This is a genomic window from Streptomyces albofaciens JCM 4342 (assembly GCF_008634025.1).
GTDB classification, from domain to species: domain Bacteria; phylum Actinomycetota; class Actinomycetes; order Streptomycetales; family Streptomycetaceae; genus Streptomyces; species Streptomyces albofaciens.
In genome coordinates this window covers 777,347-833,169 of sequence record NZ_PDCM01000001.1, presented here as the reverse complement: position 1 = coordinate 833,169, position 55,823 = coordinate 777,347, and the positions used below count along the sequence as shown (strand labels likewise).

The window sequence follows — 55,823 nt, the reverse complement described above, 5'->3', positions numbered from 1 at the left end:
CGCGGCCAAGTCGGCGCCGGACCAGGGCTCGGAGGCGAAGCCGGACGAGGCCGCGAAGCAGCAGGCCCGGTCCGAGCTGGAGGACCGGATCAAGGTCTCGCAGATCGCCTCCGACAAGAACTCCGGCCGCGGGGTGCGCCGGGAGGCCGAGAAGGCGCTGAACGGCACGGCGGAGGACGTGCGCCGGTTCCTGGAGACGGGGCTGTACCGGGCGCGCGACGAGGACAACCGCGTGGCGGTCATCCGGACCCTGTCCGGCAAGCACGTCGGCCGGAACGTCCGCGAGGCCGTGGACAAGGCGATGGACGGCACCCCGCAGGACCGCGTGTACTACCTGGAAACGGGGTACCGCCTGGCTCAGATGGGGGACAATCGGACCCTCGCGGTGCAGATCTCCAGCATCGGCGGCCCCGCGGTGCAGGAGGCCGCCCACAAGGCGATCCAGGAAGGCGACGACGCCATCCAGCGCTTCCTCGACGCGGGCCAGTACGAGGCCCGCGCCAAGGACGAGGCCGACAAGAAGAAGGCCGAAGAGGAGAAGGCCGCCAAGGACAAGGCCGAGAAGGCGAAGAAGGCGGAGAAGGACAAGGCGGCCAAGGACGAGGCCACCGAGGAGAAGGCCGCCGAGGACGGCGGCAAGGGCGGCTCGGGCACGGACGGCAAGGGCGGCTCGGGCACGGACGGCAAGGACGTCACGCCCGCCGCTGACGTCCGTACCGGCGGCGAGCACGGCACCACCTCCTCGGTCACCGTGTCCGGCAACGCCGTGAAGTCCACGTCCGGCGGCGCCTCCCTGGCCGCCACCGGTGTCAGCCCCGCCACCCCGTGGGCCGTCGGCGGCGCCGCCGTCGCGGTCGCCGCCGGTGCGGGCCTGGTGCTCGCCGGCCGTCGCCGTACGGCCGCCACCGAGCGCGGCTGATCCCCTACGGCTACGGCGGGACGACCGGCCGCCCGGTCGTCCCGCCCCGCCTCACTTCCCCAGCGGCGCGATCCGCCGCTGCGCCACCGCCACCGCCGCCCGGAACCGCGGATCGGGCCGCAGCGCGTACTCCCGGCGGCACGCCTCGGTGAACTTCAGGACGTGCTCGTCCCCGTGCTCCACGGCCCGCGCGTCCAGTTCATCCAACGACGGCAGTCCGTCGGACAGTTCGGCGGACGTTTCGGCGGGCGTTACGGCGGACGTTTCGGCGGACAGTTCGCTCCGCCAGGCCCCCGTCCCCTCCCCGCGCCGGCTCGTCGTGAAGGCGAGCAGCAGCGCCGTGTGGACCTGCCACAGCGCGGCCAGCGTCGGTTCGTACTGGTCGGCGGGCAGGTGCGGCAGCACGAGCCGTGCGGCGGCGGGCGCGGTGACGCCGTGGATCAGCGGCACCGGAAAGACCTCGTCGTGGCTCAGGTACACGTCGGAGAACTGGGCCGTCATCTCGCTCAGCAGGTACGGCGCGTGCTCGACGGCCAGCGCGTCCAGCGCCTCGCCGTAGCCCGGCAGGTCGGCGAGGCGCGCCAGCCGGTCGCGCGCGACGCCCGGATGCATCGGCCCGCCGTCACCCGGTACGCGCGGCAGCGCCGCGATCGCCCCCGCCAGGTCGTACGAGCCGCGCAGCCGCGCCTGCCCGGGGAGGGCCGTGTAGCGGGCCGCCCAGTACGCCAACCCGCGCGCCAGCTCGGTGAGCTGGAACTGTGTCGGCTCGCCGTCGGCCGCTCCGTACAGGGCGCGTACCGCATGCGCCGTACGGATCAGCCCGTGCGTCAGCCCCGCGAAGAGCCCCGGCAGCAGGCGCGGCCACCAGCGGGCGAGCACATCGCGCCACGGGGCACCGGCCAGTTCCCGCAGGAACAGCCGCTCCCAGTCACCGGCCCGGTCGAACGCGCCGAGCGCCGGCCGCCAGGAACTCTCGTCGCCGGGGTCGAGCGGGAAACGGGCGGCGGGCGGCTCGTGGTGGGGCATCGCGACCCGGTAGCGCTCCACCCACCCGGCCACCTCGCCCTCGTATCCGAGCACCGCCAGGGCCTCGGCGCCCATCGGTCCGTGATTGGCCAGGTCCACCCCGGTGCCCCGTTCGTACCCCAGGTCGTCCATACGCTCCAGGGCTTCGTTGACCGCGTCGTGATAGCTGATCGACGGCATGCGCCTGCTCCTTCCGGAGGTCGCGATCCCAACAGTTTGGAAACCCAAACCATCTAGACTCGCAGTATGCCGCACGCTCCTCGGGCCGAAAACGCCGGGCACCCCGCCGGGCACCCCACCGAACAGGCCGGTACGCAGGCCGACATACAGGCCGATACGCGGGCCGGCGTACAGCCCGACGGCAGCTCCCTCCGCGTACCGGCCCCCGCCGACGTAGCGGTCGTCGGCCTGATTCCGCTGCTCGCCCCGTACTTCCGCAAGGGGCTCGTCGAGGGCGCCATGCCCGAGCCGCTGCTCGGCACGATGAAGGCGCACCGCCTCACCCCGCGCCACGGAGCGGTGCTGCCGCAGCTCCTCGCGGGCGAGCTGACCGTCGGCGAGCTGGCCCGGCGCCTGCGGGTCTCCCTGCCGACCGCGTCCGAGCTGGTCGGCGCCCTGAACCGGGCCGGCATCGTGGAACGCAACGAGGACCCGGCCAACCGCCGCCGGGTCCTCGTCTCCCTGTCCGCCGACTACCGCCCCGCGATCGAGCGTTTCATCGCCACCCGCTCCGAGCCGCTGCTGCGCGCCCTCGACACCCTGTCGCCGCGCGACCGCGAGGGCTTCGTCGCGGGCCTGACAGCGTGGACGCGCGAGATACTGGCGTAGCGCGAGGTGGACTGCGCGGGGCGTGTGGGGGCGCGCGTCACGGACTCACGCCTTCGGCCGCGCCCCGATCACGAACTCGGTGCCGAACGGGTCGGTGATCCGCGCCTGCCGCACGTAGACGTTGTCCTCCGGCTCGCCCGCCGTACCACCGGCCGCGACCGCCCGCGCCACCGCCGCGTCCGTGTCCGCGACCTCGAAGAGCGTCCCCCAGCCCGCCGCCCCCGCGGACGGATCCCCCATGATGCCGCCGATCTCGTGCCCGTCCGGCCGGCGCAGGAAGGTGAAGTCGACGTCCGGCAGATCGGGGTTGGAGTCCAGCGTGTAGCCGAAGACGGCCGCGTAGAAGTCGCGGGCGGGGGCGGGGTCCGGGGCGATCAGGTCGTTGCGTACGAGGGAGTTGGGCTCGTTGACGACCTCGCAGCCGAGGCGGGCGCGGCCCTGCCACAGCCCGAACTGCGCGCCCACGGCGTCCTCGGCGATCGCGGCCCGGCCATGGTCCCGGATCTCCACCGGCCCCCACAGCACCCGGCCGCCCGCGTCCGCGATCCGCTTGGCCGCGCCGTCGCAGTCGTCGGTCGCCATGTACATGAGCCACGCGCCGCCCGTCGCGCCGGGCCGCTCCATGAGCCCCGCAGCGCGCCGCCCGTCCACCAGCCCGACGGCGTACCGACCGTGCGCCGTCCCCTCCGCGGCCCCTGTCGCCTCCGCCGCCCCTGTCGTCTCCGCCGCTCCTGTCGTCTCCGCTGTCCCTGTCGCCTTCGCTGTCCCTGTCGCCTCCGTCTCGTACGTCCAGCCGAACAGCGCTCCGTAGAAGTCCATGGCCCGGTCCAGGTCGGGCACGGTCAGCTCGATCCAGGTGGGCGTTCCCTCGGGCTGGTTGCCGGTGACACGGCTCATGACCTGCTCCTCACGGTACGGGGCGGCCGACCGGCCGCGCTGACCCGTACCTCCGACGCTAGACGCCATGCAGGACGGAATGTGTCCTACATGGGCCCGGGGCCGAGCCAGGGTCTACGGGAACCTACGGGAGCCTCCGTAACACCACTGCACGCCCGTCTACGGCACCCCGTTACGTCTTCGCCGAGGCCCTGCAACAAAGGGCAGCCACCATCAAGCGCACACAGCCGTCCCGCCCGCCGCCCGGCCGGTCCCCGAGCCGTGTCGTTACGTCACCCTCGCACCGAATTGCCGCGATAACGGGCAGCCAACATCATGTGCGGTGTGGCCCTTGCCCGCCTTCGCCCTGCCCGCCCCCGCCCTGCCGGGCCCGACGGAAATGACGTACCGACCGGAATGACGTACCCACCGGAAATGGCCCACCGATGCGCCGGCCCCTGACGCTCGCCCTCGTATGCGCGTCCGTGCTGCTGGGCGGCTGCGCCGCGACCGGCGACCCGAAGAGCGCCGGACGCACCCCGGCGGCCAGCGCTCCCGAACGGGTGTGGACCGGCAGCAAGCCCCCCGAGCCCCTGGGCCCGCCCAACTCCGCCGGCCGGCCGATGCCGCTGCGGGCGCTGCCGCGCGTACCGTCCGGCGACATCCACCAGGTCGCGCCGCTCACCATCGCCCGCGGCGCGGCCGAGCCGATGGACCCGTCGGACGACACGGCGAAGAAGATCAAGGAGTGCCGCGCCATCGGGCAGCGGCCGTGCGCCGTACAGGCCCCCCGCTACCGGGACCTGAACGGTGACGGCAAGGACGACCTGCTGCTGGCCGTCGACACGGGCGGCAGCTGGGTGTCCCTGTGGGCCTTCACCGTCAAGGACGGAGTACTCACCCAGATCCTGGGCGTCTCGAACCGCGTCCGGTCGGTGGAGCTGGCGGGCCGGGACGTGATCGCCTGGGAGCCGGTCGAGGCGGGCGGCTACGACATGCGCCGCATCTTCTCGTGGGACGAGCGCCTACAGGCCATGAACGAACGCGTCACCGAGTACGTCGAGTCCAGCCCCAGGAAATGACGTACGCCACCGAGCACGTCAGACGATGAGGCGGAGGAACTCCGCCCAGGCGGTGGGGGGTACGGCGAGGGACGGGCCGGGTTTGTTCTTGGAGTCGCGTATGTGGATGGTGGTGGGGGTCGGGGCTACTTCGACGCATGAACCGCCTTCATTGAGGCTGTAACTGCTCTTGATCCACGCCAATTCGGCGCTCATAGCTCACCTGCTACCTTTTCGATCAGTTCCAGGGACTTCCCTGGCGACAGAGCCTCCGCGCGGAGTGCCCCGTACCGTTCCCTGTGATGGGCGGCTTCAACTGGCCTGGTGAGCAACCTACTCCGGTCCTGCCCTTCCAAGAAGATGCTCTCCCGTCCATCCGGCGAGAACAGCAACTCCAGCGGACCAGTCAGCCCAGCGTGCGTAGGCGTGACGGTAGGCATCACTTGCAGCGTTACGTGCGGTAGTTCGCGGGCAGTGGCCGCCGCGTGCAGCAGGGCCGCCTTCAGCACCTCGTCCCCGCCCAGCGGCCGGTGGAGCACCCCTTCCTCGATCACAAAACTCACGGTCGGCGCGGGCTCCCGTAGCAGCACTGCCTGGCGCTCCAGCCGTTCCTGAGCCAGCTCGTCGATGTCTCCCCTACGCAGCGCCGGGACCCGCGACCGGTGAAGGGCGCGGATGTAGTCCGGTGTTTGCAGGAGACCGGGGATCACCATCGCCAGGTACCCACCAATGCTGAGCGCTTCGGCCTCCAGCAATTGCCACTCCAGGAATTGCGCCCGGCTCGGCTCCTGTTCCATCAGCTCCACACACGATTCCAGGGTTCCGTCGGCCACCGTGAGCCGATCCGCGTCAATCAGGAAACCCGCACTCGGAATCCGCTCACCCCTTTCGTACGCGCCCTCCAGCGATTCCGAGACGTGCGTCTCCTTGGCCAGAACCTTCTGCGTCATACCGACCCGCTGCCGACAGATCTTGATGAGCCCACCGACGTGTGTACGCGCGGCCGACGGCTCAATACGCTCCATCACGATGATCGACTTCCTCCCTACAAACCGGGTGTGGACCGCTGCCATCTGGTGACGCTACGCACACGAGCCGACCCTTGTTGTCATGACGACGAAAGACCACCCCGACGAGCCCCGCCTCCTCCCCTGGGCCAATCAGGACGGCAAGCCCTGTTACGTGATCGGGGACGGCCGTGGCCTCGTGTCCGACTTCGCGGACGAGCTGGAAGAGATGCAACTGTGCACCGCGATCCAGGTGTTGGACCACTCGCGAGCGAGTCTGAACCGCCCCGAACCGCTCAGCCCCACAGAGCTGCTGTTCATCACCAACCGGCTCACCGAGTCACTGACCGACGCCGTCCGCGTAGCCGACAGCCGGGGGCGACGGCTGAACCAGACGCTTCACGCACCGTGTGCGGATTAGGCTGCCGGGCATGGTGGACCACCCGGCTGAAAGCCAACCTTCGGACCCCGGCGCCGACGACCGCTTCCGCGCGCTCCTGCGCACGCTGCGCGTCTGGGACTGTGGGCTGCCCGCCATCGACCCGGACCCCGCGCACGCCCCGGCGCACCCGCTGCCCCTGTTCCGGCAGTGGCTGCGGGAGGCGGCGGAGGCGGGCGCACCCGAGCCGCACACCATGACGCTCGCGACGGCGGACGCGTCCGGTGATCCCAACGTACGTACCGTGATGCTCCACGACGCCGACGCGCGCGGCTGGCACTTCGCCACCCACCGCGACAGCCGCAAGGGCCGCGAACTCGCCGCCCGCCCGCGCGCCGCCCTCGGCTTCTACTGGCCGGCGGTCGGCCGCCAGGTACGCGTCCGGGGGCGGGTCGGCGAGGCGGGCCTGGAGGAGAGCGCGGCCGACCTCCACCGCCGCTCGACGGGCGCCCTGGCCGCCGCCCTCGTGGGCCATCAGAGCGAGGTGCTCACCACGTACGCGGAGCTGGAACGCGCCTCGGAAGCGGCGTGGGAGCGCGCGCGGCGGGAGCCGGACGCGCCGGTGCCCAGCTGGACGCTGTACGTGCTGGACCCCGACGAGGTCGAGTTCTTCCAGGGCGACGAGCGGCGACGGCACGTACGGATCAGCTACCGGAAGGATCAGGGCGGCGGCTGGACACGCGAGCTTCTCTGGCCGTAGCGCCGGCGGGCACGTCCCGCCCCAGGCCGCGGCGGATCGCGATCTCCACCGGGGAGTACGCGCCGTCGGCCCGTTCCAGCTCGTACGGCGCGGCCGGCATCAGCGGCGGCTGGGCCATGAAGCGCGGCCGTGTCCCGTGGTGCGGCTGCGCCGCGTGCACCAGGAACGGGTGGCACAGGAAGACGTCGCCCGGGGACCCGGTGGCGAGGGCGAGGGGCCGGTGGTCGGACGCCGCCACCAGATCAGGCGCGAGGTCCAGCCCGCTCGCCCCGTCCTCCCCGTACGGCTCCAGCACCTTCGGCACGTCGAGGTGCGAGCCGACCCGGATACGGGTCGGGGCGTCCCGCTCGCCGACCTCGCTGAACAGGAACAGCATCAGCAGCGCCCGGCCCCGGGAGCGCAGATTGGTGAAGGGCCAGCTCTCGCCCTCCGGCAGATAGCTGCCCTCGATGTGCCAGCCCGCGTCGTCCGGCTCCTCCTCGTGCGGAAAGCGCAGCGGGAACGTGCCCAGCGAGTAGCGCGGTTCCCAGCGTCCCGCGCCGACGAGCAGGTCGAACGCGCGGTGCAGGGACGGGGAGTTGGGTGCGGCGGCGAACGGTCCTTGCGCCATGCCCGGCACCCAGTGCACGGGCTGCGTCCACGTCGCCGGATCGTCCGGGTCGCAGCCCGTCTCCCGCCACAGCAGCCGCGCGCAGTCGGCGGCCACGCGCGGCGCGACGGCGCCCTCCAGCTTCACGAAGCCGTCGCGGAGGAAGCGGGATACCAAGGTCGTGTCATCCATGCCCTCATCGTGCGGCGGCACCGCCCCCGGGCGCCCCACATTTTCCGCACCGCTTCTGTCGGGCTCGGCTCAAAACCGCCGGTACATGATGTGCAGCCCGACGTACCCCTTGGTGGGGTGCAGGAAGCCCTCGGGGAGCGTCGTCATGATCTCGAAGCCGAGGGACCGCCAGAGGGCGACGGCGCGCGTGTTGGTCTCGACGACCGCGTTGAACTGCATGGCGCGGAAGCCGGCCGTACGGGCCCAGTCCACGACGTACTCGCCGAGCGCGCGGCCCACGCCGCGGCCGCCGTGCGCCGGGTCGACCATGAAGGAGGCGCCCGCGATGTGGCTGGCGGCGCCCATGTGGTTGGCGTTCATCTTGGCCGTGCCCAGGACCGTACCGTCGTCGTCCACGGCCACGACCGTGCGGGACGGCGGGGCGAGCATCCACATCTCCCGGCTCGTCGGCTCGTCCATGTCACGGGGATAGGTGTACGTCTCGCCCGCCGCCACGATGGCGCGGAAGAACGGCCAGATGGCGGGCCAGTCGGCGTCGGTCGCTTCTCGGATCAGCACGCGGGCCAGCATGGCGCGCGGCGGGTGCGGCGGGCCAGCGAATTCTTCGGGGCACTCATTGACGAAACGGAACACCGTTCCGTATCGTCCCCTGCATCCGGAACTACGTTCCGTTTTGCGTACGGCCATGAAGGGAACCGCGCACCATGAGCGAACCGACCTCCGCTTCCGCCTCTGCCCCTGTCCCCACCTCGGCCCCCACCCCGGTCCTCTCGGTCGGCCCGGTGGTGCTGCCCGCTCCCGGGCGGCCCGTGGATCTCCAGATACGGGTCTCCGCGCCCATGGCCCCCGCGACCGGGGACAGCCTGCCGGTCCTCCTCCTCTCACACGGGCAGGGCTACTCGAACCACCTCTCCTCCCTGAACGGCTACGCGCCCCTCGCCAACTTCTGGGCGGCCCACGGCTTCGCCGTCATCCAGCCCACCCACCTCAGCTCCCGCACCCTGACCCTGCCCGCCGACACACCCGGGGCGCCGATGTACTGGCGGTCGCGGGCCGAGGACATGACGCGCATACTCGACCAGCTCGACGCGGTCGAGGCCGCCGTACCGCAACTGGCCGGACGCCTGGACCGGAGCCGGGTCGCCGTGGCCGGGCACTCGATGGGCGGGCACACCGCGAGCCTGCTGCTGGGCGCGCGGCTCACCGATCCGGACGACGGTACGGAAGCGGACCTGACCGAACCCCGGATCAAGGCGGGCGTCCTGCTCGCCGGGCCCGGCCGGGGCGGCGACGCCCTCACCCCCTCCGTGGCCGAGAACTGGCCCTTCTTCACGACCACGGACTTCTCCAAGATGGCCGCGCCCACTCTCGTGGTCGCGGGCGACCAGGACGACTCCGCGCACCTCACGGTCAACGGCCCGGACTGGCACGCCGACCCGTACGTCCTCGCCCCGGGCCCGAAGTCCCTGCTCACCCTCTTCGGCGCGGAGCACGGCCTCGGCGGGATCTCCGGGTACGACGTCGCCGAGACCACCGACGAGAACCCCGGGCGGGTGGCCGCCGTCCAGCGGCTGACCTGGGCGTACCTGCGGTCCCAGCTCTACCCCGGGGACCCGTCGTGGGAGGCGGCGTGCGAGGCGCTGGCGGCCGGGTCCGAGCCGCTGGGCCGGGTCGAGTCCAAGTAGGTCGGACCGGGCCGGAAGACGGGGACGGCGAGGGCCGGTGCGCCCGCTTCCGGCGCCCCGTCGGTGCGCGTCCCCGTCTCTCCGTCCGTACGGAAACACACCCGGAGGTCCATCCCTATGCGCAGCTCACCCTCCGGGCAGCCGACGACCTCCGTCATCATCCGGGGGCCTTCGGCCAGGTCCACGACCGCGGCCACGTACGGGACGCGCTCGCCGAACGGCGGCAGGTCGTTCCGGTGCACGACCGACCAGGTGTAGAGCGTGGCCCGGCCGCTCGCCTCCTCCCACGTCACGTCTTCGCTCCAGCAACGCGGGCAGAACTCGCGCGGGTAGTGATGCGCCACCCCGCAGCCGTCGGCACGGCACCGGCGCAGCAGCAGGCGCCCTTCGGCCGCCGCCTCCCAGTAGGCACGGCTGAAGGCGTCGGTCTCGGGCAGGTCGAACCTGGCGGTGGTCTTCGGCTGCACGGCAAGCATCCATCCTGACTGCGGTACGCGTTACCTGACTGACCGTCAGCCCAGCAAATGTTGGCCGGGAAGCGCAAGGGGGCGGGTCCGGACCCGGCCGCGTACAGCGACACCCGGGCGCTCCGCGGTTACCCTCACCGGCATGCCGGACGCCGCAGCGCACGCCAGCTCTTCCGCATCCAGCTCTTCCGCATCCAGCTCTTCCGTCTCCAGCTCTTCTGCATCCAGCTCCCCTGCGCCCCGTTCTTCCGCCTCCAGTTCCCCCGCGCCCAGCTCTGCCGCCTCCAGCACGCCGGCCGCCGCCGCTTCGCCCGTGTACGTCGTCGGGGGCGGACCGGGCGGGCTCGCCACCGCCGCCGCGCTGGGCGCCCACGGCATCCGCGCCGTCGTCCTCGAAAAGGCGGACGCGGTGGGCGCCTCCTGGCGCGGGCACTACGACCGTCTGCGACTGCACACCACGCGCCGCCTCTCCGGCCTGCCGGGCCTGCCGATTCCGCGCCGGTACGGGCGGTGGGTCGCCCGGGACGACGTGGTGCGCTACCTGGAGCAGTACGCGGAACACCACCGCCTGGAGGTCGCCACGGGCGTCGAGGTGCGGCGCGTGGACCGCGCGGCGGGCGGTGGCTGGATCCTGCACGCGAACGGCGGGCGCGAGCCGGCCGCCCGTACGGTCGTGATCGCCACCGGCTACAACCACACCCCGCATCTGCCCGACTGGCCGGGCCGCGACGGCTACCCGGGCCAGCTGCTGCACGCGGGCGACTACCGCGACGCGCGCCCGTACGCGGGGAAGGACGTGCTGGTGATCGGCACCGGCAACACCGGGGCCGAGATCGCGGTCGACCTGGCGGAGGGCGGCGCGGCGCGGGTGCGGCTGGCGGTCCGCACGCCACCGCACATCGTGCGCCGCTCGACGGCGGGGTGGCCCGCCCAGGCGACGGGCATCCTCGTGCGCCGCCTGCCGCCGCGCGCGGTGGACCGGGCGGCCCGCGTGATGCGCCGCCTGTCCGTACCGGACCTGTCGGCGCACGGCCTGCCGGTGCCCGACACCGGGCTCTACAGCCGGGTGCTGGAGGGGGCGATCCCCGTGCAGGACGTGGGGCTGATCGACGCCGTACGGAGCGGGGTGGTACGGCCGGTGGCGGCGGTCGTGGCCTTCGACGGCGGCACCGTACGGCTCGCGGACGGCGACGCGATCGAACCCGAGGTCGTCATCGCGGCCACGGGCTACCGGCGCGGCCTGGACGACCTGGTCGGCCACCTCGGCCTACTCGACGAGCGCGGCCGCCCACGCGTCCACGGCGCCCGCACCCTGCCGTCCGCCCCCGGCCTGCACTTCACGGGCTACACGAACCCGATCAGCGGCATGTTCCGCGAACTCGCCCTGGACGCCCGGCGCATCGCCCGCGCCGTCGCCGCGGCGGGCGCCCACGGCGGCGAGGACGGTACGGCCTATTCCTGACGGGGCGTCAGTTGACCTAACCTGACTGAACGTCAGTCGAATCGGCACTCGTCACACGGGAGCGGGCGTCAGCGATGCTTGGATCGACCTACGGCAGCCTCACCACTCACTCCAGCCCGGCCCGCGTGGTGGCGTGCGGGGCGACACCGCCGCACACCGTGCACGGTACGGCCGTACCGCACACCGGCCGCCCGTCCGCCGACGGCGCGCACGCCGACGGCAGGGAGCCCGACCTGGACGTCAGCGGGCGCCCGCTGTACGCCCCCGTGCCCGACCTGGACCGGTTCTTCCGGCCCGGGGCGGTGGCGGTCGTCGGCGCCTCCGACAGCGAGGGCCGCCCCAACGCCGAGATCACCCGGCAGCTGATCGCGTGGGCCGGGCGGGTCGGTGCCCGCCTCCACCCGGTCAACCCGGGCCGGGACCGCGTCTTCGGCCTGCCCTGTCACACCTCCGTCTCCGACCTGCCGGAACAGGTCGATCTCGCCGTGCTGCTGGTCGCGGACCCGGTGCCGGTCATCGAGGAACTGGCCGAGGCCAAGGTCAGGTTCGCGGTGGCCTTCGCCTCCGGCTTCGCCGAGACCGGGGCGGCCGGCGCGGCCGCCCAGGACCGGCTCGCCGAGGCCGTGGCCCGTACCGGCATCCGGCTGCTCGGCCCGAACACCAACCTCAACGCCTTCGAGTCGTTCCGCGAGGACCTGGACGGTCCCGCCATCGCCCTGATCACCCAGTCAGGCCACCAGGGCCGTCCCGTCTTCTCCCTCCAGGAGCTGGGCATCCGCCTTTCCCACTGGGCACCGACCGGCAACGAGGCCGATCTGGAGACCGCCGACTTCCTCTCCTACTTCGCCTCCCGTCCCGAGGTCGGGGCCATCGCCGCCTACGTCGAAGGCTTCAAGGACGGCCGCGGCTTCCTGCTCGCCGCCGACCGCGCGGCCCGCAACAAGGTCCCGGTGGTCGCCGTCAAGGTCGGCCGCACCGAGGCCGGGGCGCGGACCGCCGCCTCGCACACCGGCAAGCTCACCGGCGCCGACGCGGTGGTGGACGCGGCCATGCGGCAGTTCGGTGTGATCCGGGTGGACGGGCTGGACGAGTTGCAGGACACCGCGGCCCTGCTCGCCCGCGCCCGTACGCCCACCGCCGACGGCGTCGCCGTCTATTCGATATCCGGGGGCACCGGCGCCCACTTCGCGGATCTGGCGACGGCCGCCGGGCTGCGGCTGCCCACGCTCGGCCGCGCGAAGCAGGACGAGCTGCACCAGTGGATCCCGGACTACCTCAGCGTCGCCAACCCGGTGGACAGCGGCGGGCACCCGGTGGGCGACCGGCGCGGCCGGAAGATCGTAGACGCGATCCTGGCGGACCCGTCGATCGGCGTCCTGATCTGCCCGATCACCGGCCCGTTCCCGCCACTGAGCGACAAGCTGGCGCAGGACCTCGTGGACGCGGCGGAGGCCACGGACAAGCTGGTGTGCGTCGTCTGGGGCTCGCCGGTCGGCACCGAGGACGCCTATCGGCGCACCCTGCTGGGGTCGCGGCGGGTGGCGACCTTCCGTACGTTCGCCAACTGCGTCACGGCCGTACGCGCCCACCTCGAACACCACCGCTTCACGGCCGCCTACCGCTCCCCCTTCGACGGCGCCCCGCGCACCCCGTCCCCCGCCGCGCGCAAGGCACAGGACCTGATGCGCCCGGGACAGCAGCTCAGCGAGCACGCGGCGAAGCAACTGCTGCGCGCGTACGGGATCAGGGTGCCGCGCGAGCAGTTGGTGACCAGCGCGGCGGCGGCCGTGCGCGCGGCGGGCCTGGTCGGCTACCCCGTCGTCCTGAAGGCGTCCGCGCCGCACCTGGCCCACAAGACGGAACTCGGGCTCGTGCGCACCGGGCTGACCTCCGCCAGTCAGGTCAGGGACACCTACCGGGAGCTGACCGACACCGCCCGCCACGAGGGCATCGAACTGGACGGCGTGCTCGTCTGCCAGATGGTCGAGCGGGGTGTGGAGATGGTCGTGGGCGTCACGCCGGACGCGCTCTTCGGGCCGACCGTGACCGTCGGGCTGGGCGGGGTGCTGGTCGAGGTGCTGCGGGACACCGCCGTCGGTGTGCCGCCCTTCGGCGAGGACCGGGCCCGCGCGATGCTCGGCGAGCTGCGGGGCCGCGCGCTGCTGGACGGGGTGCGCGGCGCGCCGCCCGCGGACGTGGACGCGCTGGTCGAAGTCGTGCTGCGGGTGCAGCGCATGGCGCTGGAACTTAGCGGCGAGCTGGCCGAGTTGGACATCAATCCGCTCATGGTGCTGCCGCGCGGGCAGGGCGCGGTCGCGCTCGACGCGCTGGCCGTCTGCCACTGACGGGCGGGCCGGCACCTCCCGTACGGACGGGCGCGCCCGCGCCTTCCATACGGACGCTCGGGCCCGCGCCTTCCGTACGGACGGTTGGGCCCGCGCCTTCCGTACGGACGTTTGGGCCCGCGCCTTCCGCACGACCGCCCCCACCACCGCCTGGAGCCGCTTCGTCATGTCACCCGCCCCCGTTTCCCCCGAACCCGACCGGCTCGCATCCGACCGAACGGCATCGGACCGGACCGCATCCGACCGGCCCGGCGCCGCTGATTCCTTGATACTCCACACCACTGACAACGGCGTGCTGTGGATCACCCTCAACCGCCCCGCCGCCCTCAACGCCATCACCCCTGACCAGCGCGAACGCATCATCACAAGACTTTCCGACGCGTCCGCCGACCCGGCCGTGCGAGCCGTCGTCATCACCGCCACCGGCAAGGGATTCTGCGCGGGCGCCGACCTGCGCGGCGGGGCGGCGGCCGATGTCTCCGGCTCCGCCGCCGCACAGCCGACCGAGCGCGTCGCGGGCGACGTGGCCCGTCTGATCCGGCGCGGCGCCCAGCGCCTCGTATCCGCCGTGCTGGACTGCGAGAAACCGGTCCTCGCCGCCGTCAACGGCACCGCCGCCGGTCTCGGCGCCCACCTCGCCTTCGCCTGCGACCTGGTGGTGGCGGCCGAGTCCGCGACGTTCATCGAGGTGTTCGCGCGGCGCGGCCTCGTACCGGACGGCGGCGGCGCGTACCTGCTGCCCCGGCTCGTCGGACCGCAGCGCGCGAAGGAACTGCTGTTCTTCGGCGACGCCGTCACGGCGGCCGACGCCGAGCGGATGGGGCTGGTCAACCGGGTCGTGCCGGACGCGGGCCTGGAGAAGGCCGCGCGGGACTGGGCGGAACGGCTCGCCGCCGGCCCGACCCGGGCCCTCGCCCTCACGAAACATCTGGTCAACGCCTCGCTGGAGGCGGACCGGGGCACGGCGTTCGCGGCCGAGGCGGCGGCCCAGGAGATCAACATGACGACGGCGGACGCGCGGGAGGGGGTCACGGCCTTCGTGGAGCGCCGCCGGCCCACGTACCGGGGGCGGTGAGCCCTGGAAGGGCGAGCCAGGACGAGCCCGGGACGGCACTGCCCGCGCCTTCAAATCTGACGGCCCATCAGGTTCAATGGGGGCATGATGGGACACGCCGGTATGGCAGCCACCGCGGTGCGCTATCTGCGGTCGGTGGGCGCGCCGACCTCCGCGACGGCGCCGGACCCGGCCGCCCGCGCCGTCGCGGAGCCGCGCCCCGCCCTCAGAGCCGTACGGGAGGGCGAGCGCGCCCCGCTCGACCCGGCCGACTTCCGCGCCGTACTCGGCCACTTCGCCAGCGGCGTCACGGTCATCACCGCGCCCGCGCCCCCTACGGCCGGGACCGGCGCCGCCGCGGCGCCCGGCCCGGCCGGCTTCGCCTGCCAGTCCTTCGCGTCGCTGTCCCTGGACCCGCCGCTGGTCACGTTCATGGTGGCCCGTACGTCCACAACCTGGCCGCGGATCGCCCGCGCCGGGGTCTTCTGCGTCAACATCCTGGGGGCGGGCCAGGAGGCGCTGTGCCGGGGCTTCGCCGTCAGCGGCGCCGACAAGTTCGCGGGGGTCGCCCACGCGCCCGCCCCCGTCACCGGCTCGCCGCGCCTCGCGGGCGTGCCCGCCTGGATCGACTGCGCGGTCCAGGCCGTGCACACCGGCGGCGACCACCTCATCGTCGTGGGACGGGTGGCCGCGCTCGGTACGGACCCGGAGGCCGCGCAGGCCGGACCGCTGCTGTTCCACCGGGGCGCCTTCGGCCGCTTCAGCGCCTGACGAGAGGGGCGGACCCGGGCGGCGGGGCGCCGGCAGGCGATCAGAACGTCAGCACTCCCCGCGCCAGCCGCCCCCGCCGCATGTCCTCCACCGCCTTGGCGAAGTCCTCGATCGCGTACGTCCTGGTCACCAGCTCGTCCAGGAGGAGGCGGCCCTCCGCGTAGAGGCGGGCGCAGCGGGCGATGTCGCGTTGCGGGCGGGCGGAGCCGTAGCGGCAGCCCAGGATGGACTTGTCCAGGTACATCGACGCGACCGGGAACGACGCCTCCGCGTCGGCCGGCGGCACACCGAGCAGGACCGCCTGACCGTGCCGGTCGAGAAGGTCCACCGCCTGCCGGATCAGCCGTGTGCTGCCCACGCACTCGAAGGTGTGGTCGGCGCCGGCCGGCAGCACGGCGTGGACGGCCTCGACGGTGTCGGGGACCGCCGACGCGTCGACGAAGTGCGTCGCCCCGAAGCGCCGCGCCACCGCCTCCTTCGCCGGATTGGCGTCCACCGCGACGATCACCGACGCTCCGGCCAGCCGGGCGCCCTGGAGCACGTTCAGCCCGATGCCGCCCGCGCCGATCACGACCACCGTGTCACCCAGCGCCACCCGCGCGCGGTTCAGCACGGCGCCGACCCCGGTCAGCACACCGCACCCGATCAGCGCCGCCGAGGTCAGCGGGATCTCCCGGGGAATCCGCACCGCCTGCACGGCCTTGACGACCGTGCGCTCCGCGAAGGCCGAGTTGGACGCGAAGCCGTACACCGCCCGGCCGCCGTGCCGGAACGGCTGCCCGGGCCTGCCGATCGACGCGCGGCACATCGTGGGCCGGCCGCGGTCGCACTCCGCGCACGTCCCGCAGTTGGCCAGCGTGGACAGCGCGACATGGTCTCCTGCCGCTACGTGTGTGACTCCGTCCCCCACCTCCTCGACCACGCCGGCGCCCTCGTGCCCCAGCACCACGGGCACCGGATAGGGAATCGTCCCATCGACCACTGACACATCGCTGTGGCACAGCCCCGCCGCCCGGATCCCGACCAGCACCTCGCCCGGTCCCGGACCCCGCACCTCCAGGTCGTCCACGACCCGCGGCGGCTGCCCGCCCTCGAAGATGACGCCCCTCATCCGCGCTTCCGCCCTCCGTCGAGGCCGAGCACGCGCCCGGCGATGATGCCGCGCTGGATCTCGTCCGACCCGCCGTAGATCGTGTCGGCCCGGCTGAACAGGAACCGCCGCTGCGCCGCGTCGAGTTCGTACGGTGCGTCCGCCGACCAGTCCCCCGGCCCGGCCGCCGCGCCCGCTCCCCGTACGCGCACCGCCAGCTCCCCCATCCGCTGGTGCCACCCGGCCCACAGCAGCTTCGCCACGCTGGGCGCGCCCGCGTCACCGGCGGCGGGCCCGAGGGTGCGCAGCGCGTTCCAGCGCATGACGCGCAGCTCGGCCCACTGCCGTACGAGCCGGTCCCGCAGTACGGGGTCATCCGCCGCGCCGGTCCGGACGGCCTCGGCGACCACGTCGTTCAACTCGCGGGCGAAGCCCACCTGTTGCGCGAGCGTGGAGACCCCGCGCTCCAGCGCCAGCAGCCCCGTCGCCACCCGCCACCCGGCTCCGGGCCCGCCGACCACGTGCTCCGCCCGCGCCACCGCGCCGTCGAAGAACACCTCGTTGAACTCGGCCGTGCCCGTCAGCTGCCGGATCGGCCGCACCTCGATCCGCCCCGGCTGGTCCATCGGCACCAGCAGGAAGGACAGCCCCCGGTGCCCACGCTCGCCCGGACCGGTCCGGGCGAGCACGAAGATCCAGTCGGCCTCGCGGGCCAATGAGGTCCAGATCTTCTGCCCGGTGATCCGGTAGACGGCCCCGTCCCGGACGGCCGCCGTACGGACCGCCGCCAGGTCCGAACCGGCGCCGGGCTCGCTGTACCCCTGGCACCACAGTTCCTCGCCCCGGGCCACAGGCGGGAGGAAACGATCCCGCTGCGCGGCGTCCCCGTAAGCGATCAAGGTCGGAGCCAGCAGGTTCTCGCCGATGTGCCCCACCCGCTCCGGCGCACGCGCCGCCGCGTACTCCTCCGCCCACACCACCTGCTGCGTGAGCGTGGCCGCCCGGTTCCCGTAAGAGCCGTACGCCCGGTCCCACCCGATCCCGATCCACCCGGCGCGTCCCAATTCACGTTCCCAGGCGCGCCGGGCGCCCCGGTCCCCCGAGCCGAGTCCCACATGCTCCGCGAGCCAACGACGAGCCTCCTCCCGAAAGGCCACGTCATCCGCACCGAACGAAAAGTCCACCGAAAGCCACCCCCTGACATCAGCCCCCGACCAACCTCTCCCCCTCCCACCCACGGAAGGGGGCGGCCGGAGCGGCCTGCCGCGCAGGCCCGTCCCCGAACCTGACCGCCCCGCGCAGCGACCACAGCCCGCCGCAGGCGCAACCGGAGCCGCAGCCGAAAACAAACGGATCCAGCCGAAAACGGATCCAGCCGAACGCCCCGGCCCGCCGCAGGCGAACCGCACCACGGCCCAGCCGGCCCCGGCGGGCCCTACGCGTTGGGCCGCCGCCCCGCGGCCGCGTCAGCGGCCATCGCCTCCACCTGCTCCAGCAACGGCATTGGATCCACCCCCACCGCCCCCGGCAGCACCTCCGCGACCTTCTCCGGCGTCCACCCGCCGTCCACGTACGCCGAGCGCAGCTCCCTCGGCTGGGCCCAGACGGCGATCTTCGGCCCGGCGACGGTATAGACCTGCCCGGTGATCCGTTCCGCCGCGGCGCGGTCGCTGAGCAGGTACACGACGAGGGCCGCGACGTCCTCCGGCTCGCCGATCTCCGTCAGCTCCGTCGGCACGTTGGCGGACATCCGCGTACGGGCGACGGGCGCCACCGCGTTGGCGGTGACGCCGTACCGGCTCAGGCCGAGCGCGGCGCTGCGCACCAGGGAGATGACGCCGCCCTTGGCCGACGCGTAGTTGGCCTGGGAGACGCTGCCCTGGTGGTTGCCGCTGGTGAAGCCGATGAGGGTGCCGGACTTCTGCCGGCGCATGACCGCCGAGGCGGCCCGGAAGACGGTGAACGTGCCCTTCAGGTGGGTGGCGACGACCGGGTCCCACTCCTCCTCGGTCATGTTGAAGAGCATCCGTTCGCGCAGGATGCCGGCCACGCAGACCGCGCCGTCGAGGCGCCCGTACCGGGTGAGCGCGGTGTCCACGACGCGCTGCCCGCCCGCCATGGTCGACACGTCGTCCGCCACCGCGACCGCCTCGCCGCCGGCCTGCTCGATCTCCTTGGCCACCGCCTCGGCGACCTCGCTGCTCGGCTCGGCGCCCGCGACCGACACCCCGTAGTCGTTGACGATCACCCGGGCGCCCTGCCCGGCGCAGGCGAGGGCCACCGCGCGGCCGATGCCGCGGCCCGCGCCGGTGACGGCGACCACCTTGCCGGTCAAGAAGTTCCCCATGCCGCGCCCCTTCCCGGAGTTTCTGACGGCCCGTTAGATTTTTGAGCAGACCGGTAGCGAGCACAAGACCCGGCGCACCCCGAGGAGGGCCCATGCCGACGCCCGCAGCCGCCCCCGGCTCCGCACCACTGCCCGCCGAGTTCCACGACCTCGCCAAGCGCGTCAACAACTGGGGCCGCTGGGGCACGGACGACGAGATCGGCACGTTGAACCTGCTGACGCCCGAGGTCGTACGGGAGGCCGCCGCCACCGTCCGCACCGGCCACCGGGTGCCGCTCGCGCTGCCGCTGCGGCAGGACGGCGTGCAGACCGGGCTGATCCCCGGCCGGATCAACCCGCTGCACACCATGATCGCGATCAACCAGCAGCCGTTCGGGCCCGGTACGGTCGCCACCTCGGACGACGCCGTCACCATGGGCCTCCAGGCGGGCACCCACTGGGACGGCCTCGCCCACGTCTCGCACTCGGGGCGGCTCTACAACGGCCGCCCCGCCGCCTCCGTCACGGCACACGGCGGCGCCACCGCCCTCGGCGTCGAGAAGGCGCCCCCGATCGTCTCGCGCGGCGTTCTGCTCGATGTGGCCCGTGTGCACGCCGACGCCGCCGGGCCGCCCGGACGGCTGCCCGCCGAGTACGCGATCGGTCCGGAAGATCTCGATGCGGCGGAGGAGTTGGCGGGGACGACGGTACGGTCCGGCGACATCGTTCTCGTACGTACGGGGCAGATGCGCCACTACCTGGCGGGCGACCGGGACGCGTACGCCTTCCCGTCCCCGGGGCTGTCCCTCCGTACGCCCGAGTGGTTCCACGCGCGCGATGTCGCGGCCGTCGCCAACGACACCCTCACGTTCGAGATCTTCCCGCCGGAGATCGACGGCCTCTGGATGCCCGTGCACGCGCTGCACCTGGTGGAGATGGGCATGATCCAGGGCCAGAACTGGAACCTGGAGGAGCTGGCGGCGGTCTGCGCCGAAGCGGGCCGCTACGCGTTCTTCCTGTCGGCGATGGCCGAGCCGTTCGTCGGCGGCAGCGGGAGCCCGGTGGCTCCGGTCGCGGTGTTCTGAGGCGGGCCGGCCGTACGGCGCTTCGCGACGGTCCGGTCCCACGAAGACAAGAGCGATATGAAGACAAGGGCCGTACGGAGACAAGGGCCGTACGAAGGCAGGGCCCGCACGAAGCCAGGAGCCGTCCGAAGCCAGGAGCCGTACGAAGGCAGGACCCGCACGAAGACGAGAACCGTCCGAAGCCAGGAGCCGTACGAAGACAACAACCCTCTGCCCCAGCCGGGCGGCGGCACGCCCATGCGCACCCCGAGCGTCGCACCGCGGACCACCACCCGGCTACGGGACACGACCCGCACTCGCCGAGGCACCGGCCCCCATGGCCTCGACGTCCCCTCGCGGCGAATCGCTCCACCCAAGCGTGATCAGGCGAACACGCCACGTCAACACCTGGTCTGGACTTTCCTCCGGTTACGCGTGGTGCGGCAGTGCGCAGTGCGTGTCGTACGCCCCCAGGTCCGACCCGGCCGCCATCAGCATCGACCGGCCGCGGTCCACCTCGCACCAGATGCTCTTGCCGGTCCCTTCGGGCCGCCAGCCCCAGCGGTCCGCGAGCCCGTCGACCAGCTCCAGGCCACGGCCGTTGGTGTCGTCGCCGTCCGCGCGCCGGGGGCGCGGCGCGCGGGTACTGCGGTCCGCGACCTCGACCCGTACGGTGCCGACCGCGGCGCCGGAGCCCGAGAAGCACATCCGCAGCTCGGCGGGGTTCCCGGTATGGACGACGGCGTTGGTGACCAACTCGGAGATCAACAGGATCAGCGTCTCCGCCAGCGGCTCGTCGGCTCCTATGCCCGAGCCGACCAGCCGCGACCTGGCCCACCTCCGGGCCCGCCCCACCTCCGAGGGGTCGGGCCGGACTTCCAACTGCACCTGAAGCACCTGCACCGCTCACACCATCCGAACCGGCGGACACATCGCCTCGCGCCTCATCGAGGTCACACTCCGTGACCCCGGTGAAGCACAGCATGGTTGACGTTCAGTCACCCCAACAAGCGCTTCGGGCATATTCCAGCGCAAGGGAGTATGCATGCTGCATACTGTGCGACGCGCTTTGCCGGGAGTCGAACAAGAGGGCCTTCCGCCCCTCCTTCGAGGGCGAGCGGAGCGCATCCGGTATCCCGGGTCGGCCTCCACGACCCCACGGGAACAGTTGCGCCTCAGAACCACTCGCACCCAAGGGAGCGTACCCGAGCACGGCGCCGACTCCCCCCTGTGACGGGTTACACCTGGGACACGGCCCGAATATCGACCCTCGGTGACCGCTCGCGTGTGCGGAATCCGACATTTCGCACACAACGCACTACACGGCCACCTCACCGGCAAGAAGGGCTTCGGCGAGGGCTTCTTCCGCCTTTGCCCCGCTCTGCCATTGTTCGAGGCGCAGCCACGCACGCTTGAGATGCAGGTGCACATCGGCCTCCCATGTGAAGCCGATACCGCCGTGCACCTGAAGACAGTCCCGGGCGTTGCGCACCGCCGCCTCATCGGCGAGCACCTTCGCTCCGATTACTGGGAGTGACTGTCCGGTGAGCGAGGCCGCATAGACGGCACTTCGCGCGATTTCCACTCGTATCAGCATCTCGGCGCACAGGTGTTTCACCGCCTGGAAGGCCCCGATCCGTACACCGAACTGCTCACGCCGTCGGGCGTGTTCCACCGCCATCTCGACCGTACGGGCAGCGCTGCCCAGCTGGAGCGCGGCGGTCAGCAGGGCGGCTTCGCGGCGCAGCCGCGGTACGTCGAGCGCGCGCGGCGCACGGCGCGGGTAGGACACCACGCGCGCGAGCGGGGTGAGCGGGTCGACGGAACGGAGGGGGGCGAGGGTGGGCCAGTCGGAAGCGTTCCAGTACGCGTGCGCCGCATCCTCGGGCGGAGCGCCCGGCCCCGCGCTCTCGGGCGGAGCGTCCGACCCCGCGTCCTCGGGCGGAGCGTCCAATCCCGCGGTTTTCGGCGGAGCGTCCGTCCCCGCACCCACGGGTGGAGCGTCCGACCCCCCGATTTCGGCCGAAGCGTCCGGCCCCGTCCCCTCGACCAAGATCAACTCATCGCAGTCCGCAGGGTGTTCCCACAGCCGCGCCCCGTCCGCCCCCACGTCGCACAGCCCCACCACCCGCTCCCCGGTCGCCGCGCCCGGCACCACCCCCGCGAGGAGGTGCCCCGCCACCAGCGGCCCCGGCAGCAGGGCGCGCCCCGCCTCCTCGAAGACCAGCACCGCCTCCGGCAGCCCGAGCCCCACCCCGCCGTCCGCCTCCGGGAGCCGCAGCGCGAAGAACCCGGCCGCGCCCAGCTCGCGCCACAGCGCGCGGTCGAGCGCCGGGCTGTCCACCGCCGCCCGCAGCCGCTCCCGCCCGAAGCGGCACGCCAGCAGGTCGCGCGCCGACGCCTGCAAGGCCCGTTGATCGGCAGTGGGTCGCAGGTCCACGGGCCCGCTCACCGTCCCTTCGGCAGGTCGAGCAGGCGCTCGGCGATGATGTCGCGCTGGATCTGCGACGTACCGGCGGCGATCGTGTACGAGAGGGACGACAGCCGGGCCGCCGTCCACTCCTGGTCCGCGTCCAGCGCGCCGGCCGTCCCCAGCACCTCGGCGGCCGCGTCGTACAGCTCCTGCCGGGCCTGCGAGTAGCGCAGCTTGAACACGGAGCCGCCCGCCCCCGGCGTCCCGCCCGCCGCACCGGCCGCCCCGACGTTCCACTGGATGAGCCGCCACAGCGCCGTGAACTCGGCGTTCAGCCGGCCCAGCCGGCGGCGCAGCACCGGGTCGTCCCAGCGGCCGTTCACCCGGGCCGTACGGGCCAGCCCGCCGAGCGTACGGCGGCAGGCGACGACCTCGCCCACGAAGGCGGTGCCCCGCTCGAAGGACAGCGTGACCATGGTGACGCGCCAGCCGTCGTGCTCCGCGCCGACCCGGTTGGCCACCGGCACCCGCACCTCGTCGAGGAAGACCTCGGCGAACTCGGCCGGTCCGGCGAGCGTGCGCAGCGGCCGTACGGTGATCCCGGGCGCGTCCATCGGCATCGCCAGCCAGGAGATGCCCCGGTGCCGGGGTGCCTCCGGGTCCGTGCGGACCAGCAGTTCGCACCAGTCGGCGATCTCCGCGTGCGAGGTCCAGGTCTTCTGCCCGGTGATCACATAGTCGTCGCCGTCCCGTACGGCGCGGGTGCGCAGGGCGGCGAGGTCGGAGCCCGCGTCCGGTTCGCTGAAGCCCTGGCACCAGACCGCCTCGCCGCGCAGGATCGGCGGCAGCCAGCGGGCGCGCTGCTCGTCCGTGCCCTCGGCGGCGATGGTCGGCCCGGCGTGCAGCAGTCCGACGAAGTTGGCGCCGACGTAGGGGGCTCCGGCGAGCTCCGTCTCCTCCAGGAAGATCAGCCTTTGGGTGGGCGAGGCGTCCCAGTGCAGGCTGCCGTATCCGGCGTCGTACAGCCGCCGCTGCCAGCCGAGGTCGTACGCGCGGCGGGCGGGCCAGTCCAGTGGGTCGGGCCGCGCGGGCAGCTCCGGGAGGGCTTTGGCCAGCCACTCACGCAGCCGCACCCGGAACTCCTCCTCTTCGGGCGTGTACGTGAGGTCCATCAGTCGAGATCCAGCTCCAGCATGCGGATCGCGTTGCCGCGCATCAGCTTGTGGACGGTCTCCTCGTCCAGCCCCTGTACGTGGTCGAGGGCGACTTCCTTGGTGTGCGGCCAGGTGGAGTCGACGTGCGGGTAGTCGGTCTCGAAGGTCGCGTTGTCCCGGCCGACCACGTCGATCGATTCGACACCGTGCTTGTCGCGGAAGAAGCAGCAGAAGATCTGCCGGTAGTAGTACGTGGACGGCGGCTCGGGGATCAGGTCGCGTACGCCGCCCCAGGCGCGGTGCTCCTCCCACACGTCGTCGGCGCGCTCCAGGGCGTACGGGATCCATCCCATCTGCCCCTCGCTGTACGCGAGTTTGAGGCGCGGGAACTTCACCAGCACCCCGCTGAAGAGGAAGTCCGTCATCGAGGCCATGGCGTTGTTGAAGCTCAGCGACGCCTGCACGGCGGGCGGCGCGTCGGGGGAGGCGGCGGGCATCTGCGAGCTGGACCCGATGTGCATGTTGACCACCGTCCCGGTCTCCTCGCAGGCCGCGAAGAACGGGTCCCAGTAGCCCGAGTGGATCGACGGCAGGCCGAGGTACGTCGGTATCTCGCTGAACGTCACGGCCCGAACCCCGCGCGCCGCGTTCCGCCGTATCTCGGCGACCGCCAGGCCGACGTCCCACAGGGGGATGAGGCACAGCGGGATCAGCCGCCCGCCGCTGTCCCCGCACCACTCCTCCACCATCCAGTCGTTGTACGCGCGCACGCACGCCAGGGCGACGTCCTTGTCCTGGGCCTCGGCGAAGGTCTGGCCGCAGAAGCGGGGGAAGGTGGGGAAGCACAGCGACGCCTCGACGTGGTTGAGGTCCATGTCCGCCAGGCGCGCCTTCGGGTCCCAGCAGCCACGCCGCATCTGCTCCCGGGTGATGCCGTCGAGGGTCATCTCGTCCCTGGAGAAGCCGACAGCCGCGATGATCCGCTTGTACGGGAAGAGGTCCCCCTCGTACCGCCACCAGTCCGTCGGCGGGCCTTCCGGATCCGTCGTGAACCTGTACTTCCCGCCGATGTACGCCAGCTCGCCGATCCCGGCGGTGAACGGCTTCGGTCCGAGTTCGCGGTACTTCGCCGGCAGCCAGGTCTCGAAGAGGTGCGCGGGCTCGATGACGTGGTCGTCGACGCTGACGATGCGCGGTAGCTCCATCTGGTTCCCCTCACGCGGTTCCCCGGCCGGTGGCCGACGGGCCGCCGAACGCTGGACCTGACGACCCGTCAGTTCGTCGGTTACGACGGTAGCCGCGCGCACAAGGGCCGACAAGGCGCCGTACGGGGAGCGCACGAGGAGCGCAAGGGCTGCCGCACGGGGGAGCGCACGAGGAGCGCAAGGGCTGCCGCACGGGGAGCGTGCGGGCTGCCGCGCAGGGAGCGCACGGGCTGCCGCACGGGCCCGCCATGCCAGGCATCCTCCGCATCGACCGCATCGACGCGCGCAGGGATACCACCACGCCCTACGCCAACCAGCGCGTTACTGCGCTCAGTTCGGCCGGTACGACCCCGTGGCCTGCTCGTACAGCCGGTCCACCTCGCGCCGTTCGTTGTCCGGGCCGATGACCTGGATGATGTGGTAGCGGCCGTTGTGGATCATGGCCAGGTTGCGTACATAGACCTGTCGGCCGCTGCTGTCCTGCCAGGTGAAGGTGCCCTCCGCCATCGCGGCCTTACCGACGTCGATCCGGCGCAGGCCCGAGGAACCGGACCAGCTGGACTCGCGGTACGGGGCCAGCTCGGCCTCCTTGTCCTGCTGGTAGGCCATCGGGTCGGTGCCGTAGCGGGACGTGGTGTCGCGGCCGGGCACGATCAGCAGCTCGAAACCGTTGCCCAGGTAGCGGGTCTGGCCGCGTTCGTTCTCCCCCCGGCGCTGCCAGCCCTTGTGGACGGCGACCTGGAATCCCTTCGGGTCCTTGCGCACCTCGAAGCCCTCGGCGAGGTCGGCCGGTTCGGTGGTCTGCGGCTGCCGCGCGCGGGAGCCCTGGTCGTCGGGGCGGCTGCCGGGGCCGTCGTCCGACGGGCCCGGCGCGCCCACCGAGGCCCTGCGCTCCCGGACGCTGTCCGCGCCGCGCTCGTCCGACCCGGCCTTCGGCATGAACAGCACCGCGTACAGCACCGCCCCCGTCAGCAGCAGGAACACCAGCCCCACCAGCAGCCGCCCCAGATGACGCGGGCCGCGGCCGCCGTCCGGCGGCGTCGCGCCCTGGATGCGCCGGAGCTGCTTGGCGGGGCGCGGCGGCTTGGGCGCGCGGCCCGGTCCGGGCCGGCGCGGGGGGCGTGCGGGTGGCGGGAGGGGCTGTTCGCAGTGGTGGGTCTCGGCGGGGTGGGGACGGGCGGCTTGCTGCGGCGGGAAAGCCGCCGCCAGGTGGGCTGCGGGGGCCTCCGGCTGCTGGGCGGGGGCTTCGGGGAGGCCCGGCTGGGCGTGCTGGGCGGTCTCCCGGTACGCCACGGTCCGGCGTTTGCCCTTCGCCTGCCGCGGTGGCTTGGCGGGGCGCGGCGGCCGGGACTGGCGCGCCTTCTTGTGCCGCCCCTTGCGGACCAGTTCGCCCCGGCGCCGCAGGATCGGCAGCCGCCGGGAGTCGGCGGGCCCCTCCAGCGACGGTACGGTCACGACCCGGCTGCCCACCTCCGGTTCGGGCGCCGTACGGATCAGCGACCGCAGCCACCCGCGCAGCTCCTCGAAGTCCGGGCGGTCGGCCGGGTCCTGCCGCATCAGCGACTCGACGACCGGCCGCAGCGCCCCGCACTCCTCGGCGTACGAGGGCGGCTCCGAGCACACCAGCTGCACCAGTTCGGCGGCGCTGTCCTCCGGATACGCGGAGTGGCCCTGCACGATGCGGAACAGCAGCGCGCCGACCGCCCAGAGGTCGGTGGCGGGGCCGACCGGCGGCGCGAGCTGCCAGTTCGCGTGCACCGGACCGGCCTGCTCCGGCGCCCAGCGCTCGGTCACCGGGCCGACGACATTGATGCGTACCTGGCGGGCGCGCTCGGCGGCCAGGGCCGCGCCGGGCCGCCCGTAGGAACCGGAACCGGTCCCGCCGGAACCGGAACCGGTGGAGGTGTCGGGGGCCGGCTCCTTGGAGAGGGACGGCCGGGTTTCCGGTGCCGGCGCGGACGGCTGCGCGGGCAGGTGAGGGACCACACCGCCTCCGGCTCGCGGCCCCGGACCCGGCAGGCTGCCGCCGTACGCGGCGCTGCCCGGCTGCTCCGGCACCGACGGCGCGCCGATGTGATCGCGGTACGGGCTGAAGTGGGTGTCGGCGGGGTGGCCTGCGGCGGAACCAGGGCTGGAACCGGGACCGGGGCCGGGACCGGGACCAGGGCCGGGGCCGTTACCGGGGCCGGAACCAGGACCGGACCCGCCGCCTCCGGCGGGTGTACGGGGTGGCTCGGTGGGCGTACGCGCGTCCCCGGTGGGCGTGCCCGGATCCCCGGACTTTGCGCGCGGATCCCCGGTCGGCGTACGCGGTTCCCCGGCAGACGTACGGAAAGACTCAGGCGGACGAGGCCCCTCCGGAGCCGTACGGGCCGCCGCCGCCCGCGCTCCCGCCTGATACGCGGCGATAGCTCCCGCACGCACCCGCCGGGCGTCCGCCCCGGACGCAGACGCGGCAGCCACCCCGGGGGCAGGCGCTCCGGCCGCCCCGCCCGGGGGCGCGGCGCCCGCCCCGGTAGCCCGCTCCGGCGCCTCGGCCGGAGCCGGAACCGACGGCCGCGCCGTCTCCTCCCCGGGCACCGGGTCGTACCCGCACAGCGCCTCCTCCGCCGCGCCCGCGGCCAGGCCGGTCAGGATGGCTCTGCCGTCGTCGCAGATCAGGACCGTTCGGGTGGTGATGTTGCGGTGGGTCCAGCCGTGCGCGTGCAGGGCGCGGAGGGCGGTGAGGAGGTCGGCGGCGACCTCGGCGGCGCGGTGCGGGGTGAGGGTGCGTTCGGCGAGCAGCGCGGCGAGCGGCCGGGCGGCGATACGCTCGCTGACGATCCACAGGCTGCCGTCCTGCGCGAAGACGTCGAAGACCTGGTCCAGTTGCGGGTGGTCGGGCAGCCGGGCCGCGGCCGTCGCGGCTTCCAGGGCACGGCGTACGGCGGGGTCGTGCGGCGTACGGTCGGCGCCGGCCGTGTGGGGTCCGCGGGCGCCCGGCGCGGGCCGCCCGGCCGGTCCCCCGGCGTCCAGCAGCTCCGCGTCCACGACCTCGGGCAGCGGCACCTGGCGCACCAGGACCTCCTGGCCGCTGTAGGTGTCGAAGGCACGGGTCTCGGCGAACTCGTACTCGTCCGACGGCGGCACCGGCAGGCGGTAACGCTCGGCGAGCACTCTTCCCGCGTACTCGTCCACGACGCCTCCCCAGCGCGCGATTCACGCCGCCTGACCGTCTTTGTCCGGGAGCGCCCGGCCCCACCGGTCACCCGCGGTGGTCAAAACCGGTCGCATTCCCTCCGATTGCGGCTGCGTACGGTCTTCGGGGTCTCACGATACGTGCCGAGGGCGCGGGTTGAGGAGCGCTCCGGCCAACAGCTCCCCCACGACTTCGCCACCGCCCGGCGGCCGGCACCGCGCACACCGCGTCGGCCTGCGCACCTCTGCGGTACGGGCGCCGCGGAAGGTCAGTCCTTCACCTGGAATGTCGCGAAAGCGGTGTCCCTCAGTTGGCGGCACTCCGCCGCGTCCCAGGCGTCCGCCTTGCAGGTGATCATGATCGCGTAGCCGTGCTGGTCGTCGGCGCGGAAGCCGCGGTTGAGCACGCGGACGTCCTGGCCGCCCTGCTTGCGGGTGAACGACCAGTCGGCGACCGTCGGGTAGCCCCGCCAGCCGACCGCCTTGATGTCGATGCGGCGGTAGTTCTCGCTGCTGCGGCTGACGGCGGGCTCCAGGCCGCGCCAGGCGGCCGCCGCGTCGCTGCCGGGCTTGGCGTTGTAGTCGATCTGGACGCGCGGGAAGCCGCCTCCGGCGCTGTAGATGGCGCCGGAGTTCTGGCCGGCCGTGTCGGTCTGCTTCCAGCCGGACGGCAGCCCGACGGAGAAGTGGAACCCGGCGTTCGACACGGTTCCGTACCCCTGCGGCAGGCCCGACTTGTCCTTGCCGCCGCCCGGCTTGCCGCTCTGGCCGCCCGGCTTGCCGTCCGTCGGCTGTGACGCGTTGCCGTCCGCGCCCTTTCCTGAGCCGTCCTCGGAGGGGTCGGCCTGGCCGGTGGCGGCCGTGCCCGCGGCCTTGCCGCCGCCCTTCTCGTCGTCACCGCTCAGCGCGAAGGCCAGCACGGTGCCCAGGACGGCGAGCACCACGACCACCGCGGCGATGACGAGCGTGCGGCGCGGCACGACATCGGTGACGGACGCCTTCGGCGGGCCGGACGGGCGCGTTCCGTCGGACGGCTTGGCCTCCGGCCGGGCCGCGGCGGCAGCGGCGGCCGCCGCCTTGCGCACCGCCTGGAGCGCGTTGCGGACCTTCTCCTTGGCGCTCTCCGACTCGAAGCCCGTGCGCCCGGCGGAACCGACCGCGGTCGGCCAGTTCTTCGGCCCGTTCGTCGAGTCGGTCCGCGACTGCCCGGTGGTGGCCGTGCCGCGGGTCGTCGAGGCGGTGGATGCCTTGGCGGCCGAGCCCGTGCCCGTACGCGAGGTGTCCGTGAGCGGAGCGGACGCGGAGGCCGCGCGGGCGCCCGGGACCCCGGACACGCTGCCGCGGTCCGTCTCCGGCGCGTGTCTCCCGTCCCCCTTCGGGCGCGGCTTCGGCTTCCACTGCGGGCGCGGCGCCGACGGCTTCGAGCGCGCCCGGTCCCGGTCCTGGTCGCGGGCACGGTCCTTGGACCCGACCGCGGGCTCCTCCGGGACGACCGGCAGCGCCATCGCGCGGGTGGCATCCGGAGCGGGCGGTTCCGGTCCGGTGTCCTCCGGCGCGTTGGCCGCGTCCAGCAGCAGCGCCCGCGCGCCCCGGTCGTCGAGCCGGGCCGCCGGGTCCTTCACGAGCAGCCCGTAGATGACCTCTTCCAGCGCACCGGCGCTCTTCGGCGGCTCCAGCGGCTCGGTCATCACCGCGGTCAGCGTGGCGATCGCCGAGCCCTTGTCGTACGGGGGCACGCCCTCGACACAGGCGTACAGCAGGCCGCCCAGCGACCACAGGTCGGCCGGCGGGCCGGGCTTCTGGCCGCGCGCCCGCTCGGGCGATATGTAGGACGGCGCGCCGACCAGCATGCCGGTGGAGGTCAGCGAGGGGTCGCCCTCCACCTGGGCGATGCCGAAGTCGGTGAGCACGACCCGGCCGTCGTCGGACATCAGGACGTTGGAGGGCTTCACGTCGCGGTGCAGGATGCCCTCGCGGTGCGCGGCGCGCAGCACGTCGAGGATGGCGAGGCCGACCTCCGCCGCCCGGCGCGGCGTCAGGGGGCCGTCGTCGCGCACCACCTCGGCCAGCGAGCGGCCCTCGACCAGCTCCATGACGATCCACGGGCGGTCGTCCTCGTCGACCACGTCGTAGACCGTCACCGCGCCGTTGTTGCGGATCCGGGCGATCGCCTTGGCCTCCCGCAGGGTGCGGGTGATCAGCCGGCGCTTCTCGTCCTCCTCGACCCCGCCAGGGAAGCGCAGTTCCTTGACCGCGACCGTACGGCCGAGCACTTCGTCCGTTGCGCGCCAGACCGTACCCATTCCGCCCCGGCCGAGGACTTCGGCGAGCCGGTACCGGCCGGCGAGCAGCCTGCCCTCCTTGCCGTCCATCTCGACCTCGTCGCCCACTGAATCCCCTCTGCAATCCAGCCGAGTTGGCACTCGAACACACGTCGATCACCAAACTGGCCCAACTCGGACAACCCACCCTGGCGGAGCCCTCATTCTCTCTCATCCGCGCCCGTGGGGAAGGCCAGGGTCCACGACTCGGCGCCTGTTGTGCACCCGCCATGATGGCCTGTACGGGCGGCGCTGTCGCCGACGAGGGCGCCGTCGGCGCGGTGCGGCCGGGCTCCGGGAGCCGGACACGAGGGCCGGAAGAGGGGTGGAGACGACGATGTGGCGCCCCCTCAGCGCCACCGTCCGGCGGGCAGGGGCGCCGCCGGACAGGCGTGGGTTCCGCGTCAGAGCGGCACGATGTCCGGCGCCCCCAGCCGCGCCGCGTCGGCCGTCAGATCGTCCGGCTGCCGCTGCGACTCACGCTCCGCCTCGACCCGCTTCTCGTAGTGCTCCACTTCGCGGTCGATCTGGTCCGCGTCCCAGCCCAGCACCGGCGCCATCAGCTCGGCGCACTCCCGCGCGCTGCGGGTGCCCCGGTCGAAGGTCTCGATGGAGATGCGGGTGCGCCGGGTGAGGACGTCGTCGAGGTGCCGCGCCCCTTCGTGGGTGCAGGCGTAGACCACCTCGGCGCGCAGGTAGTCGTCGGCGGCGGCGAGCGGTTCGCCGAGCGCCGGGTCGGCCACGATGAGGTCGAGGAGTTCCTCGGCCAGTGCGCCGTAACGATTCAGCAGGTGCTCGACGCGCACCACGTGCAGGCCGGTACGTGCGGCGGTCTGGGCGCGGGCGTTCCACATCGCCTTGTAGCCCTCGGCCCCGACGAGCGGCGTGTCCTCCGTGACGCACTCGGCCACCCGCCGGTCGAGCGCGTGGACCGCCTCGTCCACCGCGTCCTTGGCCATGACGCGGTACGTCGTGTACTTGCCGCCCGCGACCACCACGACCCCCGGCACCGGGTGCGCGACGGTGTGCTCGCGCGACAGTTTGCTGGTCGCGTCCGACTCGCCGGCCAGCAGCGGGCGCAGGCCCGCGTAGACGCCCTCCACGTCGTCGCGCGTCAGCGGCGTCGCGAGCACCGAGTTCACGTGCTCCAGCAGGTAGTCGATGTCGGCGCTGGACGCGGCCGGGTGCGCCTTGTCCAGGTCCCAGTCCGTGTCGGTCGTGCCGACGATCCAGTGCCGCCCCCAGGGGATGACGAACAGGACGCTCTTCTCCGTGCGCAGGATCAGCCCGGTGGTCGAGTGGATGCGGTCCTTGGGCACGACCAGGTGGATGCCCTTCGACGCCCGCACGTGGAACTGGCCGCGCTCCCCGATCAGGGCCTGCGTGTCGTCGGTCCACACGCCGGTCGCGTTCACCACCTGGCGCGCCCGCACCTCGTACTCGCCGCCCGCCTCGACGTCCTCGACCCGGGCGCCGACGACGCGTTCGCCCTCGCGCAGGAAGCCGACCACCCGGGCCCGGTTGGCGGCCTCCGCGCCGTACAGGGCGGCGGTCCGTACGAGGTTCATCACGAAGCGGGCGTCGTCCACCTGGGCGTCGTAGTACTGCAATGCCCCGACCAGGGCGTCCTTCTTCAGGCAGGGCGCCACTCTGAGGGCGCGCTTGTGCGAGAGGTGCCGGTGCACGGGCAGGCCGCGGCCGTGTCCGGAGGAGACCGACATGCCGTCGTACAGCGCGACGCCGGAGCCCGCGTACCAGCGCTCCCAGCCCTTGTGGGTGAGCGGGTAGAGGAACGGGACCGGCTTGACCAGGTGCGGCGCGAGCCGTTCCAGGAGCAGCCCGCGCTCCTTCAGCGCTTCCCGTACGAGGGCGAAGTCCAGCATCTCCAGATAGCGCAGCCCGCCGTGGATGAGCTTGCTCGACCGGCTCGACGTGCCCGAGGACCAGTCACGCGCCTCGACCAGTCCGGTGTCCAGCCCGCGGGTCGCCGCGTCCAGTGCCGTACCGGCACCGACCACCCCGCCGCCGACCACCAAAACATCCAGCTCCCGTTCCGCCATCCGTGCGAGCGCTTCGGCACGCTGGGCCGGTCCGAGTGTCGCTGTCCTCACCGCTGCCTCCCGCTGTGGTCGGGGTCACACTCCCCGTCCGTCGATTCTGGCCGCGCCACCGGCCCGTATCCACCCTTCGGCGACCGGGCAACACCCGGCCGTCGCAATCCCCATTCTGGGCCAAATGTCCGCTTAGTCTACTTATGCTCTTATGCTTCACCGCCCCATCCGGAACCGCTCGGGAAGGACGGCAGCCAGCCATGCCCGCAGATCTCGCCGTCATCGGACTAGGCCATATCGGTCTCCCCCTCGCCCAGGCCGCCACCGCCGCCGGCGTCCGCACCATCGGCTACGACCCCGGCCCGCCGGCCGCACCCGGCGCGCCCGCGCCCGCGGCGGGGCACCCGCCCGCCGCACAGGGCCCGCTCACCGCGCCCGAGATCCGCCGGCTGCTCGCGGCCGGCTTCCGCACCACCGGCGATCCCGCCGTGCTCGGCCGGGTCCGTACGGCTGTGATCTGCGCCCCCACCCCGCTCGGCGAGGACGGCGCCCTCGACCTGACCGCGGTCGCCGACGCCGCCCGCGTCCTGGCGGCGCACCTGCGCCCGCACACCACGGTGATCCTGGAATCCACCGTCTACCCGGGCACCACCGAGGAATTCCTGCGCCCCCTCCTGGAAGAAGGCTCGGGCCTGACCGCGGGACGCGACTTCCACCTCGCCCACTCCCCCGCCCGCCACGACCCCGGCAGCCGCGCCCACCGCTACGGCAGCACCCCGAAGGTCATCGGCGGCCTGACCCCGGCCTGTACGGAGGCCGCGGCGGCCTTCTACGGACGGCTCACCGACCGGGTCGTCCGCGCGCGCGGACCGCGCGAGGCGGAGACCGCCAAGCTGCTGGAGACCAACTACCGGCACCTGAACATCGCGCTCATGAACGAGATGGCGGTGCTCTGCCACGACATCGGCGTGGACCTGTGGGACGTCATCCGCTGCGCCGAGACGAAGCCGTTCGGCTTCCAGGCGTTCCGCCCCGGCCCCGGCGTCGGCGGCCACACCGCCCCCATCGACCCCAACTACTACTCCTACAAGGGGCGTTCACTGGGCTACCCGCTGCGCCTCGTCGAGCTGGCGCAGGAGGTCAACACCCGGATGCCGCGCTACGTCGTGCAGCGCTGCGCCACCCTGCTCAACGAGCACGGCAAGTCGGCGCGCGGCGCCCGCGTCCTGCTGCTCGGCGTCACCTACAAGCCGGACATCGGCGACGAGGAAGGCTCCCCGGCCCGCGAAATCGCCTCCCGGCTCATGGAGTTGGGCGCCCACATCACGTACCACGACCCGTACGTCCACCAGTGGCAGGTCCTCGGCCGTCCGGTCCCGCGCGCGGACGCGCTCTACGAGGCCGCCGCCGGTGCCGACCTCACGCTGCTCCTCCAGCACCACCGCACATACGACCTCCAGGGCCTGTCGGTGAAGGCCCAGCTGCTGCTGGACACCCGGGGGGCGACGCCGACCGGCGCGGCACACCGGCTCTGAGCTGCGGTTGCGCGCCCCTCCCGGATACCTCCCGGACACTGTTTCTTGTGGACATGTCAGACCGGTCTGTTAATTTGTGACCGCGCAACGCACGTATGCGCGTCCATCACTCCGACCGGTCCCCGGTGCCGCACGGGCACCGCGACGGTCTCTCCCGGGGGAAGAACATGAGCCAGTCCTGGCCGTCCGCGCCTCAGCAGCCGCAGCAGCCCCACCAGCCGCCGCAGGCTCCGTACGGCGCTCCCGCACCGGGCGGCTTCCCGGCACCGATGGCCCCGCCGCCCGCACGCCGCGGCAACGCCGGACTGGCCGTCGTGCTCGGCGTCGTCACCACGCTGGTCGCGGCCGGTGTGTACGGCGCGGTGCTCAAGGCCGTGGACGGCGCCTCGATCGGTTACGCGGCGCTCGCCGTCGGCGCGCTCATCGGCGCCGTACTGGGCAAGGTGGGCGGCCGCAGCGCGGCGCTCCCGGTGGTCGGCGCGGTGCTCGGCCTGGCCGGCCTCTACCTCGGCCAGGTCTTCGGCATCGCCCTGATCACGGCCGACGCCGCGCACGCCACGCTCACCGAGACCGTCTTCAGCCACTTCGACGTGGTCCACGCGGTGTGGAAGGAGTACCTCGGCGCAATCGACGTGGTCTTCTACCTGCTGGCCGGGGCCGGCGGCTTCCAGGTCGCCAAGAAGCTGGGCGGCTGAGCGAACACGGCACGCGAAAGGGCCCGGACCGCGAAACGCGGTCCGGGCCCTTCGGCGTCCGCGGAGCCTCAGCGCTTGTCGTGCTGCGACGGCGCGACCGTCACCTCGACCCGCTGGAACTCCTTCAGCTCGGAGTAGCCGGTGGTCGCCATCGCCCGGCGCAGCGCGCCGAAGAAGTTCATCGAACCGTCCGGCGTGTTCGAGGGACCGCACAGGATCTCCTCGGTGGTGCCGACCGCGCCCAGGTCCATGCGCTTGCCGCGCGGCACGTCCGGGTGGACGGCCTCCATGCCCCAGTGGTGGCCGCGGCCCGGCGCGTCGGTGGCGCGCGCCAGCGGCGAGCCCATCATCACCGCGTCCGCGCCGCAGGCGATGGCCTTGGGCAGGTCGCCCGACCAGCCCACGCCGCCGTCCGCGATCACGTGGACGTACCGGCCGCCGGACTCGTCCATGTAGTCCCGGCGGGCGGCGGCCACATCGGCCACCGCGGTCGCCATCGGCACCTGGATGCCGAGCACGTTGCGGGTGGTGTGCGCGGCACCGCCGCCGAAGCCGACCAGCACGCCCGCCGCGCCGGTGCGCATCAGGTGCAGGGCCGCGGTGTACGTGGCGCAGCCGCCGACGATCACCGGGACGTCCAGCTCGTAGATGAACTGCTTCAGGTTCAGCGGCTCGGCGGCCGAGGAGACGTGCTCGGCGGAGACGGTGGTGCCGCGGATCACGAAGATGTCCACGCCCGCGTCCACGACGGCCTTGGAGAACTCGGCGGTGCGCTGCGGCGAGAGCGCGGCGGCGGTGACCACACCGGAGTCGCGCACCTCCTTGATGCGCTGCCCGATCAGCTCTTCCTTGATCGGCGCCGCGTAGATCTCCTGGAGGCGCTTGGTGGCGGCCGCGCCGTCCAGCTCCGCGATCTCCGCGAGCAGCGGCTCCGGGTCCTCGTAGCGCGTCCAGAGCCCTTCCAGGTTCAGTACGCCCAGGCCGCCCAGCTCACCGATGCGGATGGCGGTCTGCGGGGAGACGACCGAGTCCATCGGGGCCGCCAGGAACGGCAGCTCGAAACGGTAGGCATCGATCTGCCAGGCGATCGAGACCTCCTTCGGGTCGCGGGTGCGCCGACTCGGTACGACGGCGATGTCGTCGAAGGCGTATGCCCGGCGGCCGCGCTTGCCGCGCCCGATCTCGATCTCAGTCACGTGTTGGCCCTTCCATACGATTACGTCCCCAGTATCCCCGACCGGGGACGCCGGGGACGTATCAGGGCTTGATCACTCCACGTTTTCCAGGAGGACCCGCGAGAGGTCCACGACCCGGACCACGAGGACGATCAGCAGGCCCTCGCTGATGACGTACTCGATCGCGATGCCCCGGGTGAGCGCCAGCGACCGGGTGTTCTCGTCCTTCGAGATCGGTACCGAGATACCCGGCCGCGGATCGTCCGCCAGCTTCCTGAGGCCCCGCTCCAGCAAGGCCCTGCGGTCCTCGGGCAGACTGTCGCGGACGTGGGCCGCGCCTTCGCTGTAACTCACCGAGTACAACATCCGACCCCCTCGAACCGGCGCCGCGGAGCCTACCGGCTCACCGCCGCGCGTAGTTCGGCGCCTCGGTCACCATCTGCACGTCGTGCGGGTGGCTCTCCTTCAGGCCCGCCGCGGTGATGCGGACGAAGCGGCCCTTGTCCTTCAGCTCCTCGATGTTCGCGGAGCCGACGTAGCCCATGGAGGCACGCAGGCCGCCGACGAGCTGGTGGGCCACCGAGCCGAGCGGGCCGCGGTAGGGGACCTGGCCCTCGATGCCCTCGGGGACCAGCTTGTCCTCGGACAGGACGTTGTCCTGGAAGTAGCGGTCCTTGGAGAAAGACCTCGCCTGGCCGCGGGACTGCATCGCGCCGAGCGAGCCCATGCCGCGGTACGACTTGAACTGCTTGCCGTTGATGAAGACCATCTCGCCCGGCGACTCCTCGCAGCCGGCCAGCAGCGAGCCCAGCATGACCGTGTCGGCACCGGCCGCGATGGCCTTGGCGATGTCGCCGGAGAACTGCAGGCCGCCGTCGCCGATCAGCGGCACGCCCGCCGCGTTCGCGGCCTGCGCGGCCTCGTAGATCGCGGTGACCTGCGGCACGCCCACACCGGCGACGACGCGGGTGGTGCAGATCGAGCCCGGGCCGACACCGACCTTGATGCCGTCCGCACCGGCGTCGATCAGCGCCTGGGCGCCGTCGCGGGTGGCGACGTTGCCGCCGACCACGTCGACGCGGATGTTGGACTTCACCTTGGCGATCATGTCCAGGATGCCGCGGCTGTGGCCGTGCGCGCTGTCCACGACCAGGAAGTCGGCGCCGGCCTCGACCAGCGCCTGGGCGCGGTCGTACGCCTCGTCGCCGACGCCCACCGCGGCACCGACGACCAGGCGGCCCTCGGAGTCCTTGGCCGCGTTCGGGTACTTCTCGGCCTTCACGAAGTCCTTGACCGTGATCAGGCCCTTGAGCACGCCCGCGTCGTCGACCAGCGGCAGCTTCTCGATCTTGTGGCGGCGCAGCAGCTCGATCGCGTCGTCGCCGGAGATGCCGACCTTGCCGGTGACCAGCGGCATCGGGGTCATGACCTCGCGCACCTGGCGGCTGCGGTCCAGCTCGAAGGCCATGTCGCGGTTGGTGACGATGCCCAGCAGCTTGCCCGCGTCGTCCGTCACCGGCACGCCGCTGATGCGGAACTTCGCGCACAGCGCGTCCGCCTCGGCGAGGGTGGCGTCCGGGCGGACCGTGATCGGGTCGGTGACCATGCCGGACTCGGAGCGCTTGACCAGGTCGACCTGGTTGGCCTGGTCCTCGATGGACAGGTTGCGGTGCAGTACGCCCGCGCCGCCCTGCCGCGCCATGGCGATCGCCATCCGCGCCTCGGTGACCTTGTCCATGGCCGCGGACAGCAGCGGGATGTTCACCCGGACGTTGCGCGAGACCCGGGACGAGGTGTCGACCGCGTTCGGCAGCACCTCGGAGGCGCCGGGCAGCAGCAGCACATCGTCATATGTCAGACCGAGCATCGCGAATTTGGCGGGCATTCCGTCGACGTTGTCAGTCATGACACCTTCCCAAATGGTCTTGCCTCAGCGCGGACACCCATGCTAACGGCCACCACAGGCGTCCCATTCCACCACCGGTGAGGAGCACATCACTTGTGCGTTCCTACGAATGGGTGGCGGTGCGGACGTGCGTTCCTACGGCTGCACGTTTCCTCGACTGTACGTTCCCCCGGGCCGCCGCTCGTCCGGACTCCGGCATCCGCCGAACACCGGGCACCGCGACGGTGACCCCGCCGCCGTACGCCCGCCGCCGCGCCTACTGCTCCGCCAGCGCCCGCAGCCGGCTCAGCGCCCGGTGCTGCGCGACCCGCACCGCACCCGGCGACATCCCCAGCATCTGCCCGGTCTCCTCGGCCGTCAGCCCGACCGCGACCCGCAGCAGCACCAGCTCGCGCTGGTTCTCCGGGAGGTTGGCCAGCAGTTTCTTGGCCCACTCGGCATCGCTGCTGAGCAGCGCCCGCTCCTCGGGGCCCAGCGAGTCGTCCGGCTGCTCGGGCATCTCGTTGGACGGCACGGCCGTGCTGCCCGGGCCGCGCATCGCGGCCCGCTGGAGGTCGGCGACCTTGTGGGCGGCGATGGCGAAGACGAACGCCTCGAAGGGCTTGCCGGTGTCCCGGTAGCGCGGCAGCGCGCAGAGGACCGCGACGCAGACCTCCTGCGCCAGGTCCTCCACGAAGTGGCGCGCGTCACCCGGCAGCCGGGACAGCCGGGTACGGCAGTAGCGCAGCGCGAGCGGATGCACGTGGGCCAGCAGGTCGTGGGTGGCCCGGCGATCCCCTTCCACGGCGCGTGCGACGAGATCGCCGATCTCCTGAATCCCGTCATCGCGCATCGGTCCATGGTGCCTTGGCGCGGCGCGATCCGCGGCATCAGGTCCGTACTTGTGCACCGAAGCGTTATGAGCGGCAGGTGCGCCGGCTGTCATCTCCCGCGCCCTCCCCTCGCACCGGATCGGCCCGTCCCCGAGGAACTCCATACCTCAAGGATGCGGCACCGCGCGCGGAACCGGGATGCCGCTCGGTGACCGGCGCCCGCGAGGCCGCCTGCCGCCCCGCCCGCCGGAGGGCGGGCGGGGACCCTCATTCCCCCGCATCGCTGCACGTCACGGCCGTCCTAGCGGACCAGGCCCCAGCGGAATCCGAGCGCGACCGCGTGGGCCCGGTCGGAGGCGCCGAGCTTCTTGAACAGCCGCCGGGCATGGGTCTTGACCGTGTCCTCGGAGAGGAACAGCTCACGTCCGATCTCCGCGTTGGAGCGGCCGTGACTCATGCCCTCCAGCACCTGGATCTCGCGCGCGGTCAGCGTCGGCGCCGCCCCCATCTCGGCGGACCGCAGCCGGCGCGGGGCGAGCCGCCAGGTGGGATCGGCCAGCGCCTGGGTGACCGTCGCGCGCAGTTCGGCGCGCGAGGCGTCCTTGTGCAGATAGCCGCGGGCGCCGGCGGCGACCGCCAGCGCGACCCCGTCGAGGTCCTCGGCGACCGTGAGCATGATGATGCGGGCGCCCGGATCGGCGGAGAGCAGGCGGCGCACGGTCTCGACGCCCCCCAGTCCGGGCATCCGCACATCCATCAGAATCAGATCGGAGCGATCGGCGCCCCAGCGGCGGAGGACTTCCTCGCCGTTGGCCGCCGTCGTCACACGCTCTACACCGGGCACGGTCGCGACCGCGCGGCGGAGCGCCTCTCGGGCAAGCGGGGAGTCGTCACAGACGAGGACGGATGTCATGACCGCCCTCCGCAGCTGATGCGCGTCACCTTGAGCCTCCAGGCTGGTACGTATCGTCACCTCAGCGATCGACGGCGTCGGACACCTGCCCGAGGACTACCTCCATCAACCGCTTCCGCCCTCTCAACGATGGTCACTCGAAAGAGTTACGGGTTGGCCAGCCGCCTTCGACACTCTACGTGAGGGCCCGGACACGCAGAAGACGGAAGCCTCTCCGCTGCCCCACTTCTCGCATCTATGCCCTATTTGGTGGCTTTTCTTCCGTTTTACCGGTGTCTGTGGCTAGATTCGCAATGAGTCATATTTACATCTACTTAGACATTAGATGTACGGTCGTGAGCACCGAGCCCGAACCGGTACCGCTTCGAGGGGACTAGCAATGGCAGATTTCTCCCGCCTCCCGGGCCCGAACGCAGACCTGTGGGACTGGCAGCTGCTCGCCGCGTGCCGTGGCGTGGACAGTTCGCTCTTCTTCCATCCCGAGGGCGAGCGCGGCGCGGCCCGCAGCGCGCGCGAGACCTCGGCGAAAGAGGTGTGCATGCGCTGTCCGGTGCGCGCCCAGTGCGCGGCACACGCCCTCGCGGTCCGCGAGCCGTACGGGGTCTGGGGCGGACTCACCGAGGACGAGCGCGAAGAGCTGATGGGCCGGGCGCGGCACCGGCTGGTGCCGGCGACGGCCGCGGTCGGGCACCGGAGCACCGGCACCGCCTGAAGAAACGTTTCTTCGAAGATTTCACCCGGACGGCGCAGCGGGGGCGCGACGATCCGGAGCAGGTGACGGCACAGGTGCGGCCCCGGCCCCCGGCCCCGCCTCCCGCCGGCTCCCGTCGCCTGGCGGCCCCCGTCTCCCGCCGCCTGCCGGTTCCCGTCGTCCGCCAGTTCCCGTCGTCTGCCGGCCCCGCTTCCGGCCTTCCGCCCCGCCCCGCCCCGGCCCCGGCCTCCGCCAGTGGCCGCCTCAGCGGCGCACGGCCTCCGCGAGCCGGCCGAGCATCGCCTCGACCGCCGGAACCCGCGCCAGGTCCGGCAGGGTGAGCGCCACGACCTCGCGCTGTACGCACGGCTCCATCGCGACCGTACGCACCCCCTTGGCCCGTACCGACTCCAGCGCCAGCTCCGGCAGCACCGCGACCCCCAGGCCCGCGCCCACCAGACCGATCACCGCCGGGTAGTCGTCCGTCGCGAAGTCGATGCGCGGCGTGAACCCGGTGCCCTCGCAGACCTCGACCAGGTGCCGCCGGCAGCGCGGGCAGCCCGCGATCCACGGCTCGCCGGCCAGGTCGGTGAAGCGCGCCGTACCGGCCCCGGCCAGCGGGTGGCCCTCCGGGACCAAGCCCACCAGCCGGTCGGCCAGGACGGGGCGGACGACCAGGTCGTCCCACTCCGCGTCGGCGGCGGGGTCCGCGCCGCGCACGTCCGGGTAACGGAAGGCGAGCGCGATCTCGCAGTCGCCGTTGCGCAGCATCTCGATGGAGCGCGGCGGCTCGGCCTCGACCAGGGAGACGCGGGTGCCGGGGTGGGCGGCGCGCATGGCGGCCAGCGCGGTGGGCACCAGCGTCGAGCTGCCGGAGGGGAAGGAGACCAGCCGTACCCGCCCGGCGCGCAGGCCCGCGATGGCCGCGACCTCCTCCTCGGCGGCGGTCAGCCCGGCCAGGATGCCGGTGGCGTGCCGCACCAGCGCCTCGCCCGCCTGCGTCAGCCGCATCTCGCGGCCCGTACGGACCAGCAGCGGCGTGCCCGCGGACTGCTCCAGCGCCTTCATCTGCTGGCTGACGGCGGGCTGGGTGCAGCCCAGCTCCCGCGCCGCGGCGGAGAAGGAGCCGGTCCGGGCGACGGCGCGCAGTACGCGCAGATGACGGGCCTCGATCATCCTTCGAGCATAAGCGCACCTTGGAGCAGGCGGGAAATAATCACTCGCGTCTTTGACCCGTCGGCCCCTAGCGTGTCGCCATGGAGCTTCTGTCTGTGAACACGGGACGGTCACGGGACGTCGACTACCGCGGCGCCGAGGACCGTACGGGCATCTTCAAGGAGCCCGTCGAAGGGCCGGTGGCGGTGACCGCGCCCGGCCCCAAGGGCGTCGCCGGCAGCGGCCTGGCCGGTGACGACGTGGTCAACCGCAAGCACCACGGCGGCGACGACCAGGCGGTGTACGCCTACGCCCGCGAGGATCTGGACGCCTGGGAGCGGGAACTGGGCCGTGAACTGCCCGCCGGGACGTTCGGGGAGAACCTCACCACCCGGGGGCTGGACGTCACCCACGCCCGGATCGGCGAACGCTGGCGCGTCGGTCCCCGCCTGCTGCTGGAGGTGACCTCCGCGCGCATCCCCTGCATGACCTTCCAGGGGAAGCTGGGCGAGCCGGGCTGGATCAAGCGCTTCACACAGGCCGGCGTGCCCGGCGCGTACCTGCGCGTGATCGAGCCGGGCGAGATCCGCCGCGGAGACCCGATCACCGTCGAACACCGCCCGGACCACGACGTGACGATCGCGCTCACCTTCCGCGCCATGACCACCCGGCGCGAACTGCTGCCGCGGCTCCTGGAGGCGGGCGCGGCGCTCCACCCCGAGCTGCGGGAGTGGGCGCTCAAGTACATCCGTACGCAAGAGGCTTGAACCCGGGTGAACGGGGCGTCGCGGGCCCGGCCGGGTCGTACCGGCCGGGGCGAGTGACCGGCGCGGATCCGGATAGCGTGCCCGTATGACGACTGCACTGATTACGGGAGCGACGGCGGGCATCGGCGCCGCGTTCGCCCGCCGCCTGGCGGGCGACGGCCACAACCTGGTGCTGGTGGCGCGCAACGAGAAGCGGCTGCGCGAGCAGGCCACCGAACTGCACGACCGGCACGGCGTCGAGGCGTCCGTCCTGGTCGCCGACCTGGCGACGGACGCCGGCATCGGCACGGTCGAGAAGCGGCTCGGCGACCGCACCCACCCGGTGGACCTGCTGGTCAACAACGCGGGCTTCGGCAACAAGGGTGAATTCCTGGAGGTGCCGATGGCCGATGAGCTCAAGATGCTCAAGGTGCACTGCGAGGCGGTGCTGCGGCTGACCTCGGAGGCGGTCAAGGGGATGCGCGAGCGGCGCCGCGGCGGGGTCGTCAACGTGGCCTCGGTGGCGGCGTTCGTGCCGCGCGGCACGTACGGCGCGAGCAAGGCGTGGGTCGTGCAGTTCACCCAGGGCGCGGCGCGCGACCTGGCGGGCGAGAACGTGCGGCTGATGGCGCTGTGCCCCGGTTTCGTGCGGACCGAGTTCCACGAGCGGGCCGGGATGGGGACGGACAACATCCCCGACTGGATGTGGCTGGACGCCGACAAGCTGGTGGACGCGGCGATGAAGGACCTGGCGCGCGGCAAGTCGCTGTCCGTCCCGGACCCGCGCTACAAGGCGCTGATGGGCGTGGCGAAGCTCGCGCCGCGCAACCTCCTCGGCGGCATCACGTCGAAGACGGGGCGCAAGTACGGCCCGCAGTGAGGCGGGCGGCGGTGAGCCGGGGGTCGGCGAGCCGGTGGGCCGGTGAGCCGGGGATCGGTCGGCCGGAGATCGGTCGGCCGGAGATCGGCGAGCCGGGGCGGGATGCGGCGGGGCGGTTCGGGCCGCGGGTGTAGGTGCCCGCGGCCCGTGCGCTACCTGGTGTGCCGTCAGCCTCCGGACGACTCGGGGGAGTCGAGCGAGTCGAGCTGGTCGAGCTGGTCGAGCGACAGGGTGCTGACGGAACCGTCCTCCCAGGTCACATGAAGGGTGTGGCCGTCGCTGACACGTACCTCGGCCAGTTTGTGCACGGGTCCCGGCGCCGCCTCGGCGGTGAGCGAGGCGAGCGAGACGAAGAGGGCGCCGTCGGGAGCGTCGGGCACCGTGCCGTCGAGGCAGGCGGTGCGGGTGTGCTCCCCGAAGGGCGTACTGCCCGTCCGTACGGTCCGCGCGTCCGCGTCGAAGCCGTGTACGGGGTGGAGCTGGGCGGTCGGCCCGTCGTCCGTGACGGCCCAGCCGGTCTGGCGTACGGGGGTGCCGGGCGCGGCCCCGGTGACCAGGTGGGCGCGTACCTCGGCGCGGCCGTGCGCCAGGGTCGCGGACCGGACCCGTACACCGGGGACGTCGGAACCGTCCGCGGTGCACGGGACGTGTGCGGAGGCCGCCCAGCCGGGACCGCCGCCGAGCGCCCGCACGGTGCCGCGGCCGGTGGGCACGCCGTCCACGAGCAGGGCGAAGTGGTTGTCCGGGGTCGGGTTGAGGGTGGTGTCCGAGCCGGGGTTGGCGGAGGTGTCCATGACGGCCGGGGCGTCCTCGGCGGCCGACGGACCCGTACGCGTCGAGTAGGCGAACCGCGCGTAATTCGGGTCGGCCGGTCCGAAGACCGAAGCGCTGCCGTGGTTGTGCAGCCTGACCAGCCCGTCCGCCACGGTGGACTGCACGAGCAGGCCCGGCGCGCGCAGCGTGGTGACGGCGTCCGCGGTCTCGGCGGGCAGCGGCTCCTCGGTCTCCGCCCAGACCGGGTGGCCGGCCGGCAGCAGCAGCCCGGCCAGGCCCTTGGACGCCCAGTACGGGGAGGCGGGCCCCGAGTAGCCCTGGAGCATCGGCGCGTACGGGCCGTACCAGCCGAGCGGCAGCAGCCCCTCGGCGGTCACGGCGCCCCGGTCGAGGAAGTGCCGCAGGGCGCCGGAGGTCAGCCGGCGGGTGGCGCCGGGGCTGAGCGGGGTGTGGCCGGTGAGCGCGCCGAGCCAGGGGGCGGCGAGGGTGGCGAAGCGGTAGGTGAGCGAGCGGCCGAACGGCATCGGGGCGCCGTTGGCGTCGAACATGCGGCGGTAGCCGTCGAGGTGGGCGTGCAGCCGCTCGCCGTACGTGTCGAGCAGGGCGCGGTCGCCGGAGAGATGGGCGTGCAGGACGGGATAGAAGTGCAGCGCCCAGCCGTTGTAGTGGTCGAAGGACCGGTTCGGGCCGTCGCTGTACCACCCCTCGCCGCGGTACCACCCTTCGACGCGCTCCAGCGCGCGGTCCACGGACGCCTGCGCGCGCTCCGTCTCGATGCCCGCGTCCAGGAGGAAGCCGCCGACGGTCAGGCCGAAGAGCCACCAGTTGTTGTCGATGGGCGGCGGGTCGAGGGCGGGCAGCAGCCAGTCGACGGCGCGGGCGCGCACGCCCTCGTCCAGGGTGTCCCACAGCCAGGGGCGGGTCAGGCGCAGGCCCAGGGCGATGGAGGCGGATTCGACGATGGCCTGGCGGGTGCCCGGGATCAGCGGCCAGGCGTCGGGGTGCGCGTCGCCGAGGCCCTGCTCGTCGACCGGGTGCTCGGTGCCCGCGGCGAGGCCTTCGGCGTACCGGGCCAGCAGGCCGTGCGGGTCCTCGCCGCGGCTGCCGGCCACCCGGAAGGCCGCCGCCAGGAACGTGCGGGCGTAGCCTTCGAGGCCGTCGGAGCGCGGACCGGACCAACTCGGGCGCACGCCGGGGAGGTTGATGAGCCCGTTGCGGGGCGAGGCGTAAGGGGCCACCGCCTCCAGAAGGGTGTCCGCCGTGGTTTCCCAGTGGGCGCGGGTCCAGCCGGTGTACGGGCTGCGCTCGCGGTCCTCGGGCGGCAGGGACACGGCCTTCCGGCCGGTGGGGTGCGGTAAGGACGGCACGGTCATGGGCGCTTTCCTCGCGGTCGACGACCCTGGAAATCCTCGGCTTGGGGAGATCGGAGGTCAAGGGAACCCGATCGAATGACCGGTTCTCGTGCTGTTCGATCACGCCGGGGCCGACTGGACTAGGGTGCGTCTTCATCCGTTCCAGGAGCCGTGACCGGGAGCGTGTCCGAGGGTGTTTCGGATGTGCGTGTTTCGGATGTGCGTGTTCCCGGGGCGCTTCGGGTGCGCGCGTTCGGAGGTGATCCGGGGGTGATCCGGGGGTGATCCGGGGGTGATCCGGGTGCGCGTCTGGGGGGCACTTTCGGGGGCGCTTCCGGGTGCGCGTCTGTGGGCGCTTCCGGGTGCGCGTTGTGTGCGCTTTCGGGTGCGCGTCCGGGGCGGAGAAGAAGGACGGACCCGGGGTCGGCCGCAGCCCGGCCGTCACCCGGTCCACCACACCGCGAGGGGGCTGCCGCCGTGCGCGAGCGTGCTGTGCAACGTCATGACCGACTGCTGGCCCTGGTACGGCAACGCGGCTCGGCCCGCGTCACCGACCTGGCCGAGCAGCTCGGCGTCTCGCCCGTCACCGTACGGCGCGATGTCGAGGCGCTGGCCGGGAAAGGGCTGCTGGACCGGGTGCACGGGGCGGTGTCCTGGCCCCGGCAGCGGGGCGTCGGGGGGCGTGCGCCCGTGGGCGAGGGGCGCGTACTGGGACTGCTGGCGCCCTCCGCCACGTACTACTTCGCCGATGTGATCCGCGGTGCCCACGAGGCCGCGGCGCGGGCCGGGGCCCGGCTCGTGCTGCGGATCTCGGACTACCGCCCCGAGGAGGACCCGGCGCGTGCCGAGGGGCTGCTGGCGGCCGGGGCGGAGGGGCTGCTTGTCGCGCCGGGCTGGCGGGGGCCCGGGGACCCGGCCGAGTACGGCGGCTGGGTGGCCGAACTGCCCGTACCCGTCGTGCTGTTGGAGCGCGGCGTGCCGCCGGGCGGCCCGCTGGCCGGGCTGGACCGGGTGTGTTCGGACCATGGCCACGGCGTGCTGCTGGCGCTGCGCCATCTGAGGGGACAGGGGCACGGGGCGCCGCTGCTGGTGGCCCGCGCCGACAGCCCGACGGCGCTCGCGGTGCGCGAGGGGTACGCGGCGGCGCTGCACGCTCTCGGCGTCCCGGCGCCGCGACCGGTGATCGAATCCGTACCGGCCGAGACGGACCCGGAGGGATTCGAGCGGGCCGTACGGGAACTGCACACGGCGGTGGTCTCGGGAGAGGCGACGGCCGCACTGGTGCACAACGACGTGGACGCGATCCAGATGGCGCAGCGGCTGGCGGAGCTGGGCGTGCGGGTGCCGGACGACCTGGCGCTGGTCGCGTACGACGACGAGGTCGCGGCCCTGGCGGACACGCCGCTGACGGCGGTGGCGCCGCCCAAGCGCGAGGTCGGGCGGCAGGCGGCGCGGCTGCTGGTGGAGCGGTTGCGGGAGCGGGGTGGGGGCGCATCCGGGGGTGTTCACGGAGCTGAGGCCGGGGCGGGGGTCGGGGCCCTGGCCGGGGCCGGGGCCGGGGCCGGTCACGAGAGTGCGGCCGATCATGGGGCCGGGGGCACGGCCGACCTCGGCGAACCCGCGCCGCGGCGGCACCTCGCCCTGCTCCCCGCCCTGCGGATACGGGCCTCGTGCGGTGCGTCGCGGGCTGCCGGCACCGTGGCCGACGACCGCTCCCGCTGACCCCCGTACGCCGTACCCGCCTCCCCCATCCTGTTCTTTTTTCGCTCAATCAATCTTCCGCTCTTGACTTCGCTCAGGACCGGCCCAAGGATCGCGGATCGCGGCCATCCCCTACGTGCCGCGCCCCTTCACCGCTCAGGAGCCGCGCCATGAGCACCAGTTGGAGCAGAAGACGCACCACTGCCGCGCTTGCCGGCGGCCTCACCGCACTGACCCTGCTGACCGCCTGCGGTGGCGGCGCCGCCGGGAGCGAAGGCCCCGTGACGCTCACGTACTGGGGCTGGACCAAGGGCACCAAGCAGGCCGTGGACGCGTTCAACGCCGCGCACCGCGACATCACCGTGCGGTTCGAGGAGATCCCCTCGGGCACCGCGGGCGGCTACGCCAAGATCTCGAACGCGGTCAAGGCGGGCAACGCGCCCGACCTGGTCAGTGTGGAGTACCCGACGCTTCCGGAGTTCGTCAGCCAGGGCGCCATCAAGGACATCACCCCGTACGTGACGCCCGAGCTGAAGAAGAAGCTGCTGCCGCAGGCCGTCCGGCTCACCACCCTCGGCGGCCGGAACTGGGCCGTGCCCTTCGACGCCGCGCCGCAGATCTACTACTACCGCAAGGACTTCTTCACCCGGCACAAGATCGAAGTGCCGCGCACCTGGGCCGGCTTCCGCGCCGCCGCGGCCGCGGCCAGGAAGGCCGACCCGAAGGCCCGTATCGGGACGTTCTTTCCCGACGACCCGACCACCTTCGAGGCGATGGTTTGGCAGGCGGGCGCCCGCTGGTTCGCCACCCAGGGCGACTCCTGGAAGCTGGCCACCAACGACCCGGCGACCCGGAAGGTCACCGCCTACTGGCAAGGCCTCCTCAAGGACGGCCTCGTCCACACCCATGTCTCCTTCAGCCCCGGGTGGACCCAGTCGCTCCGCAGCGGCGGCACCGTCGGCTACCTCGGCGCCTCCTGGGGCGCGGGCGTGCTGAAGGGCACGCTGCCGGACCAGAGCGGCGCGTGGGCGGCGGCGCCCGTGCCGACCTGGGACGGCAAGCCCGCCAGCGGCATGCTCGGCGGCTCGACGACGGCCGTGACCAAGGGCAGCCGGCACACCGAGGCCGCCGTACGGTTCGCGGCCTGGATGTCCACCGCCCCCGAGGCGGTCCGGGCCCGGGTCGCCTCCGGCGAGTCCAGCGCCTACCCGGCCGCCACGGCCCTGCGCCCGGTCGCCAAGCGGGCCTTCGACACCACCTACTACAGCGGCCAGGACGTCTACGCCCTCTTCGACGCGGCCGCCGCCTCGGTCAACGACAACTGGGGCTGGGGACCGGCCACCAGCACCACGAACACCACGCTCAAGGACGAGTTCGGCAAGGCGGCGGGCGGCGCGGGCTCGCTGACCGACGCGGTACGCGCCGGCAGCGACGCGACGGTGCGCGAGCTGCGGAAGCGCGGCCTGAAGGTCATGGGCCGGTGAGCGCCAAAGCGCGCGCCGCGGCCGTCCTGCTCACCCCCTTCTTCGCCCTGTTCACCGTGGTCATGGTCGTCCCGATCGGCTACGCGGTCTGGCTCAGCCTCTTCACCGAGCGGCAGTCCGGTCTCGGCTTCGGCGGTACGCACACGGTCTTCAGCGGACTCGGCAACTACGCGGCGGCGCTCGGCGACCCCGCCTTCCGCGACGGCTTCCTCGTCCTCCTCGGCTACTGCGCCCTCTACCTCCCCCTTCTGCTGGCCGGCGCGCTGACGCTGGCCCTGCTGCTGGACTCCGCGCTCGCCCGCGCCCGTCGCTTCTTCCAGCTCGCCCTCTTCCTGCCGCACGCCGTGCCGGGCGTCATCGCCGCCCTGATCTGGGTCTACCTCTACACACCCAGGCTCAGCCCGGTCGTGGCCGCGATGGAGTCCGGCGGCGTCGGCTTCGACTTCCTGTCCCCCTCCGGCGCGCTGCCCTCCGTCGTCAACATCGCGCTGTGGGAGTGGCTCGGCTACAACATGGTCATCTTCTACGCCGCCCTCCAGGCCATCGACCGCTCGGTGATCGAGGCGGCGACCGTGGACGGCGCGGGCGCCTGGCGCGTCGCGACCGCCGTCAAGCTCCCCCTCATCCGCTCCTCGCTGGTCATGGTGGCCCTCTTCACCGTCATCGGTTCGCTCCAGCTCTTCACCGAGCCGCTGATCCTCGACCAGGGCTCCGGCTCCGCCGTCACCTCCTCCTGGACGCCGAACATGTACGCCTACACCGCCGCCTTCGCCCGCAACGACTACGGTCTCGCGGCCGCCTCGTCCGTCCTGCTCGCCCTCGCCGCCGCGCTGCTGTCCTTCTGCGTCACCCGCCTCTCCGGCCGCGCCGCACGCCCCGCGCGCGGCCCCCGCCCCCCGCTCGCCCACCCGAAGGGCAGGCCCTGATGGTGCTCCCGCCCCGCACCGCGGTCACCGGCCCGGCGGCGCCCGCGCCCGTACGCCCGTCCCGCAGCCCTGCCGTACGCGCCGCCGCCCGCCGCCCCCGCGGCCGCTGGCTCTCCCCCGCCGCCGTCAACGCGGCCCTCGCCCTCGCCGTCCTCTACACGCTCTTCCCCCTCGTCTGGCTGGTCACCGCCGCCACCAAGGACGCGGGCGGCCTGCTGGCCGGTGACGCCCTGTCCTTCGAGGGCTTCGACCTGGCCGGCAACCTCACCCGCCTCGCCACGGAGGGCGACGGCATCTACTTCCGGTGGTACGCCAACAGCCTTGTGTACGCGGGCGCCGGGGCCGCGCTGTGCGCACTGATCTGCGTGGCCGCCGGCTACACCTTCGACAAGTACCGATTCCCCGGAAAGGAGGCGCTGTTCGGCACCGTCCTGCTCGGCGTGCTCGTCCCCACGACGGCGCTGGCCCTCCCCCTCTACCTGCTGGCCAGCAGGACCGGCGTGGTCAACACCTACTGGTCGGTGCTGGTGCCCGTGCTCGTCAACCCGTTCGGCGTCTATCTGGCGCGGGTCTTCAGCGCCGGTTACATCCCCGACGAGGCGCTGGAGGCGGCCCGTATCGACGGCGCGGGCGAGCTGCGCGTCTTCTGGTCCATCGGCCTGCGTATGGTCGCGCCCGGCCTGGTGACCGTCTTCCTCTTCCAGTTCACCGCGATCTGGAACAACTTCTTCCTCCCCCTCGTGATGCTCTCCGACCAGCGGCTCTTCCCCGTGAGCCTCGGCCTGTACGCCTGGCACGGCAACGCCCACGGCGAGCCGTCCTTCTACCCCCTCGTCGTCACCGGCTCCCTCCTCGCCGTCCTCCCCCTGATCATCGCCTTCGTGACCCTCCAACGGCACTGGAAGGCCGGACTCGCCGCCGGAAGCGTCCAGTGACGACGCCCCCGGACCAGGAGCACGCTTCCACCATGCACCACACCACTGACAATCGCTCTGACCAGCAGCTTTCCCGCCCCACCCTGCTGCTCGCGATGGAACCGGGGCTCGCCGGGCGGCTGTTCGCGGACCACCACCGCGCCCGTCTCGCGGCCCTCACCCGCACCGACCCCGGCCTGGTCGCCCACGACCTGGCCACGCCGTCCCCGGCGGTGGCCGACGCGCTGGCCGACGCCGAGGTCCTCCTGATCTCGTGGGGCGCCACCCGGCTGACCGCCGCCGTCCTCGACCGGGCCCCGCGCCTGCGCGCCGTCGTCCACGCCGGCGGATCGGTCAAACCGTATATGGGGCAAGCCTGTTGGGACCGCGGCATCGCCGTCGCCTCGGCAGCGGAGGCCAACGCCCGGCCCGTCGCCGAATACACCCTCGCCGCGATCCTCTTCGCCAACAAGCGCGTCCTGCACACCGCGCACCGCTACCGTGCGCTGCGCGCGCCCCACAACTGGCACCCCGACCTGGACGGCGCCGGCAACCACGGCCGCACGGTGGGCGTCATCGGCGCCTCCCGCATCGGCCGCCGCGTCATCGAGCTCCTGCACCCCTTCGACCTGGCGGTCCTCCTCCACGACCCGTACGTGGACGCGTCCGAGGCCGCCCGCCTCGGCGTCACCCTCGCCCCGCTCGACGACCTCTGCGCCGCCTCCGACGTGGTCACCGTCCACGCGCCCGAACTGCCCGCCACCCACCACCTGATCGGCGCACGGCAGTTGGCCCTCATGCCGGACGGCGCCACCCTGATCAACACCGCCCGCGGTGCGCTGGTGGACGAGGCGGCGCTGCTGCCCGAACTCGTCACCGGCCGCCTCAACGCCGTCCTGGACGTGACCGACCCACCCGTCCCGGCCGCCACCTCACCCCTGTACGACCTGCCCAACGTCCTGCTCACCCCGCACATCGCCGGCTCCCTCGGCGGCGAGCTGCACCGCATGGCGGACCAGGCGCTGGACGAGGTCGAGCGTTATGCGCGCGGGGTGCCGTTCGCCGATCCGGTACGGCCGGAGGAGCTTGATCGGTTGGCCTGACGGGGCCTGACGGAGGGCCTGGGATGTCTGGGCGGCCGGGTGTCTGGGCGGCTGCGCGGCCGGGCGGCTGCGCGGCCGGGTGGCTGGGCGGCTGGGCGGCTGGGCGGCCGGGGCACAGGAACACGCCGGCGCCCCGTCAACGGGACGAGGCCCGGCCCCCTCGAAAGGGGACCGGGCCTCGTACGGCTGAGCAGCCTCGGAGCGAGGTGCCTCAGTGGGAGTGGCCGTGACCGTGACCGGCGTCGGCCTCCTCCTCTTCCTTCTTCTCGACGACCAGGGTCTCGGTCGTGAGCAGCAGGGAGGCGATCGACGCGGCGTTCTCCAGCGCCGAGCGGGTGACCTTCACCGGGTCGATGACGCCGGCCTTCACCAGGTCGCCGTACTCGCCGGTGGCGGCGTTGAAGCCCTGGTTCTTGTCCAGCTCCGCCACCTTCGAGGTGATGACGTAGCCCTCAAGACCGGCGTTCTCGGCGATCCAGCGCAGCGGCTCGACGGCGGCGCGGCGGACGACGGCGACACCGGTGGCCTCGTCGCCCTCCTTGCCGAGGTTGCCCTCCAGCACCTTGACGGCGTGCACCAGGGCGGAGCCACCACCGGAGACGATGCCCTCCTCGACCGCGGCGCGGGTCGCGGAGATGGCGTCCTCCAGACGGTGCTTCTTCTCCTTGAGCTCGACCTCGGTGGCCGCACCCACGCGGATCACGCAGACGCCACCGGCCAGCTTCGCCAGACGCTCCTGGAGCTTCTCGCGGTCCCAGTCGGAGTCCGTGGTCTCGATCTCGCCCTTGATCTGGTTGACGCGGCCCTCGACGTCCTCGGACTTGCCGCCACCGTCGACGATGGTGGTGTCGTCCTTGGTGACGGTCACGCGGCGGGCGGTGCCCAGCACGTCCAGACCGGCCTGGTCGAGCTTGAGGCCGACCTCCTCGGCGATGACGGTCGCGCCGGTGAGGGCGGCCATGTCGCCGAGCATCGCCTTGCGGCGGTCACCGAAGCCGGGGGCCTTGACGGCCACCGCGTTGAAGGTGCCGCGGATCTTGTTGACGACCAGCGTCGACAGGGCCTCGCCCTCGACGTCCTCGGCGATGATCAGCAGCGGCTTGGAGGAGCCGGCCTGGATGACCTTCTCCAGCAGCGGCAGCAGGTCCTGGATCGAGGAGATCTTGCCCTGGTGGATGAGGATGTACGGGTCCTCCAGGACGGCTTCCATGCGCTCCTGGTCGGTGACCATGTACGGCGACAGGTAGCCCTTGTCGAAGGCCATGCCCTCGGTGAAGTCGAGCTCCAGACCGAAGGTGTTGGACTCCTCGACGGTGATGACACCGTCCTTGCCGACCTTGTCCATCGCCTCGGCGATCAGCTCGCCGACCTGCTTGTCCTGGGCGGACAGGCCGGCCACGGCGGCGATGTCGGACTTTTCGTCGATCGGGCGGGCGGTCGCGAGCAGGTCGTCGGACACGGCCTTGACCGCGGCGTCGATGCCCTTCTTCAGGGCGGCCGGGGAGGCACCGGCGGCGACGTTGCGCAGACCCTCGCGGACCAGCGCCTGGGCCAGCACGGTGGCGGTGGTGGTGCCGTCACCCGCGATGTCGTTGGTCTTGGTCGCCACCTCCTTCACCAGCTGCGCGCCGAGGTTCTCGTACGGGTCCTCGACCTCGACCTCACGGGCGATGGTCACACCGTCGTTGGTGATGGTCGGGGCGCCGAACTTCTTGTCGATGACGACGTTGCGGCCCTTGGGGCCGATCGTCACCTTCACGGTGTCGGCAAGCTTGTTGACGCCGCGCTCAAGGGCGCGACGGGCGTCCTCGTCGAACTTCAGGATCTTCGCCATGAGTTACGTGTCCTTAGTCGTTCTCTCCAACGAACTGCGCCCCGGGCGACCGGTTGTTTAGACGCGGGAACCAGGGGCGCAGATCAAGGCAATCTTCGGTGAATTACTTCTCGACGATCGCGAGCACGTCGCGCGCCGAGAGAACGAGGTACTCCTCGCCGTTGTACTTCACCTCGGTGCCGCCGTACTTGCTGTAGAGCACGACGTCGCCGACGTTCACGTCGAGCGGAAGACGGTTGCCGTCCTCGAAGCGGCCCGGGCCAACGGCCAGGACGACGCCCTCCTGGGGCTTCTCCTTGGCAGTGTCCGGAATGACCAGGCCCGAAGCCGTGGTCTGCTCGGCGTCGAGCGGCTGGACCACGATGCGGTCCTCAAGCGGCTTGATGGCAACCTTGGAGCTGGCGGTCGTCACGATCCGACCTCCCCCTTCGGAGATCTCACGGGGTTAACTGTCTGAGGTGGCGACCAGGTGGATCCGTCGTCGCGGGTGCCGGACCTGCCCGTCGCTGTGTTTGGCACTCCCCGGTGGAGAGTGCCAGGGCCGAGACTATGACGCGGTTAGCACTCGGTCAAGCGGAGTGCCAATTTGCCTCGCGGCGCGTCTGTGGGGGGACGGCGGGCCGTTGAGCACCTTGCCCGGGGTGGGGCTTGCCCATGCATGCGCTTCGCGCGGGTGGTGGGGGGACTGGACCGCGCTTCGCGCGAGGTTTTGCGCTGTCGCGCGGGATTCGCATTGGTTTGTTGTGGGGCGGGGGCGCACAGGGGGCCATCTCTCCCCCAGCCTCCGGCCGGGGGTGCCCCCACGGCGCCTGGAGTGAACCAGGCTTGGTTGTGGACCGGGGCTACGGTCGTCCTGCGGGGAGTGTCCCCCTGCGCACCCCCTCCCGTCGGATTGGCGAGTGCGGGCCGGTGGGGGGAGGGAAAAGAATGAGCTTGGTGCGCGCCGCCATGTGCTGAAGCTTGCGGCTGTGTGGCGCGCAAAATGGGGCAGACGGCCCACAATGGCCGCATGCGCATACTGGTCGTGGAGGACGAAGAAGGGGTGGCCGACTCCTTGCGGCGGGGGCTGGCGGCCGAGGGGCATTGGGTCGATGTTGCCCGGGACGGGCATCGGGGGCTGGAGCTGGCGCTTTCGCAGGGGTATGACGCGATCGTGCTGGACGTGATGCTGCCGGGGCCCAGCGGGTACGAGATCTGCGGGCGGCTGCGGCGTCGGGACGACTGGACGCCGGTGCTGATGCTGACGGCCAAGGACGGCGAGTACGACGTGGCCGAGGGGCTGGACGCGGGCGCCGACGACTACCTCACCAAGCCGTTCTCCTTCGTTGTGCTGCTCGCCCGGCTGCGCGCCCTCACCCGGCGCGGACGGGCCGCCGAGCGCCCCCGTACGCTCCAGTGCGGCGACCTCACCCTGGACGCCGAGGCGCGCCGTTGCCGCCGTGGCGACACGGACATCGAGCTGACCGCCCGCGAACTGGCCGTGCTGCGTTGCCTCATGACGGGCGACGGTCAGGCGGTCGCCAAGCGGGACATCCTCGACGAGGTCTGGGACTCGCCGGCCGATGTGGATCCCAACATCGTCGAGGTGTACGTCTCGTCCCTCCGCAAGAAGATCGACACCCCGTTCGGCCGCCACTCGATCCGTACCGTGCACGGCACGGGGTACCGGATGGCGCCCGGTGAGGACTGAGGTCCGGCTCCGGCCCGCCTCCATGCGCGGCCGGTCCGCCGCGGCCGCCGCCCTGGCCATGGCTCTCGTGCTGGCCGTCGGCGGCGGCTGGCTCTACGCGTTGCTGCGCGCCAACCTGCTGGACAACACCACCAGCCGTACCGAGGTGGCCGCCCGCAAGGTCGCCGCGCAGGCCGACACCGGCGCGCTTCCCGGGGTGCTGGCGTCGCCCGCCGACGGTGTCGATCTGGTGCTGGTGCTGGACGATGCGGGCCGGGTCGTCGCCAGCAGCCTGCGGTCCGCCGATCCGCTGGCCGCCGAGCTGCGGGGGCTGCGCCCGTCCCCGGGACAGGATTCCGCCGACCGTGTCCTGACCGGCGCCCCGGCCGCGACGGCGGGCGGCTCGCGCGCGGACGTGGTCGTGGTGCGGGCCACGCCGCCGGGCGAGAGCGGCCGGGTGCGGTACGTGTACGCGGTCACCGTGCTCTCGGACGTGGACGACGCCACCCACGCCATCGGCGTCGCCCTGCTCGCCAGCGCCCCGCCGCTGATCGCGCTGGCCGCCGCCATCGCCTGGGCGGTGACCGGGCTGGCGCTGCGCCCGGTCACCGCGATCCGCAGGGAGCTGGCCGCGGTCAGCGAGAGCGAGCTGGACCGGCGGGTGCCGGACCCCGCGGGCGGTGACGAGATCGCGCTGATGGCCCGTACGGTCAACGCCACCCTGGACCGGCTGGAACAGGCCGTCACCCGGCAGCGCCAGTTCGTCGCCGACGCGTCGCACGAGCTGCGGAATCCGATCGCGGCCGTGCGCTCCCGGCTGGAGGTCGCGCTGGCCGCGGCCAACGAGGGGTCCGACCGCTCCTCCGTACGCGCGGCCCTCCGCGACGTCGAGCGCCTCCAGCGGATCGCCGCCGACCTGCTCCTCCTGGCCCGTCTCGACGCGCACGCCCCGCGTGCCGCCGAGCCCGTCGACCTGGCCCTGCTGGCGGCCGAGGAGGCCGCGCGCCGGCCGGGGCGCGGCGGGCCCCGGCTGGTGGTGGTGGCCGACGAGCCGGTACCCGTACGGGGTGACCCTGCGCAGCTGGAGCGCCTGCTCACCAACCTGGTCGACAACGCGCTGCGCCACGCGGCGTCGGAGGTCCGGGTCATCGCGCGGGCCCTGGTGGGCACCGCCGTACCGGACCGGACCGTACTGGAAGTGGTGGACGACGGGCCCGGCATCCCGCCGCCCGCCCGCGAGCGGGTCTTCGAACGCTTCGCCCGCCTCGACGCGGCGCGCGACCGCGAGACCGGCGGTACGGGGCTGGGCCTGGCCATCGCCCGCGACATCGCCCGT

General features: G+C 72.8%; 49 protein-coding genes and 1 pseudogene (2 of these 50 running past the window's edge). 23 read left to right on the top strand and 27 right to left on the bottom strand.

All coding sequences use genetic code 11. From position 1 onward, the window contains the following. A protein-coding gene (locus CP973_RS03980; RefSeq protein ID WP_150237569.1) for an ALF repeat-containing protein crosses the window boundary here: on the top strand, positions 1 to 919 show its 3' portion. 98 nt of this gene lie to the left of the window's left edge; the window shows 919 of its 1,017 coding nt (coding positions 99-1,017); its start codon lies beyond the left edge, outside the window; its stop codon occupies positions 917 to 919. Between the two features lie 51 nt (positions 920 to 970). Here the strand turns inward: CP973_RS03980 and CP973_RS03975 are convergent, their stop codons facing one another. Beyond that, positions 971 to 2,125 (bottom strand): questin oxidase family protein, encoded by a 1,155-nt coding sequence (locus CP973_RS03975; RefSeq protein ID WP_150237567.1) that lies wholly within the window; start codon positions 2,123 to 2,125, stop codon positions 971 to 973. Between the two features lie 66 nt (positions 2,126 to 2,191). Here CP973_RS03975 and CP973_RS03970 point away from each other — a divergent pair, with 66 nt between their 5' ends. After that, positions 2,192 to 2,773: a MarR family winged helix-turn-helix transcriptional regulator gene (locus tag CP973_RS03970; protein ID WP_244409264.1), complete on the top strand. Its 582-nt coding sequence runs from the start codon at positions 2,192 to 2,194 to the stop codon at positions 2,771 to 2,773. Between the two features lie 45 nt (positions 2,774 to 2,818). Here the strand turns inward: CP973_RS03970 and CP973_RS03965 are convergent, their stop codons facing one another. Next, positions 2,819 to 3,670, bottom strand: coding sequence for a VOC family protein (locus tag CP973_RS03965; protein WP_150237565.1), 852 nt, complete (start codon positions 3,668 to 3,670; stop codon positions 2,819 to 2,821). Positions 3,671 to 4,095: 425 nt separating this feature from the next. Between CP973_RS03965 and CP973_RS03960 the strand changes: the two genes are divergently transcribed. Beyond that, positions 4,096 to 4,731: a hypothetical protein gene (locus CP973_RS03960; protein ID WP_150237563.1), complete on the top strand. Its 636-nt coding sequence runs from the start codon at positions 4,096 to 4,098 to the stop codon at positions 4,729 to 4,731. A gap of 18 nt (positions 4,732 to 4,749) precedes the next feature. On the opposite strand, the gene CP973_RS03955 is transcribed toward CP973_RS03960, so the two are convergent. Beyond that, positions 4,750 to 4,926, bottom strand: coding sequence for a DUF397 domain-containing protein (locus tag CP973_RS03955; protein WP_150237561.1), 177 nt, complete (start codon positions 4,924 to 4,926; stop codon positions 4,750 to 4,752). Further along, positions 4,923 to 5,783, bottom strand: a complete 861-nt coding sequence (locus tag CP973_RS03950) for a helix-turn-helix domain-containing protein (RefSeq protein ID WP_244409263.1) — start codon at positions 5,781 to 5,783, stop codon at positions 4,923 to 4,925. The genes CP973_RS03955 and CP973_RS03950 overlap by 4 nt, the downstream gene beginning before the upstream one ends. Positions 5,784 to 5,820: 37 nt before the next feature. On the opposite strand from CP973_RS03950, the gene CP973_RS03945 reads away from it, so the two are divergent. Both CP973_RS03945 and CP973_RS03940 read left to right on the top strand, forming a co-directional pair. After that, the gene (locus tag CP973_RS03945; RefSeq protein ID WP_150237559.1) at positions 5,821 to 6,138 is read left to right on the top strand and encodes a hypothetical protein; all 318 of its coding nucleotides are present in this window, start codon (positions 5,821 to 5,823) and stop codon (positions 6,136 to 6,138) included. Between the two features lie 10 nt (positions 6,139 to 6,148). Next, positions 6,149 to 6,856 (top strand): pyridoxine/pyridoxamine 5'-phosphate oxidase, encoded by a 708-nt coding sequence (locus tag CP973_RS03940; RefSeq protein ID WP_150237558.1) that lies wholly within the window; start codon positions 6,149 to 6,151, stop codon positions 6,854 to 6,856. Here the strand turns inward: CP973_RS03940 and CP973_RS03935 are convergent. Together CP973_RS03935 and CP973_RS03930 are read right to left on the bottom strand one after the other, a co-directional pair. Beyond that, on the bottom strand, positions 6,801 to 7,637 hold the full coding sequence (locus CP973_RS03935; RefSeq protein WP_244409262.1) for a phytanoyl-CoA dioxygenase family protein: 837 nt from the start codon (positions 7,635 to 7,637) through the stop codon (positions 6,801 to 6,803). The genes CP973_RS03940 and CP973_RS03935 overlap by 56 nt on opposite strands. Positions 7,638 to 7,706: 69 nt before the next feature. Then, positions 7,707 to 8,207: a GNAT family N-acetyltransferase gene (locus CP973_RS03930; protein ID WP_150243097.1), complete on the bottom strand. Its 501-nt coding sequence runs from the start codon at positions 8,205 to 8,207 to the stop codon at positions 7,707 to 7,709. Positions 8,208 to 8,341: 134 nt separating this feature from the next. On the opposite strand from CP973_RS03930, the gene CP973_RS03925 reads away from it, so the two are divergent. After that, a complete protein-coding gene (locus CP973_RS03925; RefSeq protein ID WP_150237556.1) occupies positions 8,342 to 9,322 on the top strand; it encodes an alpha/beta hydrolase family protein in 981 nt (326 codons plus the stop codon). A gap of 8 nt (positions 9,323 to 9,330) precedes the next feature. Here the strand turns inward: CP973_RS03925 and CP973_RS03920 are convergent. Both CP973_RS03920 and CP973_RS03915 read right to left on the bottom strand, forming a co-directional pair. After that, positions 9,331 to 9,798 (bottom strand): annotated as a pseudogene (locus CP973_RS03920) (Zn-ribbon domain-containing OB-fold protein); the annotation flags it as partial. Positions 9,799 to 9,834: 36 nt separating this feature from the next. Beyond that, positions 9,835 to 10,080, bottom strand: coding sequence for a hypothetical protein (locus CP973_RS03915; protein WP_150237552.1), 246 nt, complete (start codon positions 10,078 to 10,080; stop codon positions 9,835 to 9,837). Positions 10,081 to 10,102: 22 nt separating this feature from the next. Here CP973_RS03915 and CP973_RS03910 point away from each other — a divergent pair, with 22 nt between their 5' ends. The 4 genes from CP973_RS03910 (at position 10,103) to CP973_RS03895 (ending at position 15,421) form a co-directional block, all read left to right on the top strand. Then, entirely contained in the window at positions 10,103 to 11,251 is a 1,149-nt protein-coding gene (locus tag CP973_RS03910; RefSeq protein WP_150237550.1) for a flavin-containing monooxygenase, read from the top strand. A gap of 74 nt (positions 11,252 to 11,325) precedes the next feature. Further along, positions 11,326 to 13,596, top strand: a complete 2,271-nt coding sequence (locus tag CP973_RS03905) for an acetate--CoA ligase family protein (RefSeq protein ID WP_150237548.1) — start codon at positions 11,326 to 11,328, stop codon at positions 13,594 to 13,596. Positions 13,597 to 13,861: 265 nt separating this feature from the next. After that, positions 13,862 to 14,671, top strand: a complete 810-nt coding sequence (locus tag CP973_RS03900; RefSeq protein WP_150237546.1) for an enoyl-CoA hydratase/isomerase family protein — start codon at positions 13,862 to 13,864, stop codon at positions 14,669 to 14,671. Positions 14,672 to 14,773: 102 nt separating this feature from the next. Then, on the top strand, positions 14,774 to 15,421 hold the full coding sequence (locus CP973_RS03895) for a flavin reductase family protein (protein ID WP_150237544.1): 648 nt from the start codon (positions 14,774 to 14,776) through the stop codon (positions 15,419 to 15,421). A gap of 40 nt (positions 15,422 to 15,461) precedes the next feature. On the opposite strand, the gene CP973_RS03890 is transcribed toward CP973_RS03895, so the two are convergent. From CP973_RS03890 to CP973_RS03880, 3 genes are all read right to left on the bottom strand, one after another. After that, the gene (locus CP973_RS03890) at positions 15,462 to 16,532 is read right to left on the bottom strand and encodes a Zn-dependent alcohol dehydrogenase (protein ID WP_150237542.1); all 1,071 of its coding nucleotides are present in this window, start codon (positions 16,530 to 16,532) and stop codon (positions 15,462 to 15,464) included. Beyond that, positions 16,529 to 17,695, bottom strand: a complete 1,167-nt coding sequence (locus CP973_RS03885) for an acyl-CoA dehydrogenase family protein (protein ID WP_150237540.1) — start codon at positions 17,693 to 17,695, stop codon at positions 16,529 to 16,531. Before CP973_RS03885 ends, CP973_RS03890 begins: the two co-directional genes overlap by 4 nt. A gap of 251 nt (positions 17,696 to 17,946) precedes the next feature. Beyond that, complete coding sequence (locus CP973_RS03880; protein ID WP_150237538.1) at positions 17,947 to 18,858, bottom strand: SDR family oxidoreductase; 912 nt, start codon at positions 18,856 to 18,858, stop codon at positions 17,947 to 17,949. 92 nt (positions 18,859 to 18,950) lie between these two features. Here CP973_RS03880 and CP973_RS03875 point away from each other — a divergent pair, with 92 nt between their 5' ends. Then, on the top strand, positions 18,951 to 19,922 hold the full coding sequence (locus tag CP973_RS03875) for a cyclase family protein (RefSeq protein WP_150237536.1): 972 nt from the start codon (positions 18,951 to 18,953) through the stop codon (positions 19,920 to 19,922). A gap of 408 nt (positions 19,923 to 20,330) precedes the next feature. Here the strand turns inward: CP973_RS03875 and CP973_RS03870 are convergent, their stop codons facing one another. From CP973_RS03870 to CP973_RS03840, 7 genes are all read right to left on the bottom strand, one after another. After that, a complete protein-coding gene (locus tag CP973_RS03870; protein ID WP_150237534.1) occupies positions 20,331 to 20,804 on the bottom strand; it encodes an ATP-binding protein in 474 nt (157 codons plus the stop codon). A 415-nt stretch (positions 20,805 to 21,219) separates the two neighbouring features. Beyond that, entirely contained in the window at positions 21,220 to 22,341 is a 1,122-nt protein-coding gene (locus CP973_RS03865) for an acyl-CoA dehydrogenase family protein (protein WP_150237532.1), read from the bottom strand. A gap of 8 nt (positions 22,342 to 22,349) precedes the next feature. Further along, the gene (locus CP973_RS03860) at positions 22,350 to 23,486 is read right to left on the bottom strand and encodes an acyl-CoA dehydrogenase family protein (protein ID WP_150237530.1); all 1,137 of its coding nucleotides are present in this window, start codon (positions 23,484 to 23,486) and stop codon (positions 22,350 to 22,352) included. Further along, positions 23,486 to 24,673, bottom strand: a complete 1,188-nt coding sequence (locus CP973_RS03855; RefSeq protein ID WP_150237528.1) for an amidohydrolase family protein — start codon at positions 24,671 to 24,673, stop codon at positions 23,486 to 23,488. Before CP973_RS03855 ends, CP973_RS03860 begins: the two co-directional genes overlap by 1 nt. A 330-nt stretch (positions 24,674 to 25,003) precedes the next feature. Continuing rightward, positions 25,004 to 27,850 carry a protein kinase family protein gene (locus tag CP973_RS03850; protein ID WP_150237526.1) on the bottom strand — a complete coding sequence of 949 codons (2,847 nt, stop codon included), beginning with the start codon at positions 27,848 to 27,850 and terminating at the stop codon, positions 25,004 to 25,006. Positions 27,851 to 28,119: 269 nt separating this feature from the next. Continuing rightward, positions 28,120 to 30,222: a serine/threonine-protein kinase gene (locus tag CP973_RS03845; protein WP_150243094.1), complete on the bottom strand. Its 2,103-nt coding sequence runs from the start codon at positions 30,220 to 30,222 to the stop codon at positions 28,120 to 28,122. A 353-nt stretch (positions 30,223 to 30,575) separates the two neighbouring features. Beyond that, on the bottom strand, positions 30,576 to 32,282 hold the full coding sequence (locus CP973_RS03840) for a glycerol-3-phosphate dehydrogenase/oxidase (RefSeq protein WP_150237524.1): 1,707 nt from the start codon (positions 32,280 to 32,282) through the stop codon (positions 30,576 to 30,578). A gap of 200 nt (positions 32,283 to 32,482) precedes the next feature. Between CP973_RS03840 and CP973_RS03835 the strand changes: the two genes are divergently transcribed. Both CP973_RS03835 and CP973_RS03830 read left to right on the top strand, forming a co-directional pair. Beyond that, the gene (locus CP973_RS03835) at positions 32,483 to 33,757 is read left to right on the top strand and encodes a nucleotide sugar dehydrogenase (RefSeq protein WP_150237522.1); all 1,275 of its coding nucleotides are present in this window, start codon (positions 32,483 to 32,485) and stop codon (positions 33,755 to 33,757) included. A 167-nt stretch (positions 33,758 to 33,924) separates the two neighbouring features. Next, positions 33,925 to 34,452, top strand: a complete 528-nt coding sequence (locus CP973_RS03830; RefSeq protein WP_150237519.1) for a hypothetical protein — start codon at positions 33,925 to 33,927, stop codon at positions 34,450 to 34,452. 68 nt (positions 34,453 to 34,520) lie between these two features. Here CP973_RS03830 and CP973_RS03825 read toward each other — a convergent pair whose 3' ends face one another. The 5 genes from CP973_RS03825 to CP973_RS03805 form a co-directional block, all read right to left on the bottom strand. Continuing rightward, the gene (locus tag CP973_RS03825) at positions 34,521 to 35,648 is read right to left on the bottom strand and encodes a GuaB3 family IMP dehydrogenase-related protein (RefSeq protein ID WP_150237518.1); all 1,128 of its coding nucleotides are present in this window, start codon (positions 35,646 to 35,648) and stop codon (positions 34,521 to 34,523) included. Positions 35,649 to 35,720: 72 nt separating this feature from the next. Then, positions 35,721 to 35,981 (bottom strand): hypothetical protein, encoded by a 261-nt coding sequence (locus CP973_RS03820; RefSeq protein WP_244409260.1) that lies wholly within the window; start codon positions 35,979 to 35,981, stop codon positions 35,721 to 35,723. Between the two features lie 49 nt (positions 35,982 to 36,030). Continuing rightward, positions 36,031 to 37,533, bottom strand: a complete 1,503-nt coding sequence (gene guaB / locus CP973_RS03815; RefSeq protein ID WP_150237513.1) for an IMP dehydrogenase — start codon at positions 37,531 to 37,533, stop codon at positions 36,031 to 36,033. Positions 37,534 to 37,789: 256 nt separating this feature from the next. After that, a complete protein-coding gene (locus CP973_RS03810; protein ID WP_003984493.1) occupies positions 37,790 to 38,365 on the bottom strand; it encodes a sigma-70 family RNA polymerase sigma factor in 576 nt (191 codons plus the stop codon). 281 nt (positions 38,366 to 38,646) lie between these two features. Then, on the bottom strand, positions 38,647 to 39,258 hold the full coding sequence (locus tag CP973_RS03805; RefSeq protein ID WP_003948568.1) for a response regulator transcription factor: 612 nt from the start codon (positions 39,256 to 39,258) through the stop codon (positions 38,647 to 38,649). A 379-nt stretch (positions 39,259 to 39,637) separates the two neighbouring features. Between CP973_RS03805 and CP973_RS03800 the strand changes: the two genes are divergently transcribed. Next, a complete protein-coding gene (locus tag CP973_RS03800; protein WP_150237511.1) occupies positions 39,638 to 39,970 on the top strand; it encodes a WhiB family transcriptional regulator in 333 nt (110 codons plus the stop codon). 243 nt (positions 39,971 to 40,213) lie between these two features. Here the strand turns inward: CP973_RS03800 and CP973_RS03795 are convergent, their stop codons facing one another. Beyond that, positions 40,214 to 41,125: a LysR family transcriptional regulator gene (locus CP973_RS03795; RefSeq protein ID WP_150237509.1), complete on the bottom strand. Its 912-nt coding sequence runs from the start codon at positions 41,123 to 41,125 to the stop codon at positions 40,214 to 40,216. Between the two features lie 80 nt (positions 41,126 to 41,205). Here CP973_RS03795 and CP973_RS03790 point away from each other — a divergent pair, with 80 nt between their 5' ends. Further along, complete coding sequence (locus tag CP973_RS03790; RefSeq protein WP_150237507.1) at positions 41,206 to 41,871, top strand: MOSC domain-containing protein; 666 nt, start codon at positions 41,206 to 41,208, stop codon at positions 41,869 to 41,871. Positions 41,872 to 41,956: 85 nt separating this feature from the next. Beyond that, positions 41,957 to 42,730 carry an SDR family NAD(P)-dependent oxidoreductase gene (locus tag CP973_RS03785; protein WP_150237505.1) on the top strand — a complete coding sequence of 258 codons (774 nt, stop codon included), beginning with the start codon at positions 41,957 to 41,959 and terminating at the stop codon, positions 42,728 to 42,730. A gap of 167 nt (positions 42,731 to 42,897) precedes the next feature. Here CP973_RS03785 and CP973_RS03780 read toward each other — a convergent pair whose 3' ends face one another. After that, complete coding sequence (locus CP973_RS03780; RefSeq protein ID WP_244409259.1) at positions 42,898 to 44,877, bottom strand: DUF2264 domain-containing protein; 1,980 nt, start codon at positions 44,875 to 44,877, stop codon at positions 42,898 to 42,900. A gap of 456 nt (positions 44,878 to 45,333) precedes the next feature. Between CP973_RS03780 and CP973_RS03775 the strand changes: the two genes are divergently transcribed. The 5 genes from CP973_RS03775 (at position 45,334) to CP973_RS03755 (ending at position 50,984) form a co-directional block, all read left to right on the top strand. After that, entirely contained in the window at positions 45,334 to 46,578 is a 1,245-nt protein-coding gene (locus tag CP973_RS03775) for a LacI family DNA-binding transcriptional regulator (RefSeq protein ID WP_150237503.1), read from the top strand. Positions 46,579 to 46,727: 149 nt separating this feature from the next. After that, complete coding sequence (locus CP973_RS03770; protein WP_150237501.1) at positions 46,728 to 48,041, top strand: ABC transporter substrate-binding protein; 1,314 nt, start codon at positions 46,728 to 46,730, stop codon at positions 48,039 to 48,041. Next, the gene (locus CP973_RS03765) at positions 48,038 to 48,967 is read left to right on the top strand and encodes a carbohydrate ABC transporter permease (protein WP_150237499.1); all 930 of its coding nucleotides are present in this window, start codon (positions 48,038 to 48,040) and stop codon (positions 48,965 to 48,967) included. The genes CP973_RS03770 and CP973_RS03765 overlap by 4 nt, the downstream gene beginning before the upstream one ends. Continuing rightward, positions 48,967 to 49,902, top strand: coding sequence for a carbohydrate ABC transporter permease (locus tag CP973_RS03760; RefSeq protein ID WP_150237497.1), 936 nt, complete (start codon positions 48,967 to 48,969; stop codon positions 49,900 to 49,902). The genes CP973_RS03765 and CP973_RS03760 overlap by 1 nt, the downstream gene beginning before the upstream one ends. A 32-nt stretch (positions 49,903 to 49,934) precedes the next feature. Continuing rightward, positions 49,935 to 50,984: a hydroxyacid dehydrogenase gene (locus tag CP973_RS03755; protein WP_150237495.1), complete on the top strand. Its 1,050-nt coding sequence runs from the start codon at positions 49,935 to 49,937 to the stop codon at positions 50,982 to 50,984. A gap of 211 nt (positions 50,985 to 51,195) precedes the next feature. Here the strand turns inward: CP973_RS03755 and groL are convergent, their stop codons facing one another. Then, a complete protein-coding gene (gene groL, locus CP973_RS03750) occupies positions 51,196 to 52,818 on the bottom strand; it encodes a chaperonin GroEL (RefSeq protein ID WP_150237493.1) in 1,623 nt (540 codons plus the stop codon). A gap of 103 nt (positions 52,819 to 52,921) precedes the next feature. Then, positions 52,922 to 53,230 (bottom strand): co-chaperone GroES, encoded by a 309-nt coding sequence (groES, locus tag CP973_RS03745; protein WP_003984505.1) that lies wholly within the window; start codon positions 53,228 to 53,230, stop codon positions 52,922 to 52,924. A gap of 597 nt (positions 53,231 to 53,827) precedes the next feature. On the opposite strand from groES, the gene CP973_RS03740 reads away from it, so the two are divergent. Together CP973_RS03740 and CP973_RS03735 are read left to right on the top strand one after the other, a co-directional pair. Next, positions 53,828 to 54,508, top strand: coding sequence for a response regulator transcription factor (locus CP973_RS03740; protein WP_150237491.1), 681 nt, complete (start codon positions 53,828 to 53,830; stop codon positions 54,506 to 54,508). Then, positions 54,498 to 55,823, top strand: partial view of a sensor histidine kinase gene (locus tag CP973_RS03735; protein ID WP_150237489.1) — the 5' portion only. The gene runs 114 nt beyond the window's last position; 1,326 of the gene's 1,440 nt are visible here — the first part of the coding sequence; the start codon lies at positions 54,498 to 54,500; its stop codon lies beyond the right edge, outside the window. The genes CP973_RS03740 and CP973_RS03735 overlap by 11 nt, the downstream gene beginning before the upstream one ends.

What these genes read in the sequence shown, in the direction of transcription:
- CP973_RS03975 (WP_150237567.1), bottom strand. Translation starts at nt 2,125, where the DNA reads ATGCCGTCGATCAGCTATCACGACGCGGTCAACGAAGCCCTGGAGCGT.
- CP973_RS03970 (WP_244409264.1), top strand. Translation starts at nt 2,192, where the DNA reads ATGCCGCACGCTCCTCGGGCCGAAAACGCCGGGCACCCCGCCGGGCAC.
- CP973_RS03965 (WP_150237565.1), bottom strand. Translation starts at nt 3,670, where the DNA reads ATGAGCCGTGTCACCGGCAACCAGCCCGAGGGAACGCCCACCTGGATC.
- CP973_RS03960 (WP_150237563.1), top strand. Translation starts at nt 4,096, where the DNA reads ATGCGCCGGCCCCTGACGCTCGCCCTCGTATGCGCGTCCGTGCTGCTG.
- CP973_RS03955 (WP_150237561.1), bottom strand. Translation starts at nt 4,926, where the DNA reads ATGAGCGCCGAATTGGCGTGGATCAAGAGCAGTTACAGCCTCAATGAA.
- CP973_RS03950 (WP_244409263.1), bottom strand. Translation starts at nt 5,783, where the DNA reads ATGGCAGCGGTCCACACCCGGTTTGTAGGGAGGAAGTCGATCATCGTG.
- CP973_RS03945 (WP_150237559.1), top strand. Translation starts at nt 5,821, where the DNA reads ATGACGACGAAAGACCACCCCGACGAGCCCCGCCTCCTCCCCTGGGCC.
- CP973_RS03940 (WP_150237558.1), top strand. Translation starts at nt 6,149, where the DNA reads ATGGTGGACCACCCGGCTGAAAGCCAACCTTCGGACCCCGGCGCCGAC.
- CP973_RS03935 (WP_244409262.1), bottom strand. Translation starts at nt 7,637, where the DNA reads ATGGATGACACGACCTTGGTATCCCGCTTCCTCCGCGACGGCTTCGTG.
- CP973_RS03930 (WP_150243097.1), bottom strand. Translation starts at nt 8,207, where the DNA reads ATGCTGGCCCGCGTGCTGATCCGAGAAGCGACCGACGCCGACTGGCCC.
- CP973_RS03925 (WP_150237556.1), top strand. Translation starts at nt 8,342, where the DNA reads ATGAGCGAACCGACCTCCGCTTCCGCCTCTGCCCCTGTCCCCACCTCG.
- CP973_RS03905 (WP_150237548.1), top strand. Translation starts at nt 11,326, where the DNA reads ATGCTTGGATCGACCTACGGCAGCCTCACCACTCACTCCAGCCCGGCC.
- CP973_RS03895 (WP_150237544.1), top strand. Translation starts at nt 14,774, where the DNA reads ATGGCAGCCACCGCGGTGCGCTATCTGCGGTCGGTGGGCGCGCCGACC.
- CP973_RS03890 (WP_150237542.1), bottom strand. Translation starts at nt 16,532, where the DNA reads ATGAGGGGCGTCATCTTCGAGGGCGGGCAGCCGCCGCGGGTCGTGGAC.
- CP973_RS03880 (WP_150237538.1), bottom strand. Translation starts at nt 18,858, where the DNA reads ATGGGGAACTTCTTGACCGGCAAGGTGGTCGCCGTCACCGGCGCGGGC.
- CP973_RS03875 (WP_150237536.1), top strand. Translation starts at nt 18,951, where the DNA reads ATGCCGACGCCCGCAGCCGCCCCCGGCTCCGCACCACTGCCCGCCGAG.
- CP973_RS03860 (WP_150237530.1), bottom strand. Translation starts at nt 23,486, where the DNA reads ATGGACCTCACGTACACGCCCGAAGAGGAGGAGTTCCGGGTGCGGCTG.
- CP973_RS03855 (WP_150237528.1), bottom strand. Translation starts at nt 24,673, where the DNA reads ATGGAGCTACCGCGCATCGTCAGCGTCGACGACCACGTCATCGAGCCC.
- CP973_RS03845 (WP_150243094.1), bottom strand. Translation starts at nt 30,222, where the DNA reads ATGGACGGCAAGGAGGGCAGGCTGCTCGCCGGCCGGTACCGGCTCGCC.
- CP973_RS03835 (WP_150237522.1), top strand. Translation starts at nt 32,483, where the DNA reads ATGCCCGCAGATCTCGCCGTCATCGGACTAGGCCATATCGGTCTCCCC.
- CP973_RS03830 (WP_150237519.1), top strand. Translation starts at nt 33,925, where the DNA reads ATGAGCCAGTCCTGGCCGTCCGCGCCTCAGCAGCCGCAGCAGCCCCAC.
- guaB (WP_150237513.1), bottom strand. Translation starts at nt 37,533, where the DNA reads ATGACTGACAACGTCGACGGAATGCCCGCCAAATTCGCGATGCTCGGT.
- CP973_RS03810 (WP_003984493.1), bottom strand. Translation starts at nt 38,365, where the DNA reads ATGCGCGATGACGGGATTCAGGAGATCGGCGATCTCGTCGCACGCGCC.
- CP973_RS03805 (WP_003948568.1), bottom strand. Translation starts at nt 39,258, where the DNA reads ATGACATCCGTCCTCGTCTGTGACGACTCCCCGCTTGCCCGAGAGGCG.
- CP973_RS03800 (WP_150237511.1), top strand. Translation starts at nt 39,638, where the DNA reads ATGGCAGATTTCTCCCGCCTCCCGGGCCCGAACGCAGACCTGTGGGAC.
- CP973_RS03795 (WP_150237509.1), bottom strand. Translation starts at nt 41,125, where the DNA reads ATGATCGAGGCCCGTCATCTGCGCGTACTGCGCGCCGTCGCCCGGACC.
- CP973_RS03790 (WP_150237507.1), top strand. Translation starts at nt 41,206, where the DNA reads ATGGAGCTTCTGTCTGTGAACACGGGACGGTCACGGGACGTCGACTAC.
- CP973_RS03785 (WP_150237505.1), top strand. Translation starts at nt 41,957, where the DNA reads ATGACGACTGCACTGATTACGGGAGCGACGGCGGGCATCGGCGCCGCG.
- CP973_RS03780 (WP_244409259.1), bottom strand. Translation starts at nt 44,877, where the DNA reads ATGACCGTGCCGTCCTTACCGCACCCCACCGGCCGGAAGGCCGTGTCC.
- CP973_RS03770 (WP_150237501.1), top strand. Translation starts at nt 46,728, where the DNA reads ATGAGCACCAGTTGGAGCAGAAGACGCACCACTGCCGCGCTTGCCGGC.
- CP973_RS03760 (WP_150237497.1), top strand. Translation starts at nt 48,967, where the DNA reads ATGGTGCTCCCGCCCCGCACCGCGGTCACCGGCCCGGCGGCGCCCGCG.
- CP973_RS03755 (WP_150237495.1), top strand. Translation starts at nt 49,935, where the DNA reads ATGCACCACACCACTGACAATCGCTCTGACCAGCAGCTTTCCCGCCCC.
- groL (WP_150237493.1), bottom strand. Translation starts at nt 52,818, where the DNA reads ATGGCGAAGATCCTGAAGTTCGACGAGGACGCCCGTCGCGCCCTTGAG.
- CP973_RS03740 (WP_150237491.1), top strand. Translation starts at nt 53,828, where the DNA reads ATGCGCATACTGGTCGTGGAGGACGAAGAAGGGGTGGCCGACTCCTTG.